Source organism: Paenibacillus sp. P32E (assembly GCF_001909085.1).
In the GTDB taxonomy this organism is placed as follows: Bacteria; Bacillota; Bacilli; order Paenibacillales; family Paenibacillaceae; genus Paenibacillus_AQ; species Paenibacillus_AQ helianthi.
The window spans coordinates 56945-114615 of sequence record NZ_LVYY01000046.1 but is presented as its reverse complement, the minus strand read 5'-3'; the positions used below and the strand labels follow the sequence as shown (position 1 = coordinate 114615).

The window sequence follows — 57671 nt, the reverse complement described above, 5'->3', positions numbered from 1 at the left end:
TATCCCGTTTGATGTGCAGACGGAAATGCTGGAAGAATGCCGGATAGTGATTCCTGAGCGTGAACATCTCGTAAGCACTGCTAATTTCGAACGTGTGATTTCAGCTATTAATGCCTCCAGCCATCCTCTTATTATTGCCGGCAAAGGGGTTAACCGTTCTATTGCACACCAAGAGCTCATTCAGCTGGCTGAAACTTTTAACATCCCTGTCGTTACTTCACCGGGAGGAAAAGGTGCGATCCCTTGGGATCACCCGTTGTATCATGGACCAATTGGTGTTGGCGGCTGCAAGCATGGTGATGATTTATTGAACCGCAGTGATTTGTTCATTGTGCTTGGATCACGTCTGAGTGACATGACCATCTGCAATCTAAAGGCTGAAAATCACCCGAAAACACTTATCCAATTTGACGTAGACCCTACCTTCGTAGGTAAAATTTTATCTTCACAGACCATCGCTATAGGCGGGGATTTACGGGACAATTTGGCTTTTTATCTAAAGAATATAGATACAGCTGCTATAAAGAAACATATAACAGAAACCGATGTTCATTATGCGGAAGAGTTGCCTGTTCTCTCCAAGCTGTCACTAGCTTCGGTCATGAGCACCTTGAGCGATTTGATTCCTTACAACAACACCGTTTTTGTAGATGACGGCAGCCATGGCTTCAACGCCGTGAAATGGTACAACGTGAAAAAACCGGGTAGTTTTGTCTTTGATGCTTATTTTGCCTGTATGGGCAACTCCATTGGCATGGCTATTGGGGCTAAGGTGGCTTCCCCTGAAGAAACCATTTTCTGCCTAACCGGAGATGGCTGCTTCATGATGCTTGGTGCTGAAATCAACACTGCAGTCTGCAAGAATATTCCGGTAATCTTTATCGTAGTGAACAACATGCAGCTGGATATGGCGCTTAAGGGGATGGAGAAAACCACAGGCAGAATTGACGGTACGATCTACGAGGTACCTATGGATGCCGTGAAATTCGCTGAGTCACTCGGAGCCACAGGCTACAAATGCGAAACCGCGGAGCAATTCAACGTTGCTGTACAAGCCGCAGTCGAGTCAAACCGTGTAGCTGTCATTGAATTGTTGACGGACCGTGACGAAGTGCCTCCAACGGCCCATAGGACGTTGAATCTCAACTAAGTAGCAGAGGTAAGAATCAAGCTTCACATGACCGGTCCTTGCCACTCATCAAAATTCAGGAGGCATCTTTGTGGAAAACACCAGTTACAGCGGTCTAAAGCATTTTACCAACCTGTCCGGCGACTATGGAGCCAAAGCACTAGCTCCAATCAAAGAGCATTTCCCCGAACTGGCCGAGTACATTATGGGCAACGCTTATGGGGATCTTTTTCAGCGCACAACAATTGGCTCCGATTGGAAAGAAATTGCTGTTATTTCATCTTTGATTACTATGGGACAATTTGAGCAGCTCGGGGTCCATTATGTGATGGCGCTCCGCGTCGGAATAACTGTAGAACAGATCAAAGGAATCTTATTGCATCTGGTGCCTTGTATCGGTGCTCCAAGAGTCATTTCAGCTTTTAATGTGCTGCTTGCAACGCTTGAGGAAATCCAATAAATTCTTCTTCAACAATTTTATACACAATTCGACTTTTTTCTTGCTTATTTGAGAAATATATGATTATATTAGAGGGAAAATATCCCAAAACTATAGTTTTTGTATCGAATCAAGGCGTAAAACCAAAAGTTATTTGGATATATTCTATGACTGAACAACAACGTACAGTCAACATTTCCGTTATACGTTTCACACATTTAATTTTGGGAGAGATGAGCACATGGGTAAATTTATTTTGAAAACCGATTCTGTTAACAAGGTCATTAATATTGAATTAGAAGGCACTTTCTCCAATGAGGATGGTCTCAAATCGATTCAAGCTTATCAGCAGACTGTTAACCCGATCACACCTTCAGAATATGCTCTGCAGATTGACTGCAGAAAACTAAATGTTACTGCTCCTGATGTTGTGCCTCTGCTGGAGGGCTGCTTCATCATGTTCAAAGCAGATGGTTTTGAAAAAGTAAGCCTGACCCTTGAAAATAACCCCATCCTTAAAATGCAGCTCGCGCGCCTCGGCCGCAAGGCTGGACTTGAAAACCTGGACATCACTTCGACAGTTCAATCTTAAGTATTGTTTCAAGGCTCACCAGCCTGAATGATGGTTGAGAAGCAAGTTTTATACAAAACTTGAGGGCGGGAAGAATCGCTCATTAACTTTTAGGAGGATTACCATGGCCGGGATACGGATAAAGGACATTGATATCTATCATCCAAGCAAAAAGATTGGCAACGACTTTTTCATACAGCATTTTGACGAAAAAGGTATTGATATCCGTGGCCTCCTGGCTACTCTTGGCCGTAATAACCGCTATAGCATCGACAGCAATGAAGAGAATTCACTGACCATGGCTTTTGAGGCGGCAAGCAACGTACTGGACAAGACCGGGCTTACCGGGGCTGACATCGACCTGATTGCTTATGCCAGTCAGACTCCTGAATACATCTTCCCGACGAACTCACTTATGATTCATCGTTTAATCGGTGGCGCTTCCCACACCATTTGCATCGACAGTAATGCCAACTGTGCAGGTATGACCGCCTCGGTGGAACAGGTAAGCCGTCAGATGATGGCCAATCCAAGAATCCGTCGCGCGCTGGTGATCGGCTCAGACCACGTTGCTCCGCATGCGGATAAAAACGATCCTGTCTACTATGCCAACTTTGGAGATGCTGCCGCTGCCGTTATTTTGGAGCGGGATGAGAATTCGGTAGGCTTCATTGATTCTATTTACCAGACAGACACATGTGTCTATGGGAACTCGATGTTTCCTGTGGATGGCTTAGCCAACCTTGGACGTGGTGGTGTTGGTGCCGGAGAGTTCAATGTGAAGTTCATTCCATTTGATGACTCCATTTGTGTGGATGCAGCCTCGGAATCGATCAATACATTGCTGAGCAATAATGAGATTGCTCCCGAGTCAATCAAGGCCGCCTGTTTTTCACAGCTGTCCCTCCCAAATATTCGTGCCGTATCCGACAAAACAGGCATCGACACCGATGTAGCGGTCTATATCGGCGATGAATTCGGGTATACTTCGACAAGCAGTCCTTTTGTAGCCCTGCACAAAGCAGTGACTACTGGAATGATTGAACGCGGTGACAAAGTGCTCTTCTGGACCGTTGGCGCAGGCTGGCAAAATGTAGCTTTTGTAATGGAATACTAAACATTCATTCGCGCTTACCTCAAATGGCCCGCAAGCAGATAATCTGCTTGCGGGCCATTTTGCAATTATTCCATCTATAAGTTTACTGCTGTGCTAGCGATTCATCCTATACCCTTTAACGGTGACCTTCATGCTTCTCCCAGCCCATGGTTCGCGAAACAGCATCCTGCCAGGCATGGTAACGAAGCTCACGCTCTGCCGGCTCCATTGTAGGCGAGAATACCTTCTCAGCCTTATTAAAGCTCTCGAGCTGCTCCCGGGTCCAAATCCCTGACGTTAGTCCGGCAAGCAATGCTGCCCCCAGTGCGGTCGTCTCTGCATACATGGTACGTGTAACCTCGCTGCCGAGAATATCCGCTTGAAACTGCATGAGCAGATCGTTGCGCACTGCTCCGCCATCTACCCTCAGTCCGGTGAGCGGCATGCCTGCATCTTTTTCCATCGCACCGATGACATCTCTTGATTGAAAAGCAAGGGATTCCAGGGTAGCCCGCACCAGATGACCTGCTGTAGTTCCGCGTGTCAGGCCAAACACCGCTCCGCGGGCATACATGTCCCAGTAGGGTGCTCCCAGTCCTGTGAAGGCCGGTACTACTACTACACCCTCACTATCTTCCACTTCCCCCGCCTTTCCCTCTGAGTCTGCAGGACCTTCAATCAGCCCCAGGCCTTCATGCAGCCATTGCACTGCCGCTCCGGCTACGAACACACTGCCCTCAAGGGCATAATACAATTCATCTCCCATGCCCCAAGCCACTGTTGTCAGCAGTCCATGGCTGGAGGCTACCGCCTCAGTCCCGGTATTCATAAGGATAAAACAGCCGGTGCCGTATGTATTCTTGGCACTTCCGGCTTCAAGACAGGTATGCCCAAACAAGGCGGCCTGCTGATCTCCCAGCACCGAGCGAATTGGAATTTGGGCTCCAAACCATTTACTGCTTGCTGCTCCGAATTCCCCCCCGGACATTCTAACTTCGGGCAGAATTGAACGCGGTATCCTAAGCTCGTCAATCAGCTGCTCATCCCATATCCGCTCATGCAGATTGTAGAGCATGGTGCGCGAGGCATTTGTCACATCCGTTGCATGCACAGCTCCTCCTGTGAGCTTCCAGATCAGCCAGGTGTCGATAGTTCCTCCCAGCAGTTCTCCTCGGTCCGCGCGCTCTCGCGCCCCAGGAACATGATCCAGAATCCAGGCCAGCTTGGTTGCTGAGAAGTAGGCATCCACTACAAGACCGGTCCTGGCAGCAATCACATCCGCTAGTCCGCGCCGTTTCAGTTCTTCACACTGCTCGGCCGTACGGCGGTCTTGCCAGACGATGGCCGGGTAGATAGGCTTCCCACTGGCCTTCTCCCAGATCAAAGCGGTTTCCCTCTGGTTGGTAATACCAATTGCAGATATCTCGTCAGCAGGCCTCCCGCTTCCTCTTATGGCCTCTCTGGCTGCCGCCAGTTGTGTCTCCCAGATTTGATTAGGATCATGCTCTACCCATCCCGGCCGGGGAAAAGACTGGCTAATCTCATATTGCCCCTGAGAGATCATCCCTGCTTCATAATCGAACAAGATCGCACGCGAGCTTGTAGTTCCTTGGTCTAATGATAAAATCATCTCTATAGGCCTCCTAAAACTGGCTTCGTAAGCATAGCGGTATGTTCCACGATGAACAAGATTAATGTGGTGGTTTCAACAAAAAGCACCTCTGCGGTCAGAGGCGCTGTCATACATTGTCTTGGGTTTACTGTTTTTCGACAGGAAGCCGCAGAATGAACTCGGTTCCTTCGCCCAGCCTGCTGGAAGCCGTGATGGTTCCGCGATGCGACTCAACGATATTTTTGACAATAGCGAGTCCAAGCCCGGTTCCCCCGGTTTCTCCCCGCACTCGGGCTTTGTCCGCTTTGTAGAAGCGTTCAAAAATAAATGGAAGATCCTCCGGAGGAATACCTACTCCTTCATCGCGGATTGCAATCTCCAGATAACGGCGTCCCTCTAATACAGCAGAGCCCGTTAGAACCCTGATGTGTTTATCCGCAGGTGTATGCCGAAACGCATTGTCCAGCAGATTGGTCAGCACCTGCTCCAGCTTGTCTTCGTCAGCCGCTTTGAGAAGCGGTGTGTCGTTTCCGAAGTTCAGGTCGAGGTGGATTCCCCGCTCCTTGGCCCGAACAGAAAATTTGCGGTACACCCGTTCCAGAAGGGCCTCCATATCTACCGGGACCTTCATCATATCGGTGTGTCCGGCTTCCATGCGTGCAAGATCAAGCAGATCCTTCACCAGCCGGCCCATCCGCAGTGACTCGTCATGAATAACTTGAACCAGCTCACTGCTCTCCTCAGGGGAAGAAGCCATGCCGTCCAGTAAAGCTTCACTGTAACCCTGCATCATCGATAGAGGAGTACGGATCTCGTGTGAAACATTAGCAACGAAGTCGCGGCGCATCTTCTCAAGCTTCACCTCTTCAGTCACATCACGCAATACAGCCACTACTCCGCGAATGGCGTCGTCCGAGTATAGCGGAGCCATGTGAACTGACCAGACTCCCTGACGTACATGCACCTGAGAGCGTTGGTCCCCACCCTGACTCAGTGTACTGAAGAACAAGGGCCGTAAGGGAGGTGGTACTGCGCTGTCAATCACCTCTTGCGGATAGAGCTCGGATTCACTCTCCTGCTCCCAGCTCAGATCACTCCACGTCTCCAGCAGAGCCTGGCCATGCGGGTTGGTCAATATGATCTGCCCCTCGACATCAAAGGTGAGCACTGCATCGCTCATGCTGCGCAGAACACTGGACAGATGACCCTTCTCATGATTCAGGCTGCGGATATTTTCTTCCAGTTCTTCCGCCATATGATTGAAGGAGGTAGCCAACTGGCCGATTTCGTCACTGGTCACCAGTGTGAGTCTCGTCCCGTATTCGCCCTTGCGAATGTTATTCGCCGCTTCAATGACCTGCTGCATCGGCTGTGTGATCTTGGTGAACAGGAACAAGGCAAAAAACGTCGTTAAGGAAAACCCTATCATACAGACATAAGTGAACAAGCGTTTGATCGCCCCGGAATTGGCGAAGTTGCTGTCGATATAGGGCAGCAGGAACAACCCCAGTGTGATAAGCACGACAGCAACCAGACAGATGATCGTGATCCACAGCTTCCCGACAAGACTTCTCCAGAATTTCACTTATTTGGGCACCTCTAACTTATAGCCTACTCCCCATACCGTGGTAATCATCGCTGCCGATTCCGGTGATACTTTATTGAGCTTCTCACGAAGTCTTTTGACATGTGTATCCACTGTTCGCAAATCCCCGAAGAATTCATAATTCCACACATCCTTCAGCAGCTCTTCGCGCGAGAACACCTTGTCCGGTGAAATAGCCAAATAATGCAGCAGCTCGTACTCTTTCGGAGTCAGGCTTACTTCCTGGCCGCCGGCGGTTACCCGGTGTGCATCATGTTCAATGATAAGGTGGGGAAATACGATATTGTTGCTGGAATTGCTTTCTTTGGACAAAAAGGCTGTCGCAGAAGAGCGGCGCATAATCGCTTTTACCCGGTAGATCACTTCACGGGGACTAAAAGGCTTGACGACATAATCGTCCGCACCCATCTCGAAGCCTTGCACCCGGTTGATCTCCTCACCTTTGGCTGTAAGCATCAAAACGGGTGTCGATTTGACCCCTCTGAGCCTCGTCAGCACTTCAATGCCATCGATTCCCGGCAACATCACATCCAGCAGAATCAGGCCGTAGTCATTGGCCGTTGCTTTGCGAAGTGCAATTTCCCCGTCTTCAGCTTCATCAATCTCGTAACCTTCTTTTTCAAGATACATCTTAAGCAGGCGGCGAATGCGCTCCTCGTCATCCACCACCAGTATTCTGTTCAAATGCTCTGCCATTTCACAACAACCCCTTCATCAATTACAGTACAACGTTACTCTCAGGTATTAGTGCCTCTTCGGCAGATTGTTGATTTAGTCTGTTCCGGCGTAGGAATGTAGTCCGGCAATCACCAGATTAACTCCAACCAGGGTAAACATTACGACCAGAAAGCCGAGTACGGCGAGCCATGCGGATTTGCGCCCCTGCCATCCGCGGGCCAGCCGCAGATGCAGGTAGGCGCTGTAGAACAGCCAAGTGACCAGTGCCCAGACTTCTTTGGGGTCCCATCCCCAAAACCGGCCCCAGGCCACTTGTGCCCATATCATTGCAAAAATCAAAGCCCCCAGTGTAAAGATCGGGAAGCCAATGGCAATCGCCCTGTACGTAATTTCATCGAGGTCATTCTCATCAATTCCATCCAGGACAGGATGAATCGCTCGGCCCAGCGGTTTGCGGGCAGCCAGACGCAGAATTCCATATAAAATCGCACCGGAAATCAGCGACCAGAGAACCGTATTGAATTTACGTCCGGCATTGACGCCATTCATCCAGGATGGCGCTTCGAAAAGCGGCTCCTTCATTCCAAGAAACGGCTGGAAGCTCTCAATTTCGCTATGGTAAGGTGCCACGATTGGTGGCATTTTATAACTCACTTTCTCTATTGTACTATCTCCCTGCCCGGGGCTGTCAATCGTAACGTTAGAACGAACGAAAACCGTTTCGTATCCTGCGCCGCGAAATGCAAAAACCGATCCAAGGAACCCAATTATAACAATGATTGAGAACAGAGTAAATTCGACCAGACGCTGCTGCTTGCGGTCACTCTTCTCCTTGCTGGAGAAATTCACGGTACGCAGGAGATACATCAGGCCGGCGGCAAAACCAACGGCAAAGAAAGATTCGCCCAGTGCGGCCAGCGTGACATGGATATTCAGATAAATCGATTTAAGTGAAGGGATCAGCGGCTGAACCTCTTGGGGGAATACTGCCGCATAAGCCATGACTATGATGGAGATCGGCACCGCAAAGACTCCAAGAATAATCTTGCGGTATATAGAGAAAATCACGGTAAAAGCTACCATGACCATCATGGATAAAAACGTCATGAATTCGTACATGTTGCTGACCGGAATATGCCCCGAACCGGACCAGCGGGTGAAGAAATAAGCAAGATGACAGACCAGACCCAAGGAGGATGCGATAAAGGCGATCTTTCCCCAGCGGGCAGTATGCTCCTCTGGCTTCCTGCCGGACCATTTCCGGCCCATGATCGCAATGGTGTACAACATGAACGACCCGCTGTATAAAAAAAATGCGGCAATAAAGACGTCACTGCTGAAGTCGAGTAAGCTCATGCCAGGCCTCCCCCGTTGTCCAGAGATTTTTCATCCACGGTCAAATCTGCCTTCGCCAGAATCGAAACGATCTCACGGCGGAAGCCGAACCAATTCTTATTCGTATGGCCTCCGAGTACCAGCTCTCCTTGATCGATAGCCAGCCATATCCGTCTATGCTGCCAGTAGAAGCCAAGCACCAATCCAAGCATGACTATCCCCGCCCCGATCCATACAAAAGGCATCGCCCGGTCCACACGTATATTCAAGTAAGCTGTAGACTCCGAGAAATCCACATCGCTCATGCTGCCCACCTCAAGCTCCAGGAACCGCCCGCTGCCGCCAAGCTTGTCATTGATGGCTTCCATCTGGAACTTTTCCTTGTCTACCTGTTTCGGAAAATAGAAATATTGTTGTCCTCCGGCCGGCAGATCCGGGCCCCTAATCAGGAAAAGGAAGGCCGGAGCATTCGGATAGGGAGATTTGGATACCGGTTGACCTTCATCGTTCAAACCGAAATCCATATATTTCTCTTTTAGTTCCAGCGTATAAGGGCCAGCCTGAAATGTCCGCTGCGGATTTTTCATGTCCAGCTTGAACTTCCCATAGACCTTACCACTCTCAGAATTTGTGAGTTCCGGCTGCACCGAGCGAAGCACCGGGGTGAGGTCATAGTCAAACTGATACGCTTTCAAACCATTGTAGCTGAGCGGTGAATTCACCTGAATATTATGTCTGGCCACCTCCGCCAGCTGCGGCTCCTTCGAGGGATCTGTGCAGTCCGCAGTACATTCATAGAGAATTGCCTTAGTTTCGTAAAGTTTCGGAAGGATTTTGGTCCCGCGGAATTCCTTGGGCATTTCTTCCTCCGTATAGAACTCAACGGTAAACTTCTCGTTCTTGAGATAATAAGTAGTGTCCGGAATCCTCACGGCTTCACCTTGCTGAAAAGCCAGATGCTGATCCATGTTCAGCCCTGGAAGTCCTCTGGCCAATACAGCCAATAAAAAAATAATCAGGCCAATATGTATGACATAAGGCCCCCAGCGGCTAAACCGGTGTTTCTCGGCGAGCAGCGCGCCCCCCTCTGTCCGGACACGGTATCCCTTTTTCTGGAGCGGCTTCACCAGACGTGCGACCCAGGCTTCAGGCTCATCCTGCAGTTCCGTCACAAGCACCACTTTTTGGCGGGTCAGGAACTGCCTATGCTTGCGAATCTTTTGCCGGGTTAACGCCTTGTACAGGGGGAGCACACGGTCCAGGCTGCAAATGACCAGTGAAGCTCCAATAAGCACAAGCAGCGTCACGAACCACCAGGATTCATAGGTGTGCGAAAGGCCGAGTTTATAGTAAATCTCCCCGGCTGTTCCGTACGTTTCTTGATAATAGGTTGATGCATCAATATTGAGAAAAGTGCTCTCCTGGGGAAATACCGTTCCCAGCATGGAGCCTAGCAATGTCAGCACTATCAGGTAAATAGCGATCTTGACCGAAGAGAAAAAATTCCACACCAGGTCGATCACCCCTGGATTCACCCGCTGTGAACGCCGGGCTACACCGTCGTACCGCATTTCCAGATTGTCTGCTGAGAGCTGTTCCTCACCGTCGACCGGCTTGCCACAGGCCTCGCAAAGGACCGTTCCCACCGGATTTTGATGGCCGCATTCACATTTGGTATTAGTAATCAGGGGTCTCTTATCCGTCACGGCTCCACCAGCTTCCTGATCTGGTCGTCAAGCGTGCCGAGATCCAGCTGTCCGATATGAATGCTGTCCACCCTGCCCTTCGCATTAATGAAGAAGGTGGTTGGAAGCGGTGACACGCCATAGCTGCGGACGGCATCGCGGCCGCTATCCATGACCACAGGAAAATTGATATCAACGAGCTTGACAAAATTCTCGACCGTCATCTGATCCTCACCGACATTTACGCCTACAACCACTACGCCCTGATCTTTCCACTTCTCCCACTGTGCCTGCAGTGCAGGCATCTCCTTGACGCAAGGAGCGCACCAGGACCCCCAGAAATTAAGCACCACGGACTTGCCCTTGTATTCGTTCAACGTATGGGTCTGGCCATCAAGCCCGAGCAGTTCAAAAGACGGGGCTTTTCCGCCTTCCTTAGGCTTGCCGTCCCCTCCAAATACCGAGGAACCGATTGCATAACCTCCAAGCAGAAGTATTACGAACAGAATAATGATTTGAACCGGCTTTCTCGCTTTGCCCACACGCCAGGCCCCCTTCTGTGACGCAACTCATTACTTTAGTTGTTAGGTGTGAACATCCTATGAACATTATAACGAATATTGTCACAGTTTTAGGAGGGGGAATTGTGAACTTTATGTGTCTTTGCGGGTTGGGTTAGCTTTCAGCATCCCTGCTTTGGCAATTTGCTGGAGATGATTGATTTCATCCTTGGTCAAATGGCGGTATGAGCCTCGTTTGAGATTCTGCAGCAGGATATCCCCGAAGGAGATCCGTTTCAGACGGATGACGGGATGCGAAATCGCTTCGAACATGCGCCGTACCTGCCGGTTGCGGCCTTCATGGATCGTAATGCTGATGACTGTTTCTTTGTTTACTTCATCAATATCCTTGTATTCAACTTCTGCCGGTGCGGTCATACCGTCTTCCAGCTTGATGCCGGCTTTCAGCTTGTCCAGCGCGGTTCCATGCGGAACCCCCTTGACCGTGGCAAGATACGTTTTGGGCACATGGTGCTTCGGATGCGTGAGCAGGTTAGCAAACTCACCGTCATTCGTCAGCAGCAGCAGCCCTTCCGTATCATAGTCCAGACGGCCTACAGGGTATACGCGTTCTTTGATGCCTTTCAGGTAATCCGTTACCACCTTGCGGCCCTTATCGTCGGATGCGCTTGTAATTACACCCTTAGGCTTATTGAACATAATGTAGATTTTGTTCTCGCCCCGGATTAGTCTACCGGCGACCTTGATTATATCTGTTGCGGGGTCCACCTTCGTGCCAAGCGTAGTTACGAGTTCCCCGTTGACTTCCACTTTACCGGCCAAAATCATTTCTTCACACTTGCGTCTCGACGCTACACCTGCCTGCGCCAATATTTTCTGTAATCTTTCCATTTTCGACTATTCACCTCAGGTTAATGATAACCATCAGCGGGATAAATCACAAGTTCATTCCATGGAAAAAAAGCTCCTGGACAGGTTTTTGTGTGGGTTTCCACCACAAGCGGGTCCATTTGATAACGCGAAGCCAATTCCAATATGAGTTTGCTGGCTGCAAACAGCTGAACCCCGCGCTCAGACACAGGCGGCAATGTATCTTCTTCCCCGAAGTTACCTTCCAGGCAAACATGAACATATTCCGGGTCCGTCAACAGCGGTGCTGCATAAATCGAACCATCTGCGCCTACCCAGAAGTCAAAGCCCTTGCCATTAATGGACGGACAGCGGGAATGATGCAGAATAAAACCTTTATACTCCATCGTCTATCAGACTCCCTCCGTATTGCTGCAATAGCATATGATGTTGGGGGAAGCGGGGTGAGGGGCTGTTTAAAATTCTTTGGGCGGGGGGAGCGTTGACTTGGTGTAACTCCGAGGAACGTTTGGACTTCCGGCCGCTGTTGTCTGCTGATTTCTTTGAATACGCTATCAGCGGTAGAAATCTGCAGACAAAGGCGGTCGCTGACGCTCCTACAGTTCCAAACTTCCTCTCCGTCACTCCGTCAACGCGGGTAGACACCTTTAAAGAAAACAACCCTCACCGGCTCAAAGGGGGAGGGTAAAGGGCTTCAAGCGGCCTTGCAGGTGCTTGAGGAGCTTGTGGGGCCAGCAATGCCGCATTGCTGCAAGGCTTGCTAGGTTTGCTAGGCTGGGACACTAAAATCTTTGCAATGCTTATAAAGCAGGCCACTACCTTAACGGACCAGCAAAAAACATTACCCAAACACCAGGAGACACACTGCAATGGCGGCAATGAAACCGACGATGTCAGAAAAGAGGCCGACCCTAAGGGCGTAACGCCCGTTGCGGATGCCTACGGCACCGAAGTAGACGGTTAGCACATACAGGGTGGTATCGGTGCTCCCCTGGATCGTGGAGGCGATCATACCGATCAGAGAGTCGGGCCCATGGACGCTAATCAGATCTGTGGTGTAAGCCAGCGAGCCGGTACCTGTAAGCGGACGCAGCAAGCCGAGCGGCAATACTTCCGGTGGCACCCCTATCCCTTTAAGGGCGGGTGAGATGAAACTCATGAGAAAGTCTAGTGCACCTGATGCACGAAAAACACTAATAGCGACAAGCATGCCTACAAGATGAGGAATAATTGCAATAGCGGTGCCAAAGCCATCCTTCGCCCCTTCGACAAAGGACTCGTAGACCGGGACCTTGCGTGTAAATGCGTATAATGGAATAAAGGTAATCATGACCGGAATCGCCCAGGCCGAGATCAGGCTGATTAGCTGAAACAAGGCAGTCTCACCCTTTCACGGAGGAATGCGGCAACGCAGATTGTACAGGACGCACGGCAGGCGGCGGCCCTGGCGGCTTGCGGAGCAGAGCCATGCGGCGGCACAGCCTATCTGCCGCAATAGCAGCCAGCGTCGCTACCGCTGTTGCCGCAAGCGTCGTGCCGACAATAGCCGCCGGGTCTGCCGATCCATAATTCAGCCGGATGGCAATCAGCGTCGCCGGGATCAGGGTAATGCTGGCCGTGTTCAATGCGAGCAGGGTACACATCGCCGGAGTCGCGGTCTCCTTGTCCGGATTCAGGGTCTGCAGTTCCTGCATCGCCTTGATACCCATAGGCGTGGCCGCATTGCCAAGGCCAAGCAGGTTAGCACTCATGTTGGAAAGGATGTAGCCGATGGCAGGATGGCCCTTCGGCACATCGGGGAACAGAAAAGAAACAATCGGCCCAAGTACTCTGGCAATTTTTTTTAGCAGGCCTGCATCTTCAGCAACCCGCATAATCCCCATCCAGAACACCAGGACACTGATTAGGCCAAAGCTGACGGTGACCCCGTTCTTGGCACCATCAAAAACAGCGCCTGTAAATGCGTCCATGCGGCCGTTCACGGCCGCGAATACAAAGCCGATGAGGATCATGCCCAGCCAGATCCCGTTAATCATATGAATCCCTCCCCATACTGTACTGTCTTCAGGTCATTTCCTTGTGTCACCCATTTGAAGAAGCGCCCGAAGTGCACTTCCGAATGCCTGCAGCCAATGGTTCACCGGATAGGCACCTGCGCCTGCCGATTCGTATTTTTTCTCATAAGCGGATTGCTCCGGCGGCAGCTGATCCGGCGGATAGACCGGAACTCGGCCTATCTCCTTCCCGCCGAGCTGCAGCACCAGGATTCCTTTGAGTCCAAAGTTAGCACTGCCGCGCGTCCCTTGCTGATCAGCTGCCTTTGATGCTGGATGAAGTACAAGCTTGGTTACAAGCCGCGCTTCCTCACCCTGACCAAGCGGATACGAAAATGTCCGGCCTGTCACAAAACTATAGCCGCTAATTCCTTCACCCCGTTCGATAAGTCTCTTGAGCGGATAGTGATTGAACCCGAAATCCAACAGCGCCGCATGATCATTCCAGTCATCCCCGTCATTCAGCGTGACAGCAACAAGCTGCTGGCCCCCTCGGGTAGCGGAGCTGACAAGGCAGCGCAGCGCCTTCTTGGTATATCCTGTTTTCACTCCGTCTGCCCCCTCATACAAGCGCAGCATTTTATTTTTGTTAAGCCATTTGTAGTCCCATTTCTCATATGGATTGTCAGCTGTTTTCTCCCGGGTTTTGACAACCTTCTTGAATACTGGATTATGCATGGCGTAGGCTGTGAGCACAGCCAGATCATTGGCGCTGGAATAGTGCCCTTCTGCATCCAGCCCGTGCGGATTGGCAAAATGGGTATTATGAAGCCCCAGCTCCTCTGCCTTGGCATTCATCAGATAGACGAAGCCCTCTTCCGTTCCTCCGACATGCTCCGCAATGGCCGTTGCCGCATCATTTCCTGAGCGCAGCATCAGCCCGTACAGCATATCCTCCAGGGTCATTTCTTCTCCTTGTTTCAAATACAGGGATGAGCCCTCTTTGGCAAAGGCATTTTTGCCGACCTTGACCTTGGAATGCAAATCACCGTTCTCTATGGCCACAAGTGCAGTCATGATCTTGGTCAGGCTGGCAATCAGCATAGGCTCGTCCCCACGGCTGCTGTACAGAATCCTGCCGGATTCCACATCAATCAGCGCTGCAGCCCTGGCATGGGTGGAGATGGAACTATTCTCGGCCCTGACGACAGGCAGTGAAGCTGTACCCAGCAGCAGTACGCATAATATAAGGATCAGCGGCAATTTAAATTTTGGTGTATTCATGTTCATCCTCCGGCTTCTTATCAGTTCGCTTGTGTTGTACAAGTGTATGCGGGTCTATGGACGGGTATGTCCTTCTTTATCACAAGCTGAAACGGATACCTTCCTTAATTAAGGACGGTATCCGTTTCAGTGGGAAATAGAAGGATAACTTATAGCGTGTACCATAGAAATTCTTACATTTTCACAAAAAGGGACATCGCCGTTTAAGCGATATCCCCCACGACTGCTATTCCATTTGAAGCGAACCTAAACAACTAATGCGTGGACGAATCCGAAACGACCGTCTCGTGCTTGATCACTTCTTTTTTGACCACAGGGGTTGGTACCACTTCTGCACCTACAGGAGTACCATTTTGCGAGCCATTTTGTGAATTATTTTGGAACATAGTTTGAATTTTGTCAATAAGCCCTGGGGTGGCATCGATAATTTTCTCAAACAAATGGGTTTGATTATCCAATGGCACAATGTGCACACCTTCCTTACCAACTACAAGAAAAGCGATCGGACGAATGGATACCCCGCCGCCGCTACCGCCTCCGAACGGAAGCATTTTAACGCCGGACCCCGTGCCATTAACACTCGGTGCATCATCTTCCACACGGAAATCACTGCCGCCTGCGGCAAAGCCGAAGGCAACTTTACTGATAGGCAGGATCACACTGCCATCAGGGGTTTCTACCGGATCGCCAACAATCGTATTGACATCCACCATTCCTTTAATATTTTCCATAGCGGTCTGCATGAGACCTTGAATCGGGTGATCTGACATCTAAGTACTCCTCCTCTGCGGTCTGAAAAGATAAGGGAAATGCCTACTCTTGTTACAGTTTGCTCATATATCGAGCATGATATGTACAATGGGTGATAATAAAAATACAGCGGCTATAATAAAGCTTTTGGTGATCTTCCCAGATCTAGCCTTCGCCAATTCGCCTCACATAAAAACCGCCGGGGAGGCCAAAATGATGGCTAAGCAGAAAAATCTGTATGTGGAGGCTGAGAAATGATTTTCGCAAAGATCTGGCAGGCGGATATGGAGAGCAGCGGAGTGATCCCTTTAGTCAAGGGCTTAAGCGACGGGCAAAAGGATATACACAATGGATATGTGGTCGTAGATATGAACCCCCTGTCCGGGCAATATTCTGGAGAGGGAGATGACAGCAATGAAATTAAGGTTTTCAAGGAGGTCGTCATTCCGGATGGCAAACGGCTGTCCTACGATCTGTTCATGCAGCTTCATAATTATTATGATCAGAGCTTCAAACAGAGGGATCCGGCCTCTCCTAAAAATATCAAGGAAATCAATGAGTTTCTAGAATATGCTGCCATTACGGCACCTATGCGCCTCGCCCGCAAGTATGCTGAGGATTACCATCATATCCGGGCAGGCTGTTCCAAGGAAGAATGGATAGATACACTCCGCTCGATCTGGTTCAGAGCAAGTAAAGGGGACAGCCCCTCCTATTTTGAGCAAGTATTTATCGGAGAACAGGGTGGTAACCGCCGGACATTCGGCGAACATCATTTTTGGTACCATTATTGTGTCAATAACGGTCCTGTTGAGTCCATACGGAATGAGAACTCTAATGTCCTTATTAAGCATATTGATGTTGGCCGGTCCGAAAAAAGTAATCTGGCAGAAGTCATTACGTTAACCTATACTTATGAAGAAATAAGGAGTAACGGCAGCAAAAAGAACCAGGTCAGGGATCTTGGCGGATTTTTTGTAGGCACCAGCGCAGAAGGCCTGATGGCCCTGGGGACAGTGGCCTATCTGGATGGCCGTGCGCAAATCCCCATGGAGCTCAACGGAGAAGCTTTTGACTTAATGATGTACAGAACGGAAGATACTGCTAAAAATCCGCTGAGCTTTTCCCCCAGGTTCAAAACCCCGGTGCATGTATAAGTCACTAAAAGACAATAAAAAAGGCAGGACGCGGTATATACTGCGTCTCTGTCTTTTTAGCTTTCACTATTCTCACGCTTCCTCACGGGGAGTTTGGGGCTTGCGGCTTAACAGTTCCTTCCAGCGCCGCAATCCGCCTTCTACTTTAGAAATTCGCCGCAAGAGCACAAGCCCTGCAAATAAAGTGTATCCCATGGATAGCTTCCCTACGATTACTGCTTCTGTGGAGAAGCACATCTCATCCCGGAAAACCGGCGCAACAAACAGCTTCGGGGCTTTTTTCAGCCGAACCAGACTGGATATCCAACCTGCAAGCGTCCACTTTATCCCCCAGAATGCTCCCGCTGCCGTTGCAGTACCTGCCGCATCCCCCAGTGAGAAATCTGTGGACCAGTCAAACTTTGTAATCTGGAGATGGGATAACGTACTTGCGAGCCATTTTTTCAGACCATAGGTTGCCTTCAGTGCTTTGCGGATTTTCCGCAGCCATTCCGTAACCAGTTCCTTGTCGATTTGCTCTTCTTCATCTTTATCTGTGCGGACAGGTGTGATGCCGCTTTCTTCCAGCTTCACTTTGATACCTTCTTCCATTCCCTGAAACACTAGCGCAGGCAATTCATAGTGAAATTTGACCAAGCCAAAGACGGCTTTGATATCCAGCTCGATCCGGTCATCTGACCCCAGCCTGCACAGCCGGAAATGAAAATGTATGTATGAAGTCAGTATTACCAGCAGCAGTACAATCACAATCAGCAACAATGTCAGGGGTATCGCCAGCCATAACGTCACGAAAGTAACCTCCATGCAATTCTATAATTAGGGGCCTTTGGTTTAGTATGGCTATTCACCTGGAAAACATTCTATATTCTCACAAAAAAGCCCCATACCCTCCATCATGCTGCAATCCTGCATCATAACGGGGGTATGGGGCTATGCTTATTCATATACAAGTACGTTACTTTATGCCTGTTCTGTATCCTCAAAACTCATCTGGCTGTCCAGCTTGCTGAACAGGAGCTGTGTCTCCTCTTCCAGATCGTCAGAGGTACCATCGAAACTTGAAGGCTCCGGTAGCTCCTTCAGGTCCGCCAGCCCAAAGCTTTCGAGGAACGATTTCGTTGTTCCGTAGAGGATGGGACGGCCTACTGCTTCTGCACGTCCCACCTCATGGATCAAATCCTTGTTGTTCAGCGTATGAATTGCCCGTTCCGACTTTACACCACGGATCTCTTCAATCTCTACCCGGGTAATCGGCTGACGGTAGGCGACGATAGCCAGCGTCTCAAGCGCTGCCTGAGACAGCGATGAACGTGAGGGCGAATAGGCGAGCCGCTCAAAATACGGCGCATGGTCCGGCAGGGTTGCCAGCCGGTAGTTTCCGGCAATCTGAACCACCTGCAGACCACGTTCCTGTGAGACATAATCCTCTTTCAGTTCCTCCAGCGCTTTGCCGGCAATATCCGGCCGCTGCTCGGTGATCTCAGCGATCTGACGGACGGACAGCCCCTCATCGCCGGACAAGAACAGCAGGCCTTCAATAATCGATTTCAGCGTTTTGTATTCCACTAAGTGCTTCTCCTCCTCTCCACTCCATGATGATGTCATCAAATAATTTCTCCTGATAGCATAATATCGCCTTCATCTTCATCAGCTCCAGGATTGCGAGAAAGGTAACCACGATTTCATGCCTTGCCATCTCATCATCCAGCAGGGCAGAGAAACGCATTCTGCCGCCTGTTCCTTTGCGCTGGAGAGCTTCCGACACATCCCGTATTCTGTCCTTCACCGAAATTTCGTCCCGGGTAATACGCTGATAAGAGGATCTTCTGGCAGCCTTGCTAAGCGCTTTACGAAATGCGGCGATCAGATCGGCGGTATGCAGTCCCTTGAGCGTATTGTCAATTTGGGCCGGAACAAAGGGACCCAGATCCTCCGGCTCCTTGGTGAAAATCAGGCTTCGTTCACTCTCCATATCCAGCAGCTGTACGGCAATGCTCTTGAACTTACGGTATTCAATCAGCCGCTGAACAAGCTCTGCCCGCGGGTCGTAGCCGTCATCCTCGTAATATTCGAAATCCTCGATTTCGATCACCGGCGGCTTCGGCAGCAGCAATTTGCTCTTGATCGACAAGAGTGTTGCGGCCATTACCAAAAATTCGCTGGTAATATCCAGTTCAAGCTCCTGCATGCTCCGCAGGTATTCCATGTACTGCTCGGTGATCTCGCTGACCGGAATGTCCTGGATGTCGATTTCCGCCTTGTCAATTAAATGCAAGAGCAGATCGAGCGGACCTTCGAACGTCTCCAGCTTATACAGTACAGTCACGCGGTTTCCTCCCGCCAAAAAAAGTAAAGTGCAGCGCCGCCCGGGCGCTACACAAGTAGAAAGTTCTTATAGTTCATGCTTTCTTCTTATACATATAAATAAGCACGATTTCTGCCGATTCGTCAAGAGGCTCCCTTACTCAAGTAGAAACGGCTTCGCCTACTTTCAGGTGCCGTATCCGCGAGAAATAGAAGAATAATTTATTGCATAAAGCATATCAATTCTTATTTTTTAAAGAGTTTGTTCAGGTTCGCCATTTCAATAGCAGCAGTCGCAGCATCCCAGCCTTTGTTACCGGCTTTGGTTCCGGAGCGCTCAATGGCCTGCTCGATGTTCTCGGTTGTAACCACCCCGAAAATAGTCGGGATGCCGGTCTTGAGATTGATTGCCGCTACACCTTTAGCAACCTCGTTGCACACATAATCATAATGTGTCGTAGATCCCCGGATGACGGTGCCAAGCGTAATTACCGCATCATATTTGCCGCTTTCGGCCATTTTTTGGGCAATCAAAGGAATTTCAAACACTCCCGGAACCCAGGCTACATCCACTTCATCATCAGCTACACCATGACGCTTAAAAGCATCGAGTGCACCGGACAGCAGCTTGCTTGTAATGAACTCGTTAAAACGCCCTACAACTACCCCGTATTTCAGTCCTTCGGATACTAAATGTCCTTCTAAATAATTCGGCATTGTATTCATCTACCCTTCATTAGTAAGTGTTATGGTGGTTACAGCTTGGAATCCTCATTTTGCTCAATGTTGTCAAAAGTCAGCAGGTGGCCGAGCTTGGCCTGCTTGGTATGGAGATAATTCGTGTTGTCCTTATTCTCTGGCATTTGAATCGGCACACGTTCCACAACCTCAAGACCGTAACCTTCCAGTCCCTTAATCTTGCGCGGATTGTTGGTAAGCAGCCTGATCTGGCTCACTCCCAGATCCTTCAGAATCTGTGCTCCAATTCCGTAATCACGCAGATCCGCAGGAAAGCCCAGCTTGAGGTTGGCGTCTACGGTATCCAGACCTTCCTCTTGAAGCTTGTAGGCGCGGAGCTTGTTGATCAGACCAATACCCCGGCCCTCCTGGCGCATGTAGAGCAGAACACCGCGGCCTGCCGCTTCAATCTGACGCAGCGCTGCTTCGAACTGTGGACCACAGTCGCAGCGGTGGGAGTGGAATACATCGCCGGTTAAGCATTCGGAGTGCACACGTACCAGGACCGGCTCCTCACCGGAAATATCCCCTTTGACCAAAGCGACATGCTCTTTGTCATCAACTTCATTCGTGTAAGCGATTGTCTGGAATACGCCGAAGTCGGTCGGCAGATTTACCGACACCTCACGGTTGACCAGGTGCTCCTTCTCATTGCGGTAATGAATCAAGTCCTTAATACTGATCAGCTTGAGATCATGCTTGCGCGCAATCTCCACCAGATCCGGCAGACGGGCCATTGTCCCGTCTTCCTTAACGACTTCACAGATCACGCTCGCCGGATAAGCGCCGCACATGCGCGCCAGATCCACAGCAGCTTCCGTATGGCCGGACCGCCGCAGGACACCGCCCTTCTTCGCAATCAGCGGGAACATATGGCCCGGTCTGCGAAAATCGGAAGGCTTGGCATTCGGGTCCATCAGGGCCTGAATGGTCTTTGATCTTTCTGCGGCAGAGATGCCTGTAGTCGTATCCTTATGATCGACGGAGACGGTAAAGGCGGTACCATGGTTGTCGGTGTTATTCGCCACCATAGGCTGGAGATCCAGCTCCTTCGCCCGTTCTGCCGTAATCGGCACGCAGACCAGTCCGCGTCCCTCGGTAATCATGAAGTTGATCACTTCCGGTGTGGAGCGTTCGGCTAGCGCGATGAAGTCCCCTTCATTCTCACGGTCTTCATCATCAACCACGATGATGACCTTGCCGCGCATCAGATCATAAATCGCGTCCTCAATCGGGTCCAGAACACTGTCTTTCTTTGCTTGCTGACTCATCTTTCTGTCCTCCTGACAGCTTTACGTTAACCCTTGCGGGCTAGACGTAAGCCTGATCATAATTTATACAAACCCGTTCGCCGCAAGAAAGTCGTGGCTGATCCGGGAGCTGTTCTCTTCTTCCGCATTCCCTGAACGTGAACCATAATTCAACAGGTGGTCCACATATTTACCGAGCACATCGCATTCGATATTGACCCGGTCCCCGTTTCGCTTGTGAGACAGGACCGTTTCACCGAGTGTATGGGGAATGATTGATACTGTAAACGTAGAGGCGGACGTGTCAACCACGGTCAAACTGATGCCATCGATCGTAATGGAACCTTTGGGAATGATGAACTTGAAAAGCGATTTACGCTCCGGCGCTATTTCGAAGACCACCGCATTCTGATCCCGCTTGACCGAACGAATCTCACCGGTTCCATCCACATGTCCTTGTACAATATGTCCCCCGAAACGGCCACCTGCAGCCATGGCACGCTCCAGATTCATCTTGCTTCCGCTGCGCAGCTCCTTGAGTGTGCTGTTGCGGTAAGTCTGGGGCATAACATCTACGGTAAAAGAATGATCTCCGAGCGATGTCGCCGTCAGGCAAACACCATTGACGGACACACTATCGCCGATCTTCAAATCATCCATAATGAGGGAAGCGCCGATATTCAGCACCATCATTTCGCCGCCGCTGGTAACCCCGCGCAGGACACCGACCTCCTCAATCAAGCCTGTGAACATGTGATCCCCTCCTGAAATTTGCTTTAACGGATAGGCGTCCCGCTGATACACACATTATCCCCGAGCAGTTCGACTTCCAATCCTTCGAGTGTGATCGCGCTCTTCATCAGCTCTACACCGGCAAAGTCGAAGGTTCCAGGTGCAGCTGCACCTCCACCGACAATCTTCGGAGCGAAGAATAGAATCACGCGGTCCACCAGCCCGCTCTCCAGCATAGCGCCATTGAGCGTTCCACCACCCTCCAGCAGGATTGAACCTATCTCTAGTTCACCTAAAGCGCGCATTGCCGCCTTCAGATCCACACGCGGTCCGGTGCCGCTGACAACGATCTGCACACCAGCGCCGAGCAATGCCGCCCGCTTTACCGGATCCGCCGATTCTGTAGTAACGACAATAGTAGGTGCCTCGCCATCACTTACGACAGCGGAATCAAGCGGAATCCTCAGCATAGAGTCAATCACGATGCGAACCGGATTCAGTCCTGGTACATCCATTCTGGTCGTTAAGGAAGGGTTATCGGCAATCACCGTGTTCACACCGACCATGATTCCCTGATGACGGTGCCGCAGCGTATGTACGATCTCCCGTGCCTGGCCATTGGATATCCATTTGCTGTCCCCTGTCCGGGTCGCCAACTTTCCATCAAGAGTGCTGGCGCTCTTTAGGGTGACAAAAGGCTGCTTTGTCAAAATATACTTGATAAATTTCTCATTCAGACGTTGTGCACGGCTGCTAAGCAGGCCCACTTCAACCTCAATCCCCTGCTCGCGAAGCATCGCAATGCCTCGTCCAGCAACTTGAGGATTAGGGTCCTCACAAGCCACAACCACACGGGCTACGCCTTCATCAATCAGCCTTTGGCTGCAAGGCGGAGTCTTGCCATAGTGGCTGCAGGGCTCAAGAGTTACATAGGCTGTACTGCCTTGAGCCTTTCCTGCCGCCATATTCAGCGCATGCACTTCAGCGTGGCCTGTTCCGCGCTGCAAATGGGTGCCCAGCCCGATCATGGCACCGTCTTTCACAACAACACAGCCGACGACCGGATTAATCCCCGTCTGCCCTTGCGCTCTTTCCGCCATATCCAGGGCCAGTGACATATAAAATTCATCGTTCATTGTATCCATGTCATGCCTCCGATCCTAGCTGTATCTTTCCTGATTCCGATCCAAACAGAAAACCCGCCTCAATCTCCAGGTGGAGTTCAAGACGGGTTATACGAGAGTTTACTGGCAGTACTAAATAAAACTGTGCGGTTCACAGTCAAAAAATTCAAATGTGAAAGTTCGCACATAATATTCGATAACACTGCAGCACGCCTGTCTATATAAGCACAGCACGTCAGTCAATCTCTCCTTCTTCCATCCAGACTATACTGTCGGTCCCGGAATTGCACCGGGTCCACCGTCCGTATGAGACATACGAAGCGGGTAGCGGACTAAGCAGCGCCATCGGCATTTTCAGCCAATCGCAGAAGCATCACCGCCGGTAGGGAATTACACCCTGCCCTGAAGGATTGATCATATTTAATTAGTTTCAAGTTTTGCCTACAACAAAATTATCACTTTGACACAGGAAATGCAAGTGCGTTTATGAAATTAACTTTATTTATGTAACTTAATTATCTTTTTGAATCCGAGTATCTGCACGCAATAAATCACGGATCTCGATCAGCAATGCTGCTTCAGGAGAGGGTGCCGGCGGCTCGACGACCTCAACTTTTACCGTTTCCTTGCGCTTAAAGCGGTTAGCCAGCTTCACCACCATGAAGATAGAGAAGGCAATAATAAAGAAATCAACCACTGACTGCAGGAACACCCCATAGCTCACTACCGCCTTTCCATGAGTGAAATGTAGTCCGCTTAAATTAATGCCTCCGGTGATTATCCCTATCAGCGGCATAATAATATCGGCAACCAGCGAGGATACAATTTTCCCAAACGCTGCACCAATCACCACCGCTACTGCCAAATCGAGCACGTTGCCCTTCAGGGCAAACTTTTTAAATTCCGACCACATTTGAATTCCCCCAATGTTTTGAATTTGAAGTTATTATATCATCTCTAAAACCTTTTTAAGAAAGTATTTAGCATGTTTCAATGAGTCGGCTGTAAACCGAAGGCGGATACTGCTGTGCCCGTTCGTAAGCGTTCTGAGACTGCTGCCGGGAAACCGGGGCACGGATTCATGCATGAGGGAGCCTAGAGATTGAAGTCAGGTTACCGGCCTATATTAAAAATGCACGCGGCAATCACTCTGCCGCGTGCATTAATAACTATATGATGAGGGTGAAGCTTACTGTTTGCGTCTTCTGAATACCATACTGAGGATAAAGCCGACAAGGATCAGACCCAGACCTGCCAGGTAAATAGGCAAAGGACTGTTCTCTCCAGTCTGCGGCAGCTTGCCGCCTGAAGCCTTGGCAACCGTTCCTTTTGGAACGTCATCGTCGTCGACCTCTACTCCGCCAAGCGGTATGTCATCATCAATCGATGTTACAGCCGTTGGTGATGCAGAAGGTGAAGAAGACGGCGTTAATGACTGTGTTGCGCCCGGAGTTACTACAGCACCTGCAGGAATCTGCGGCTCTTCGATAATAACACCCGGTACTTCAGTCACTGCAGGAGTTGGTGTAGGCCCTCCCGGAATAAAGCTTGGCGTTGGTACTGTTGTTGGTACTACCGTCGGTGACGGAGTTGGCGACACGGCCGGTGATCCTGTCGGCGTTGTGGACGCAGATGGAGCCGGTGACGGTGATTCGCTAGGTACTGTAGATGGTGTTGGCGTTGGCACCGTTGATGGTGTCGGCGTCGGCGTCGGCGTAGCCGGTGTCTGCTTCGTATTAAGCACAGTCAGGTTGATATTGGCTGAAGAGCCAATGGTGACCGGATACTCACGGGAATCCAGCGTATATCCTGAAGGAGCAGCCGTTTCAATCAATACATAGCTGCCCAGCCAGATATTGTTGAACACCGCACGACCCTCTATATCCGTGGTCCGGGTATTGACTAGCAGACGTTCAGAGCCGTTCAGACGATAAAGATCGAACGTTGCCCCTGCAAGTTTTAGTGCGCTGTCTGCTGCGTCCAGCTTTTGAACAGTCAGGGTTCCACGTACACCGCTGCCGGTTCCCGAACCGCTGGAGACACCTACAATAATCTCTTTAGTAGTGTCCTGGGTAACCAACTTCACATTATTACCGCTTAGATTGACGGTATTGGTCAGCTTATCCCCGGTATTCGCAATGATCAGCGATTGATAATCCACAATATATGCGGAATGAATATCATGGAGGAAGCTGAGGATGAATTTCTGCTTACCGTCAGCATCAGCGCTGATGTTCAAGGTATAATCTGCATCTTTTACGAGCTCCGGAGCACTCTTGCTAACCTCCCCATTCACTCCTACTGTAGTAGGATAGAGGTGGAAGGAATCGGGAAGCAGGATCTGGTTCGAGCTTGGGATGTCCGTCAGCACCGCATTCTTCACAGTGGATTGTGAGCGGTTGACAACCATTGTCCAATTTAGCTTATCACCATTCTGCAGGCCATCCTTAAAGACATATTCCCCTCCGTAAGGAATGTTTACAGAAGCAGTTAAATCCTTGGATACTTTTTGGGTGCCATCCAAGAGCTTTGCTGTGTTAGACACTTTGGAATCAATCAGTTGTCCTTCCAGAAATGTATTGAACACTACATAGTAAGGAGAATTTATGGCATTTATAAATTTAATCTTTAGCTCGTTGCCGGTTCCGACAGAATAACTATATGCATTCTTGGGAACCTCTAATCCCTGGGACGGTTTACCATTAGCATCGATATTCATGTTATAGACCCTGAGCGAGCCATCCCCCATGGTCTGTCCGGAGGTCAGGATATCGGTTATATTCGGGTCGGCAATCGCCTTGCTGTTGTAATTGATTCCAATGGTCCAGGTGAACATTTTTTTACTAGCATTATAGGCTCCGGTTTTGAAACCGTTATTCTTGACCTCGGCACGGGGAATGAATAATCCCTGGGCTTCCGTCCAGAGCGGCGGGCCTTCAATGTCCTGCCAATCCACCCGGGCGTTGTTCACAAAATTATCGGTGTTGCCATAAAGCCAATCATTGTTGAATTCTGTGCGGTAGGTGATGGTATGGGTTACTGAGAGAGGCTTCGTAAACTTGAGCTTGAACCCGGATTTGGGCTCACCCGGTTTATTCAGTTCCCACTGGTAATCGGACTCACTCAGGACTGTGCCGCTTGCATTCCTTACGACCAGAGTTCCCGGAATGAACTTTTGCCCTCCCTGCGGGAAGGTATCCGTCACCACTACGTTATTCATTGGAAAGTTGTCACCGTTCACGGTGATTTTCCACTCGGCAGTATGATTCGTGTAATCTACACCTGACAGAGTTTTATAAATGACGGCCGGACGGATCTTCTGTGTCGCGTCTACACTGTAGGTGCTGTCCGAGACATTATTGGTAATGGTGGTGTCCTTCAATATACGACTTAAGGACTTGGTTTTATATTCAATACGGTAGGCTGAAGAGATACCGTTCAGGAACTCCAGCTTGAAACCGTTTTTCTCAACATCGATTAAGCCAGTTACTTTATAATCCACGTTCGGCAGAAGAGGAGTTCCCTTGATCGCCGTACCTGCAGAATTCAGTGTCACCGGATAGACCACTAGGGAATCCGAAACCAGGCTTTGCGTATAGTTGAAGTAGTCCTTCAGTACCGCGCTGCCTTGCGGAATCACCTTATTGTTATAGTTGTACTCGATCGCCCAAGTAATGATCTGCTTACCCCATTCATAGTTCGTTGCCACCTTATTCAGGCTTCCGCCACGCTGGATGGTTACGGTAGAGGATGAGCTTACAGGATCACGTCCTGCCCCTGTAAAAGTGGCCGTATTCGTGAAGCTGTTCAACGAATCACTGACTACCGCCGTCGAATAGGCAATACGGTAAGCACCGCTAATGACAGGATCCGTGAAGCGCACAGTCAGTATTCCACCCGTGACTTCAGCCGCATATTTGCTGGTGTCAACCAATGCACCTACAGTGACTGTGCCATCCAGTTGTATGCCCAGTTGATATACAGCCATTGAAACAGTACTGTCCATAGATAAGCCTTCAGGAATCGGGTCAGTAATCACAGCTCCCGTTACCGGCTCCAGCTTCTTGTTGACATCGACAGTCCAATCAATATGATCTGCATTGAAGCCGCCCGATACGCCTTTCTTCTCAATGGTTGAACCCACAGATGGCTTGAAGTTAACCGTAACCGTCTGGGAGCCGCCGTTGACAGGGAACACGATTTCCTGGGTTGTACTGCCCGAAATGACCTGTTTGTCAAATTGAGTTTGAATGCTCAAAGTCCCCTGAACATTGTCATGAGTCTCGATATAGCTGTTGAAGCTCATGAGCACCTGATGGGTGGACTGGCTGACCGTGAAGGTGCCTACCTCCCCGTCATCCGAAATCAGTGAACCGTTAATGTCGTTGAACAGCTGGAATTGTGCCGGAATCTGAAACGCAAACGTATCTCCAGCAACGTATCCGTGTCCATTCGGAAGCGACCATGTGTAGTCCAGTTTGACTTTGGAACCCACCTCATACACATTGTCTGTCACCGTCTGGCCATCCTGCCCGTACACAGCCATCGACACACTGGTTATAATGTCTCTGTCATTCTCAATTCCTGCAGCCGTAGCCTGAGTAGTAAACCCTATGCCGTATGCATATTGCACTAACAGCATGAGGATGACCAAGGCCACACTTATTCTTTTTTTCACCATACTTAAAAGCCCCCGTTCCCCATTGATTTTTAACTTCGCAAATCCTCTTGCCGTACCGCTGCCCAAGATTACCGCAGAACTGCCCAGGTATAGACATACTCCGCTTGAAAGCCAGTTATGTATTCCGGAATATCCTGCGCCATCTTATGTGAATTTCCTCTATGTTTTTCTTCTCTGGCCAGAGTCTGCGATATATACTTATATCACCGTAGTATAGATCATTAGAATCAGAAATTGTTAAAATTCCGTATTTTTATTTTTTGTTAAAAATTCCTTGCCGTCCAAGGGGGAATCCCCTGAAACGTCAAGCTTTTTTTGCCCGCAAGCATGCTAACGATTTCATAATGTTTCTCAGCTTCGCATTTCATTTCCCTGACTTTAGTCGCATGTTTCTGCGTGGTATCTACGGAATTGCCGGAGGATCCGTTCAAACCCGGGATTTTAGGGAGTCCATTCGCTGGTGCTTGTACTGTGTTGATATTACCGGGAGGGCGGATTCCAGCTAGGATACATCACTCAGGAGGTGTGGAAAAAGGGCAGCTATCTACATGCGGAACAGGCATACCCCGCTTATCTGGCAGGGTATGCCTGTTCTGAAAAAAGATGATTCATCCATCCGTTATCCTATTTATTTAAACTCTGGAAGCCAATTCCCATGCGCTGCTATCATTTCATCGCACATGGATACAATATCATCCAACGACAGCTCGGCGGATGTATGCGGGTCCAGCATGGCTGCGTGATAGATATGTTCTTTTTTACCGGTTATTGCCGCTTCAATGGTCAGCAGCTGCGTATTAATATTTGTTCGGTTCAGCGCGGCACATTGCGGCGGCAGATCGCCCACATAGGTAGGAGCCACTCCGCTGGCATCGACAAGACAAGGCACTTCTACACAAGCTTCACGAGGCAGATTAGTGATTAGTCCGGTGTTCAATACATTACCCCCGATTTTAAAAGGCACATTGGTTTCAATGGCTTCCAGAATATACGAAGCATACTCTTGGGAGCGTTCATGATGAAGCGATGTATTATTGACCAGTTCCGCACGCATCTGCTTCCACCCGCCAATCTGCTCCACACAGCGGCGCGGATATTCGTCCAGCGGAATTTGAAATCGTTCAATCAGCTCTGGATAGCCTTTTTTGATGAAATAGGGATGATATTCCGCATTATGCTCTGATGATTCTGTAATGTAATATCCGAATTTCAGCATCATTTCGTACCGTACCATATCGTGATGACGCTCTTGCTGCTGCTTCTCGGCGGCCCGGCGCTTGATTTCCGGATACAGATCCTCCCCGTCCTTCGTAACCTCCAGCAGCCAAGCCATGTGATTAATGCCGGCGATCTTCGCCTGCACACCTGTCTGGTCCATCCCAAGCGCTTCGAATAAGCCTGGAATACAATGCTGCACACTGTGGCACAATCCAACCGTCTGTACTCCGCCATACGCATTCATTACATTGGTCAGTACAGCCATCGGGTTCGTGTAATTCAAGAACAGAGCGTCCGGGCACACCTCACGGATATCAGCGGCAAAATCAAGCATCACCGGAATCGTGCGCAGATTGCGGAAAATGCCTCCAATGCCGACAGTATCCGCGATTGTCTGCCGGAGTCCGTATTTCTTGGGAATCTCAAAATCTGTAATCGTACAAGGATCGTAACCGCCTACCTGGATCGCATTGATCACGTACTTGGCACCGCGCAGCGCTTCCTTCCGGTCGGTATAGGTCTTCACCATACATGTGCTGCCGGTGCTGGCCTTAATATTGTTCAGCATGCTTCTGGAATCCTCCAGCCGTTCCAGATCGATGTCGAACAAAGCAAGCTCAAAGCCCTGCAGGGCCTCTGTCCCCATACAGTCACCTAACACATTCTTGGCAAAAACTGTACTTCCGGCACCGATAAATGTAATTTTGGACATCATTCATTCTCCTTCTCATTAACTGTACTATTCATTAATTAATATAGGTGATAACGCATACAATGCATATGGAGAAAGACTAGAGAAGTATGGATAATTGTCGCATGATATACCATGCTATGATAGTTAAGAGGGTGACCCGCCAGCCTGTTTCCAGGCTCTGGGTCACCCTCTGTTAACGATTTACAAACCGCTCAGCAAATCCACATTCAGATAATTCGAATTCCCCAATGTGCTGTCATACCCCAGTTGAATTGTATTGGAGCCTGCATTCAGCGGTATTGATACGGATACAGTTCCGTAGGTACTCCAGCTCGAGGTTGAATTGAACACCAGATTGGCTGCAACCACAACTCCATTCACTTTTACATATCGCGATGCACTGCCGGCGGCCGCAGCGTAACGGAAGGTCACTGTTTTGGACCCAGATGTATTCTGGTTAACATAAAAGTCGATGGATGTTCCGGTCGTGTTCCACCCTCCCACATAGCCTCTTCCGCTAAAACCGGCATTGGTGCTTTCATTAATCATCCCTCCGCCGGAGGCCAGGGTCCGCCGCGCATTCTCCGCTTCATATGCGCCGTTCCCGGCAATATAGCCGGTGTAGCCGTCAGCTGGTACAAGCTGGAGAATAGAAGCTCCCGCTGCTGCAGCCAGACTTTGCACATAGGAAGTGCCTGTAGGGCGGAGCCAGTCGCTGCCAATAATCTGATCGGAGACCCGCCGGTGATTCCAGGCTTGTGTAGCGTTTTGCTGAAGAAAACTTAAATATTGCGTTTGACCGCCTTGTACGCGCAGACGGTTCAGGTTACGGATGAAGACCATTTTGAAGCCGGCGGCATCATTTTCCCCTTCATACATCAGGCTTTGAGCGGACACCATTTTGTTCACAACATATTGGGCGGCAGTATTGGCATCTGTGAGATAAGCGGAAGTTCCAGTCGCCTGGTACATAGAAACGGCGGCTCCGAGAAAAGTTCCATAGTTATAGGTAAAGTCCCAATCCTTGACGATGCCGCTGCCCGTCCCTTCGATATGATCGTTGACCTTGCTCCCGTTCACCAGAGTTGACTTGGTCCAGTTGTAGATTTGAGTGGCTTTGGTCAGATATGCGGAATTATTATAGGCATTGCGGAGCTTGACGGCCGTCATGACCATTGGAGCATTGGTCGCCATGTTTTTTTGGGCGTTCGCCTGTCCCGGAGTATGTGCGTCCCTTCTCCACCAGATGCCCCCGCTATAAGCCGTGTCCCATTCCGAATAGATTTGGTCGAACAGATAGCTCCCGCGGTTAAGGTACTCAGCAGTTCCGGTTAGTTCGTAAGCCCTCATACAGGCCAGTGCCCACCAGCCCAGATCGTCATTGAACGCATTGGTCATCATATCAGGATACTTGGTATTGAAGCCGGTATAGATATTATCAATCATCGTCCGGTATACCGGGCTGTTAGTGCGTTCGTATGCATCCATTACCGTTTCCCAGAGCTGTGCTTCCCACCAGAAATCCGTATAGAGGCCGCTATCCGGCCCGTATGCGTGCTCCGGGTGAATCTGATGGTCGCTATTGACAAAGAAGTATTTTGCGGATGAGTCGTAGAAGACATTTACCAGCGCCGTCATGGCATCATCAGCATTTGAAGCGGTGAAGGCCTCCGCTTTCGAACCCGCACCAGGAGTGAGCAGAGATAGGGCCAGCACGGCAGGCAAAGCGGCGGAACAGAGTTTTTTCCAGTGGGTCACGTTCATTGCCCCTTTCATTGTCAGTGGGATACTTTCAGATGATCGAGATTCAGATAATTCGCACTTCCCTTACCGGTATCATAGATTAATGAAATTGTGTTGCTGCCGCTGTTCAGGGTGACATTCGGTATAGTAACGGTGTTATAGGAATCCCAGCTCCCCGTCCCGTTGAACACCACATTATTGACAACCCCTGCCCCGTTTACATACAGATAACGCCCTGCGTTACCTGCTCCGCCGGAATAACGGAAGGTCAAATTGTAGACTCCGGCTGTATCGGCAATGACGTTAAAGTCCACCCACTTCCCGTTGGCGTTCCAGCCTGAGATGTAGCCTTTGCCCGTATAGCCCTGATGAGTGGATTCCGTGGAGAGAGAATGCAGCACAGCGGCTTCCGCTTCATAGGTCACATCGGTTTCAACCATCTGGAAGGTCATATTATCCGCCGCTCCATAGGTCCATTGAATGAATCCGCCACCGCTGACCAGCGAATTATCCGCCACATTGAGGGATTTGCCGGAGAGCTTGTTAATGATCTTGTAATATCCCTGGCCAATGCCTTCAATCTGCCACTGGTCGTTGCCGGTTGTGCCATAGTCCCATTGAATGACTTTTGCGTTGTTGTTGGGGTCCCCGTTCTCTACGGCCAGCGCTTTGCCGCTGTTCACATTAATGAGCTTATAGAATCCTCCAGGAGTCGAAGTAACGGTCCATTTGTCATTTTGGGAAATGCCGTAATCCCATTGCAGCACCTTGGCTCCATTTTGTGTGGAGGAAGCTTCGACTGCCGCCGATAGTCCGGTTGATTTGGGGATGATCCGGTAGGTTTTGCCGGAGACGACGGGACTCGTCGTTGCTTCCGTGCTGGTCAGCTTCACCATTACTGTGCCATGCGGGGGAACGGTTGCCGAATAGCTTCCGTTATAAGTGCCCAGATTCGACTTCTGCCACAAGTCCCGGACGGCGGCTGATGAGCCTAGTCCCAGACTGGTGAAATTCACGGTCATAGAAGCAGCTGTTTCCGACCGGTTGAACAGGACAACGGCCCTGGTGCCCGGGGTCTGCAGCAGTTTGGAAAATACCTGTTTGCCGTCTACATCGCTAACCAGTACGCCCTGTCTGCCGAGCGGGTCCTGATCTACAGCAATCACCTCAGAATTCATCAGAGTTGCCTGGGTATATGCGCTCATGCTGGAAAGGTTATTCCCGGCGATCAGCGGTGCAGCCATAATCGCCCACATCGAATAATGGGAACGGTATTCGGTATCTGTCATTCCCTCTCCAAAAACAGCCCCCGCTCCATAATTGCCTACCATTAGCATATCAGGGTCATTCCACCTGCCCGGTCCGGCAAAGTTAGCCAGGGGATAGTTCTGATCGATAATCCAGGTCACCCGCTGCCAAAAATCAAAGATATCATCTGTTGTCCGCCACATGTTCCCTGTTTCAGGCCCCCACACCCAAGGCTTGTTGATGCCCCAGTTGCAGATGCTGAACAGGATATCGCGCCCGGAATTCAAAAGCGCATCCCGGATCAGCGTATACCTTGCCTGCGGGTCCATCCCCCTGTTATCACACCAGTCTACCTTCACATAGTCCACATCCCAGGACGCGAAGGTCAGGGCATCCTGAACCTCATGGTTGTACATCCCCGGCCTTCCTGCGCAGGTGGTATAACCTGCATCCGTATAGAGCCCGAACAGCAGCCCCTTGCTGTGAACATAATCCGCAAGCGCCTTCATACCGCTGGGGAACTTGACCGGATCGGCCAGAATATTTCCGTTCGCATCGCGGCCGGTCTGCCAGCAGTCGTCAATCACGACATATTTATAGCCGGCATCCTTCATCCCGGTGCTAACCAGCAGATCAGCCGCCTCCTTAATCTTGTTCTCATCCACATTGCAAGCGTAGTAGTTCCAGCTGTTCCAGCCCATCGGCGGAGTCTGTGCAAGACCATTGTCTAATGCGGATGCCTGTGGCACAGTGAAGGTGCCCATCATTAGTGGCCAGACCAGCAGGAAAGCCAGCAAACATCTTAAGCCCAATCCGACTCTGCCGTTAACTCTTTTCCTCATCACATCATCTCCTTGGATCATTTCCAAAGCTATAGAATATGATTCTGTTATTATTCAAGTTCACTTGATGTAGATCTCCTCTGCATAACGGCTGCACCTTCAAGCAGCATCAGTCCGCTGAGCTGTACACTAAGCTGAACCGGCAGTATAGGCTTCAGTTCCCAAGAGGGGCCGCACAACACTGACCGGTGGTCCAGCCCTTTATTCCATAAAGCATCCGCGTTAGCCAGAATAACCTCACGGACAGGTATTGCTCCGGGGAACTGCTTCTCCAACTGAGCAAAATAACGGATCAGAATTCCTTTGAACAAACCGGTGTCATCAATGCCTTCATCAGGCAGCAGCAGCGTATCCGGGTCGCACAGCCGGTTGATGCAGGCCCCGGCCGTGCGGAGAGCAGCATCTGCATATTTCTGTTCCCGGGTAACGCGGTACAATTCCACTCCTGCCCCTAAGAATACGCCCTGGCAGTAAGTGAATGCCCAATCATAGTCAACTCTGCCGTCTCCCAGCCGGTTGATCCCGTCCCACACCAAGCCTGAACCCGGATCAACCAGATGAGCCTGGTTCCATTCGAATATGCGGACCGCCCACTCCAAATCCTCCGGATTCCGCAGCAGGCTGTACAGACGGGCAGCCAAAATAGCGGCAGGCGCATTGGCCGGGGTATTCTTGTAATCCAGCTGATCCTTCTTCCAGGACATTCCTCCGCCGAAATGATCGTTCCACGCGGTTTGAATATCCGTCCATAGCTCCAATACAGCGGTTTTGTACTCCTCTTCACCGGTAGCCTGGAACGCCCGCAGCAGCGCAAGCGCGGTCCATTCCATATCATCATAATAATTGTGGAGAAAGGTCCCGCCATTATAAGCACGCAGACTGCGGCTGTACTCCCGGATCTGCAAGGCTAATTCAGGGTCATGAGTACGCTCATAAGCATCTACAAGAACATCGAGCACATGAGCATGCCACCAATAATAGAAGTTGTCATCCGGCCGGAAGTACTCTCGCGGAAACCACTGATTCATAATTCCGGTTTTTTCATTGTAAAAATGCTTCTTCAGGCTTCGCTGGGCCTCGTCCGCACGCGCCGGCCAATCCGCCTTCGTTACCGCTTCTGCGGAAATGTCCATCAGATCACCTCATATATCAGGATCATGGGTATGCGAATCGGACTAAAAATGCTGGTATAAATTAGTTACCAGTTATCCTGCTTAGCTCCGCCAGCCGTTCCAGCAGCATGATGCCGCTAAGCTGGGAGCTGAGCTGGATAATACCGGCAGGCGGGCGGCTCCAGTCTGTACCAAACAAGGCGCCATCCGCACCCTTCCCGCTCCCCCAGAGCCGTTCTGCATTTCTGTGCAGAAAAGACACGGCTTCACTTGCTTCCGGATCAGCCTTGACCCATTCCGCAGCATAGCGGACCAGAATACCCTTGAACAGCCCGCCGTCCCCATCCCCCTCATCCGGCAAAATACCGGACTGCGGATCGGCCAGCTCCTTAACAGCAGCGGTGAAGGTCTGCCGGGCGTCTTCAAGGTAAGCAGCCTGCCCCTTAATCCGGTACAATTCGATGGCCGCACCGATATATACCCCTTGATTGTAGGTGTATTTCCAATCCTTATCGGTTGAGCCGTCACCGGCACGGTTCATACCATCCCAGACAAAACCAGTCTCCGGGTTGACGAGATGGTGCTTTTGCCAATGGAAAATATTCTCTGCCCATTCCAGATCCTGCGGATCGGCGAAGGACTGATACAACCGGGCGGCCAAAATGGCAGCCGGTGCGTTGGCCGGGGTGTTTTTGTAATCAAGCTGTGATTTCTGCCAGGCAATCCCCCCTCCCATGTGGGTATTCCAGCCGGTCTGGATGTCCTGCCACAACAACAGCGCAGTCTCCTTGTAGCGAGTCTTCCCGGTTGCCTGATAGGCGCGAAACCAGGCCAAGGCCATCCACTCCATATCATCATAGAGCTCATTTGGCCATACTCCGCCATTGCGGCGCAGTAGACCTTCATGCAGCGAAGCGAGGCGGTCTTCGTAACGTCCGTTATTCGTCCGCAGCAGACCATCCACCAGCACATCCACGGCATGCGCCATCCACCAGTAGTGAAATACAGTGTTGCACTCCCCGTCCGGGCAAGGCGTTGCGATGTTATACATTCCAATGGACTCATTCCAGAAGAAATGATCCAGCGCTTCCTGCGCCTCGTCTGCCCGTTCCTCCCATAATGCAGCTTCAACCTTCATTTGCTTCATAAGGCTCTCCCCCCATATCTGTTGATCTATTGCCAGCCTCCGCTAACCTTTGATACCGCTGAACGCAATGCCCTGTACAAAATAACGCTGCAAGGCCAGAAACAGCACAAGTATTGGCAAAATCGCCACCAGCGCCCCCGCCATCATGGGCCCGTAATCCGTCTGAAAATTATAGGAGAAGGCCTGCAGCCCCATTTGGATGGTCGCCTTGTCCGGGTCATTCAGCACGATCATCGGCCATAGGAAGCCGTTCCAGCCTGCCTGAAAAGTAAAAATGCTCAAGGTAGCCAGGGCCGGCTTGGTCAGAGGCAGATAAATGCGCCAAAAGATCATAAATTCCCTGCAGCCCTCGATCCGGGCCATTTCCATCATGTCACTGGGTAAGGTGAGGAAAAATTGGCGCATGAAGAACACCGCAAAAGTACCGGATGCCCCCGGCAGAATAATGCCCCAAAACGAGTTCATCAAGCCATTCCCGCCACTGCCAAAGAAGTCATTACCACCGGCAAACGGAATATGGCGCATGACATATACCGTCGGAATCATGGTTACAATACCGGGAATCATCATGGCGGCGAGCAGCACGCGGAAGATGGGCTTATTCAGTCTGAACTTCAGCTTCGCAAAGGCATAGCCGCTGAGTGAGCCAAAGAACAGATTAGCGAGTACACCGGCTAAAGCCAGGACCAGCGAGTTCCAGAAATAAAGTGCAAAGGGTACCGTCGTAAACGCTTTACGGTAATGTTCAAAGGTTAAATGATCCGGAAACCACTTAATGGGCATAGCGAAAATCTCATCATCCGGCTTCAGGGACGTCAGCACGCTCCAGTAGAATGGCAGGAACATAGCTATAGCGATAAGAATACACACGATATAATACACAGTTTTGTTAAAGCCCCGCTTCATGGCAGAGCCGCCGGTAACACCCATGCCTGTATACCTCCTTTTTCCGGGCTATCCTGCTCATACGACCGGCTCTTCGGCTTTGGATATCCGCATGTTGATTAGTGAGAACACCAGAATAGCCATGGCCAGCACAAAGGCCTGAGCTGAAGCATACCCCATCTGCAACTGGTTGAAGCCCTGCTGGTAGATCAGATAGACTGGTGTTTTGGTAACATTCGCCGGCCCCCCCTGTGTCAGAACGAATGCCTGGTCGAACAGCTGCAGTGCACCGATAATGGCCATCGTGCTGACCAGGAAGGTAGTTGGCCGGAGCTGCGGCCAGGTGATAAACCGGAAGCAGTCCAGTTTACCCGCTCCGTCCAGCCGCGCCGATTCGTATAGATAATCCGGGACTCCCTGCAGACCGGCCAGATAAATAATCATATTGGAGCCGACCGACTGCCACAGGGTCAGCATGACAATCGACAGCATGGCCGTTCTCGTCTCGGACAGCCAGGCGGGTCCGGTAATCCCGACATAGGAGAGCAGACCGTTGACCAGACCGAATTCCGGATGCAGCAGCCAGATCCATACGGTTGCCGCTGCAACAGCCGAAGTCAGCGTAGGCAGATAATAGAAGGTGCGGAACAGCTTGACCCCGCGCCATGCCCGGCTTAGCAGCAGCCCGAGGAGCAATGAAATCAGAATATTAAGCGGGACAAAAATCACCGAATACAAAAAGACATTGCGGAATGTCTTCCATAGCAGATCATCATCGATCAGCCGCCGGTAGTTGTCGAGGCCAATCCAGTCATTTCTGCTGAGCACGTCATAATTAGTAAAGCTTAAATATAAGGCCATCACTACAGGTATGACTGTAAACACCGCGAACAGCAGCACCGTTGGCGTGATGAACAAATATGCTGTCCGCGCCTGGTGTCTTTCCACCTTTCTCATGGAAGCCATATAACTTCCCCCCTTCATCATGCAGCAAGACTCCATCGCAGCAGGGGATTATCCCCTGCCGCTGGCAACCGTCTACTTTACAACTTCATTATCCTTGAGCATTTTGTCCCCTTGTTCCTGGGATTTCTTCAGGGTATCCTCAATACTCAGCTTGTTCTGCTGGTTCAGCTGGAGATTAGGTGCCAGAGCGTCCGTCTCCATTACAGAGTAGCCGGGGTGCGAAGGACGGACTTTGGCAAATTCCAGCGTTTCCAAAAACGGTTTCCACAGCGGATCATTCTGGAAGAACGGGTCCTCCATGGAGGGCTTGAAGCCCGGCAGATTGAGACTGGTCTTGGCCCAGAGCAATGCGTTGTCCTTGTTGGCCGTCCACCATTTGATGAATTCCCATGCCTCATCATGATGCTTAGAGCCTTCTGGAATGACGAGGCCGAAGCCGCCCATTACACTGCCCTTGTCGCCATTCGGACCTGCGGGAGGCGGAACGACACCGTAATCGAGGTCTTTGCCATATTTATTGTAGGTACTCAGCATCCATGGACCGGAATAGAGCATGGCAACCTTGCCGGTAACAAAGGCATCCTGCCCTTCTCCCAGTCCCAGTTCAAAGCCCACCTTGTACACCTTGTCTTTGTTCATCAAACGGTCCCAGAATTCCAAGACCTGCTTGCCTTTATCATTATTAAAGTTGGTCTTTCCATCCTCGGTCAGCATGGTGCCGCCGGCCTGCTGGAGGTACATATTGAACAAACCCAGGTCAGCCATCGAGAAGCCGGCGACTTCAAGCTTGTTGCCCTTCCATTTGGTCATCTTCGCGGCTGCGGTTTCCAGCTCATCCCAGGTTGTCGGGGGCTGAAGCCCGGCCTCTGCCAGCAGCTTCTTATTATAGAAGAGGGCCCGTGCATCTACCGTAAGCGGTAGGCCGTACAATTTATCGTTATAAGAGAGCTCCGTCAGCGATTCGCTGTAAAAGTCATCTTTGGAGATCCCGTCCCGTGTCAAATATTCATCCACAGGATGCAGCACATTTTTGGGGGCATAGAGTGAGGTCCGCCAGCGGTCCCAGAACAGGACGTCAGGGGCGCCGCCATTCGTGGCAGCCGTCAAAAACTTCGTGATCATATCCTGCTGCAGCACATATTTCACATGAATCTTATCCTGGGATTTGTTAAAGGTGTCGACCATGGTCTCGAACTGCTTCTGTCCTTCTCCCCCCCAGTCCCCCCAGAAGGTAAGCTCTGTCTTCTCGGTTTTGCTGCCAGCGTCTGTTCCGCTGTTTTTGGCTGCGGGTGTTCCGGAATTGTCCGAATTCCCGCCGCATCCTGCTGCCAAGGCGGAGAGCATTACCAGGGAAAGCGTCGTAATCAACCATTTTTTCATTGTTGTATCCCCCTTACACTATTTGGTATGTCATTGTTGCCGTTCCTTCAACTCCGCTTGATTTCAATCCCGCAGCACATCAGCACCAGCTCACAGAACATCATATTGGCCCAAGAGAACCAGGGGCGGGTATACTCGGCAGGGTGGTCTGCGTGGAAGGCTTCATGCATATATCCGGTGCCTGCATCGGAATGTTCCAGCAGATTAAGCATGGATTGCCGCTCTTCGGCACTGCCTGATGTCATTCCCTGTACCGCCAGGGCAATAGGCCAAATATATCGGCTGGGGGTATGGGGACTGCCAATACCCGCTGCAGCAGTTCCTGAAAAGTAGTAGGGGTTACTTTGGCTCAGAATAAATCTGCGTGTATTCATATAGACCGGATCATCAGCAGACGTATAGCCGAGATAAGGACTCGACAGCAGACTCGGAACATTCGCATCATCCATCAGGTTCACGCTGCCCAATCCGTCTGTCTCATACGCATACATAGTCCCATATTCAGGATGGTTCACAAGCCCGTATTGCCGTATGCCTCCATCGATCTCCTCCAGCAGATGTTGTGCTGCTGCCGCAAGCTCCGGATTATTCAGCACCTCTCCGGCAATTTCGCATACATACCGCAAGACAACGACGGCGAACATATTAGACGGTATCAGATAGCCATATTCGCAGGCATCATCGCTTGGACGAAACCCAGACCACGTCATTCCCGTGTAGGAGGTCATACTGCCCTTTCCTTCACGGACCAGGGTATCGGTGGGTGGACAATCCGTTCGCTGAAACGTATATGCGGAATCACGTTCATGATGCTGTTCCGTGGTCCAGAGGCTGATGATCCGCCAGACCCCTTTTACAAAAGCATCATCGAACGGAGTGATCCGCCCGGTGTTCTTCCACAGCAGATAACTGAGCTGGACAGGATAACACAAGGAATCAATTTCATATTTTCGCTCCCAAATCCACGGATTCATGACCGTCAGGTCCTTCTGATGCCCTTGGCCGTTCGCATCGCGGTTAAACGCGTTGGCATAAGCATCCAATTCGATAAACGCAAACTGGCGTTTCACCAAGCCTTCGATCATATCTGCTATGGCTTCATCTTCAGCGGCCAGGATTAGAAAAGGCCTGACCTGAGCGGCAGAATCCCTCAGCCACATGGCTGGTATATCCCCGGTAATGACAAAAGTCGTTCCATCCCGCTGGTGTTGAATTGTGGTATGCCAGGTGTTCGATAGACATTGCTCGAACATGCTTGCCAGTTTAGGACGGTCCGGCAGTGTCTCTCTGACCCGCGCGGACAGACGCTGTATGGAATGAGGTATTTCTTTTGAGGTATTCAGCAGGATAACCTCCCTATCTTTATGTTTTTATTAAGCGCTTACATTGAATAGTATATTGGTATGCGATTAATATGTCAATCAATATTTTAGTTGAAATGATATATCAATAACAGTGACAGAATCCGAATCATCAAGCATTTCTAAACCACAAAAAAACCCATCCGGTAGAATGGGTCTTCTGGTTAATGTCCTTTGTTCTGGACCGCAGGTCCGGTTGAGCTGCCGGGGATCAGCTTCGCTTCCAGCATTACTTTATGGGGTACGGAATGCCCGTTCATTAGACTCAGCACATTTTCTACAGCGATCCGCCCCATCTCCTCCTCATTCTGGCGCATATGGGTGAAGGAATAGCCGCCTCCGAGATGTGTCGGCGGACTGTCGAAGCAAATAATCGAAATGTCTTCAGGTATTCGCAGCCCCAGGCGTTCCACTGCTGTTTTGGCGAGCAAGGCAATATTGTACTCTATGGCAAACAGGGCGGTAATCGAAGGATGACTCTCCAGATGAGAGATCAGGCGCGCTATATCCCTTTCAATATTATCCGGGTTAAAAAACTTAGGAAGTGTCGAAGTTAGGTCGCTGACCCACAGCTCTTTGTCCACCATAATCCCCCGCTGGGCGTGAGCCTGAATGAAGCCTTCTATCCGGTCTTCGACGGCCGTTGTATCCACCGGCGGAGGGGACAGAAACGAGATATGCGTGTGCCCCAGATCGAACAAATATTCGGTGGCTTCCAGCGCAGCCTGAAGATTGTCCGAGCTGATTGATGCCGCGGCAACTCCCTTCAAATGACGGTCTACCAGTACCAGCGGGAATTGCCCAATGACCAGCTTGAGAATCTCAGCATTGAAATATTCGCCCTGTGCCGGGAAAATAATCAGTCCATCCACGCCCAGGTTGAGCAGTTTCTGGATGGATTGCTCCTCATTCTCAGGAATCCCGAAGGTTCTCCGCAAGACCAGAAAACAGTCGTTATCACGCGAGGCCTGTTCCATACCGTAGATCAGCCCGGTCCCGTAACTGTTGCCGAAGTCCGTTATGATCAGCCCTATGGTTTTCTCCTCCGTGTTAATTGCAGTGCCCCGGCTGCCTGATCCTCCCGGTAATTCCTGAGGTTCAGTGGCAGGATCAGCCACAAAAGACCCCCTGCCCGGCTTGCGGACGATCAAATGCTCTGCTGCCAGCAGCTCCAGTGCTTTTTTACTGGTAATCCGGCTTACATTATAGGTTTCGGCAAGCTCTTTTTCGGAAGGTACACGTTCTCCAAGCCTATAGGCTTGAGTCAATATGCTTTCCTTCACTTCGTCAAATATTTTCTCATACATCGGCTTGGAAGAAGTCGGTTCGTTCATGACTTTCACTATCTCCTGACTCTGATTTTTCGTGATTATACATAATAATATATCATGATATATTAAGATTGTCGACGTAGGCATGGTATTTCTGACAAGGGGAGCTCTAGTTTAGCCAGTATCCGTCAAGGACGTGTACGCCCTCGGGACAATAGTGTGACAAGCTCGTATGCACAGCAAAAAAAAGCAGACCCCCTTTTGAGAGATCTGCTTTTTCGAACTCGTACAACGATTAAGAAAATTAAGCTTCGATAATTTCCACCGAAGTCATTTTGTCGCGCCCCTGGAACGCATCTACCTTGTCCATACCTTCTACAACTTTACCGAATACGGTGTGTACGCCGTCTAGGTGTGGTTGTGGAGCATAAGCGATGTAGAATTGGCTTCCGCCAGTGTTTTTGCCGGCATGCGCCATAGCCAGCGAACCGCGTTCATGCTTGTTCGGGTTGATCTCGCAGTTGATGGTGTAGCCTGGGCCGCCGGAGCCTGTACCATTTGGGCAACCGCCTTGAGCTACGAAGCCAGGAATCACACGGTGGAAGACCAGACCGTTGTAAAAGCCGTCTTTCGCCAGCTTTTCGAAGTTGGCAACCGTGTTAGGTGCATCATTTTCAAACAGATCGATCAGCACGACGCCGCCATTTTCAAGAGTAATTTTCGCTTGCTTTGCCATATGTAAATACCCCTTTCGAAATTACAGATGTTGAACACTTTTATTAGTTTACTATGAAATCACGCACAAAGCAAAGCAGACGGAAGAGAATTCCGCCTGCTGTATGCTGCTTCACATTCTCCAAAGTAATAACTTACTTCATCACCGTCTGCTTCGCAATGCGAGCCGGGATCACATCATTGGCAATAATGTCCTGATGAGACTCGCGCCGGACCACAAGATCACTTTGCCCGTTCTGCACGAATACAACTGCCGGACGGCGAATCCGGTTATAATTGCTGGCCATCGAGTAGTTATAGGCCCCTGTGCAGGCTACGGCGAGCAGATCCCCGCTCTCCACCTTCGGCAATTCCACATCCCAGATCAGCATATCACCGCTTTCGCAGCATTTGCCGGCAATGGATACTGTTTCTTCATTCGGTTCAGCCGCACGGTTGGCCAGCAGTGCCTCATATTTGGATTCATAGAGTGCCGGACGCGGATTGTCAGTCATTCCGCCGTCAACGGCAACATATTTACGCACACCTGGAATCTCTTTGTTCGTACCAACAGTGTAGAGCGTAGTTCCGGCATCGCCCACAATGCTGCGGCCAGGCTCTACCCAGATTTGTGGCAGCGACTCGCCAATACCGGCAAAATGCATCTTCACCGCACCCGTGATCGCTGCGACATATTCAGATACCTTCAGCGGTGTATCACCTTCCACATAACGAATACCGAAGCCGCCGCCGAGATTGACTACCGGGAACGATACACCAAGGTCTTCCTTTACCTTCCGTGTAAATTCAGCAATCCGCTCTACCGCAAGCTCGAAACCTTCCGTTTCAAAAATCTGTGAACCGATATGGGAGTGAACGCCCAGCAGGTGGAGATTGTTTTTCTCCGAAGCCAGTCTTACCGCTTCCTGCGCAGAGCCATTGCCAATATCGAAACCAAACTTTGAATCGGTCTGGCCGGTGGAAGCATACGCGTGATGGGCATGCGCCTCTACACCCGGGGTCACCCGCAGCAAGATATTAACGGTGACTTCCTTGCGCTGGGCAATGGCCTGCAGCATGCTGAGCTCCACCAGATTGTCGACCACGAAGCAGCCGATTCCGGCATCAATCGCCATCTCCATTTCATCCGGCGTTTTGTTGTTGCCGTGGAAATGGATACGCTCTGCCGGAAATCCGGCCTGAAGCGCAGTATACAACTCCCCATCCGATACAACATCCAGAGACAGTCCTTCTTCGTCGGCCAAGCGGCACATCGCCATAACCGAGAAGGCTTTGCTGGCATAAGCAACCTGAAATCCGAGCCCGGATGCGGTAAAAGCCTCCATGTACTCGCGGCACCGGCGGCGGACCAATTGCTCGTCCACTATATATAGCGGGGTACCATACTCCGCCTTCAATTCTGTCACATCACATCCGCCAATCTCCAGATGATTGGCATCATTAATTCGGCTCGTCCCGTGTAAAAACATTTGTGCAGTCCTCCAATTTCTGTGGAAAGTCTTGTTCCACCCTGTCTATTTAGTGTATTCAGTATAGCAGACAAAGGGAACACCATTGAATGGACTAATTTGCAGTTGATTTGTATTTTACTACGACTTGTCCTTTTTCTTCTGAACGGGCGCCATCCGTGTATTGTCTCTGGTTTTGTTGAAGGATGGCCTTGTTTTGGAGCTGAGAACCGGCTGACGCAGAAGAATCGCGCCCATCTCCTTTGCATTAAACGGTATAAACGGCCACATATAAGAAGAATTGTAGGAACGGTGCGTAGTCAGCAGAATCACCAGCAGCGTAGAGCCGATCATAAAGCCCGGCACCTGGAACGCTGCCACGGCGAGCAGCAGTGCAAGCCTGACAATCCGGTTGGCCAGCCCCAGCTCATAACTCGGTGTGGCAAACATACCAATAGATGCGACAGCCATATACAGCACCACTTCATTGACGAAGAGGCCTGTCTTAACGGCGATGTCACCCACCAGGATGGCGGCAATGAGACCCATCGCCGAGCCGAGCGGGGTCGGAGTGTGCACAGCTGCCATTCGGAGCAGATCGACCCCAAGCTCGACGAGAAGAAATTGGGCAAGGAGCGGAATTTTGGCCGTTTTCTGCGGTCCGATGAAATCAAGCACTGCCGGTTTCAGCTCAGGGTGAATTACGAGCAGCATCCAGAGCGGCAGCAGGAACAATGAGGCGAAAATCCCAATGAAGCGTACCCAGCGCAGATATGTCCCCATAAATGGGGTCTGACGGTTCTCCTCAGCGTGCTGGCATAGATCAAAAAAGGTTGTCGGCAGAACCATTACGCTCGGTGAAGTGTCGACAAAAACCACCACCCTGCCTTCCAGCAGATGGGATGCGACAACGTCCGGTCGCTCTGAATAGCGTACCATCGGGTAGGGATTCCACCCCCCGTCCACGATAGCTTCCTCCAGCTGTTTGTCAGCAAGCGGGATCCCCTCAATATTCACACTTTTAATTTTGTCGGTAACAGCCTTCACCTGAGTTTTATCAACAATATCGTCAATATATGCCACACAGACATCCGTACGTGTGCGGCGGCCCACCTGGTGTAACTCATACTTCAGACCTGGATCGCGGATCCGTCTTCTGACTAGAGCGACATTGCTCAGGAGTGTCTCTGTGAATCCGTCCCTGGCTCCGCGTACTACCCGTTCAATAGAGGGTTCATCGGGATTGCGCGAGGGATAGGAACGGGTATCCATGATGATAACTTTAGTCTCACCTTCAAGAAAAAAAACACTCATTCCTGAAAGGACCTTGTTGATGCTCTCGCTTAATAATTCCCCTTTCTCCACCTGCAAGTGAGGAATGAATTCTGTCATAAAGCTGGCCAGGACATCCGTGGAAATATTCTCAGGGGTAAGATACGTCAAGCGCTTAAGGATTTCATCGATGATCGTATCTTTGGCGAATCCGCTGATGCACAGCAGTGCCGCCTTGCGCCCGCCAAAGGTCATCTCCCGGAGCACCACATCAAAGGATGAACCCAAACCCATCACTTCGGTAAGTGTATTTTTGGTATCCTCCAGCTTAAGCGGGATTGTATCATCCCCCTGCCAATAAGTGATAGACTGCTTGAGAGAATTGGACAGCTCCGCATCGCGTTTCTCCTGCAGGGGATCCTCGTTCTTCTTATTTTCCGCCTTATCCTCATTAGTTTTCTTTGCACTTTTTCCTTTTGGATCGGATGGGCTCGCCTGGACTTTCCCTGCTGACCCTTCCCCGGACTGCTTGTCGGCAGCTCCATCATCCGGTTCTGTCTCAGATCCGTCGTCCTCTGACTCCTCATCGTCTCCGAACAATCGGGCAAAAAAGCCCTTTTTCTTGCTCTCCGGCTCCTCTGATCCCAGTTCCTCCGATGCTTCAGCATCCTGTGTACCATCTCCGGCTGAACTCTTAGGGGCACTGGTGCTGCCTTGTGCAGAATCAACGGTTGTGGAGGGTTCCTCGGTTTTTGCCGTTCCTTCTTGATCCTGTGTTCCTTCTTGATCCGGTGTGCCTACCCCATCCGATGGCTCAAGATCGTTGCTATATCCGGTTGCCCCGGCGTCCACACCCATGTCCACACCGCTGTCCACATCGCTGCCTTTGGGATGGCTGGCTTCATCATCTGTCTTTCCAGCTATAGCGGGTGGACTGTCAGTCGACTGATCCCCTGTACCAAGCTCACCAGAGGCTTCAGTGTCCTGTCTCCCTGTCCCTTCGTCTGCCTTTGCATCAACATCGGCATGTGTCTCGGTCTCCGCTTCCCCGGTCTCCTCGTCATCTCCAAACAAAGAGGCCAGGAATCCCTTCCCGCCGTTCCCCGGCTCTTCTGCACCGGGTTCCTCCGCTGCTTCAGTATCCTGAGTCTGGCAGACTCCGGGAGATGAAGCCTCTGCGTCGGCCTTGTCTTTAGCTGTAGCCCCCTTTGTATCAGGTGTCCGGGTTGCATTGCCCGCATCCGCTTGTGGGGAGTCTCCATCAGCGGTACCCAGCTCTGCCGATGCTTCCATCTTGGTTGTCCCTGTCTCTGCTTCACTTCCGTCTTCCATAGCAGCCCCAGGTTCGGCTCCGGCAGAAGCCGCAGATTGATCATTTGTACTGGAAGCCTCCTCGGATTGCCCCCTGGCATCCTCACCGTCCTTTCCAGACTCCTGTTCCTTGTCATGCGGTTCTTCCATGTAATATCCGCTGTGAACATACTTTATCACACCATAACCTCCTTTTACTGTCGGTACACAAACCAATCGAACAAAGAGCCCGCAACCTTGCCGCAGACCATTGCCATGAGCAGCCCGAAGAGCAGGTGAGTCATATGCAGACGCTTGGCCAGTATAGGCAGCACATTCAGTACCTCGGTCAGGGCCGCAGCCAGCATACCGACAAATACCCCGTCAAACAGACCTACTGCAAGCTCTACCAAAGGCCCGGCGGTAATCCGCCAATTCCAGAAATCTGACATGGTGCCAAGCAGCGAGCCTCCCACCATAGCCCCTTCATACCAATGCACTTTATCGTAGGAGGAGGTCAGCTGAGCCAGCCGGGGTACCATATCCAGTACGATGAAAAGAGCGATTACCCCGCCGCCTACCGCAATGCCTCCGGCAATGCCAAGCAGCAGATTCAGCGCCAGCGTCAGCTGTGCGGTCATGTTCATTCCTCCGAATGCCCGGAGGCTTCATCTCCACGGCGTTTTAGTTTGCTGTACTCTTCGTTGACTACATAATGGTCGATATTTTTCTGGTAGAGGAACATCTCCACTTCAAGCGGCGTCGGCTCCTCGTTCCACTTTTTCTTAAAGAGATGATTGAAAAAAATCACCATGCCAAACCCGATGCCGAGCGAATAGGCAATCTGAAACACATACGGATGTTCATCCCTGTGGCCCGTCAGCATCTCAACAATCCTGACCTGCACCTCCAGCATGCTGACATCAGCATGGAAATTCATAATCGTAAGCGCCGAGCCGAAGAACAGCAGCAGCCAGACCAGGATAAACAAGGCAATGGAGGGTTTCCGCGACTCCACAGGCCCTTCAATCTGCACCAGGGTCCGCCCTTCGCCAATCGGCTGAATATCTGCTCCCGGCAAAAGGTCCTGAATCTTTGGAATGACCGTCAGCAGGTCAATCAGGATCAGATTACCGTCACTTTGGGCAGGGTCCAGCAGCAGGAGTGAATACAGCGGCTCTCTCCACTCCGGATCGGTTATCAAATAAGCCACATCCCGCAGCAGAACACCTTTGCCTTGGGGTACCGTCACCCGGTTTTTGAGCTGTATGTAAATTGCAGGAGCCGGATGGGCAGTCATGGACGGACACCTCCTGAAGGATCTGATGTGAAGCGGCAACGAGCAAGAATAACGGTAGTATGGGAGAAAAGGTTTATTTTTACTCTTGGACTGTACAAAACAATGGTTTGACTTCATCGTAAGCGGGGGGACACAATCACTCACTCCCTGCTTCATACTTCCATTACAAATAGAAACGGCTGCGCCGCCCCTCACAGGACAGTACAGCCGTTATAGGTTTATTGGGAAAGAAGCTGGAGATGGAGCAGCCCCTTGCTTAGCTTCAGTGAACAGTACCAGCCTCATTTTCTTCAGACTTTACAGTATTGTACCATTCATTCACTTCACGGGTAATCTGCTCACCGCCGCCCGCTCTCCATGACGCCACAAAATCATCGAAAGCTGCCAGCGGCTGTACCCCGTATATGATCGCACTAAACACCTCATTCTCCAGGTTGTTCAGATAGTCGAGCCTCGATTTCATGGTTTCCGTTGCGGGTCCGGTGAACATGTCTTTGTGGGATTTGTCCTTCTGCTGTAAAAGCAATTTGGCCGCTGCCGGAGTACTTTTACCATAATTCACAGCGATATCCTTCTCCAGCCGGGTAGACGGCTCCTTGCCATCCGCAAGATTGAGCATCGCCTGAAGCTGGGCGTAAGGGATACGAGCTCCGTCGCGGACCAGCAGATAACGGATGCTATTCACGTAGCCGCCGGAAATTTTGTCACTGGGCAGCATCTTGCCGCTGGCGCTCAGCTCATAGTCATAACCTGCGAACAGCCCATTCTCCAGCCCGCTCCCCGTTTGCGGGGCCGCAAAGTTGTCGAACAGATAATTTTCGTAGGTAAAAAAGGCTTCCGGGTGCTTCATGGCTTTGCTGATCAATGTAACTCCATTGGAGAACGGTGTACCATGGCGCATGACGGTTCCATCCGGTCCGGCGGGAATGACACCCGGTGTCCAAACTGCACCCGGAACATTCTGCAGTGTATCCTTCAAAGGCCAGCCGCTCATCCAGTAAGGACCGGGAATAATTCCCGCTATGCCGGCAACAGCAGGCTCCGCAGTCTTGTTCTCATCCCAGAGCGCTGCCTCCTGAGGAATGTAGCCCTTGCTGTGCCATTCTCTCAGCTTCGCAAGCCCCTGCGCGATCGCAGGGTTCACAGAGCCGAACTCCAGCTTGCCGTCCGGTCCGGTGTTCCACTGATCTGGAAGAGCGCCATAAGCACCGAAGATCCAGGAAGGGTCCCCCATCCATGTACTCATCGTCGATTTGAAGCCGATACTTAGCGGAATAACCTGATCGGGCGCCAGGCCGTCCGGATTGTGCGCTTTGAAGGCCTCCATGACCTTTTCAAGCTCTTCCATGGTGGCGGGCACCTGCAGATGCAGTTTATCCAGCCAATCCTGGCGGTACCACAAAATATAGTCATGATTATATGCATAATCAAGAACAGGCAGACCCATTTTCCGGTCTCCGCGGCTGTAGGGATTCCACACGTCCGGGTCCTGGGCCATCGCTTCCTTCCAGGTAGATGAGGCATAGGCATCGAAGAGTTCTCCTACTTCGGCATACAGTCCGGAATCAATCAGATCCTGGGCAACCGCGGTGTCTGCTGTACCGATGGTCACAATATCGGGCATTTCCTGGCCTGACGACAACGCAAGTCGCAGCTTGGTCCCGAATGCGCCATTGGTGTCGGTGATGGACCAGAGGGTTTGGATCTCAATGCCGAACATCTCCTTGGCCCAGCGTGTGGCTACATTTTGCTCAATGGATTCCCCGTTCTTAAATTTCAGCTCCGGGTCAACACCCCATGCAGTAGTGACCGTAACTTCAGGGTTATACTTGTCCTTGTAGGCATTGTTGTTAGCAACCACCGCAGGGGAGATAACGTCTGAATTGGGATTCGGCGGGATATCCCCGGCATCCTTGTCCTTACAGCCTGCCAGACTGACCGCCAGCATGACACTCAGGAACAGTACAGACAACCTGATTTTTCTGTCCGCACCCATCATTATCCCCCTCTCTTGATTTAACCGTTCTTCTCTATCCTTCTCGAAACTCATTTGGGGTCATCCCGTAGTGCTTTTTGAACATTTTGCTGAAATACTGCGGGTTCTGGTAGCCCAGTTCCGTCGTAATCTCATAGACTTTCTTGTTCGTATGCTTCAGCAGATACAGGGCACGTTCCATACGCATGCGGATGATATAATCCCCGAGTGCTTCTCCCGTCTCAGCTTTATAGATTTTGGACAGATATACCGGATGGAGATAGACTTGGTCGGCTATCGTCTTCACGGACAATTCATGGCCCGACGGACTTCCGACCAGTGCATGCACCTGTTTGATGATATAGCTTTTCGTGTATTGATCGCTCTCCGAGAGTTCTGCCTGAAGTCTGTCCAGCAGCTCAAACGCCCATCCCTGAAGCCTCCCGCTGGAGGAACTAAGATCCTGTGCCAGCAGCGGGTCCAGAACAAGCTCGTCAATCTGATGCATGAACTGGCCGCTTTTGTGGGCAATGTACATAAATGCACTGGTAATGGACAGGAATACCTCATACAAATGTTCTCTGGAAAAAGAGGTGTGCTCCATGTCGCGGAACACATCCTCAAGCTTGCTGCGGACAGCTTCCCACTGCTTCGATTCCAGCAGATGAATCAGGGTGGGCGGCCGGTATAGGCTGTCCAGCGGTTTGAAAGCCAGCGGCTCCGGTGAATACCGATCCTTGACAAACACCACTGAACCGGAATCCACAGGCGAAGCCAAAACCATGGACCCGAGTCCGCTGCGGTATGCGGCCGTCATTCCATCCGGAAAGACAAACCATTCTGTAACGGTCAGTGAGATCTCCCCCTTCAGATAGTTGCTGACCGCTCTCTGAAAACGCGTAATTGCCTCTTGTAACCATTCATGACGTTTGGCTTCGTGATTACTTGTCGATAAAAGCTCGCGTCTAGTTTCATCATTCGGTTCCACGAGGAGCACCAGGCAATCATGAGGGGCTTTGCAGAACCACACACAGAAACGGCTGTGAAAGAGCTCTTCGGCAATGTTGCCGATGGCATATTCCATGAGAGAGATGGAACTAGGGTCCATCGTCAAGTAATGCCTTCCAAGCTGGATGAGCAGCAGCACAGCCTCGGCCCCGGGCTCAAAACCGATTTCATAGGCCCCTAGCTTCTGGACAAGCGCCCGTTCAGACATTTGTTTCCCAAGCAGCAGATCGTGCATCAGCTTGCCGCGGAGCACGCTGAAATCCCCTTTCCGGGTATACATCAGCTGATGATACTTATCATGGGCTTCCCATTCATCCTTCAAAGACTCAATGGCAGCAGAGACACTCTGCATGAATTCCTCATCGCTTACCGGCTTTAGGATATAATCGATGGCTTGAAGCTGGATCGCTTTCTTGGCATAGCCAAAGTCGGAATACCCCGTAAGGAGAATACAGCGGAGATTCGGCCAGCGGGCGGTTGCCGCCTCTATCAGCTGCAGCCCGTCCATCCCGGGCATGGAAATATCCGTAACGATAATATCAATCGATTGCCGCTCCAGAATCTCCAGCGCTTCCGTTGCAGAAGCGGCCTGGTATACCTCACGCACCCCAAGCACCTCCCAGGGGATGGTTCGGGCCAGACTTTCGGTTACATAGGTTTCATCATCCACCAGCAGCAGTTCAATCATTCTTGTCCCTCCCTAAGTGCCTTCTCGGAAGGATCTGCGGGCAGCAGCCAGTACAGCGTGGCCTGCAGACCTCCCAGCGGTGATGGTGCGAAGGCAATGCCCGCCTCTTCACCAAAGCGCAGACGCATCCGTTGATGAACATTCCAGAGCCCGCAGCCCATCTCTTCATCCATTGCCCGGCCCAGCCTCTCCTCCAGCAAAGCGATCTCTTCCGGGGTCATGCCTTGCCCGTCATCCTCAACGGACAACATCATCTTTCTGCCCTCGCAGGTGCCTGTAATCCGGACCTGCCCTGCCCGTGCCACAGGCTCTATGCCATGCAGCACCGCATTCTCCACCAAGGGCTGAAGCATAAGCGGAGGGATGTCCACTCTGCGCATTTGCGGTGGAATATGGATGATGTACTTCAGGCGACCCGTTCTCATGTTCTGAATCTCCAGGTAATGCGTCACGAACTCCACCTCATCGGGAAGCGGGACCATCTCCCGCTCCTGCCGGGTGGTGTACCGGTAATAACGGGACAAATGATGGGACATCCCCACCACTGCTTTCATATTGTCCAGCTTGGCCATGCTTGTAATGAAAGAGAAACAATTGTAGAAAAAATGGGGATTGATCTGTGACTGCAGCTGCTTCAGCCGGGCCTCCCGCACATGGATCTTTTCCATCAGCACCTTTTCAATCAGTTCCTGTATCTGCTCCACCATGCTGTTGAACCGAATCGAGAGGAAGCTGAACTCGTTTCTGCCCTTGATCCCCATCCGGACCGAATAATCCCCCTGTTTGAGCTTCTGAAATCCGCCTACCAGCTGTCTGACGGGCACCTGCACCTGTACGTACAATAAATAGGCGGTAAGACAGCTCATTAGCAGCAAAGCGCAGACTGAGAAATAAAACAGCCGGTTGGAGGTATGGATGGGCTGAAGAATTTCAGACAGTGGCATATAGTCGATAAGGGTCCATCCCATCTTGGAGGAATAGACAATATTAACACTATAAGACTTCTGTCCTATTTCCAGTGTCCGGTTCCCGCTACCCGTCAGCTCTTCCGGTCCCAGCTGCTTCACCAGCTGATCCGCCAGAACCCGGTCGGCACTGCGGTTATATATCAGCCCTGTACCCTGTTTATAATAGAACGGGTCTCTTCGGCCATCGCTCTTGAATTGATCCAGCATATCCTCAATATTCCGGCTGTCGAACTCCACTTTCATAATGGTCTCTGCCCTTCCGGGAGAGAACTGCGGCATAGAGGGTGTGTAGGAAAACCAGGAGAACAGGAAGCGCTCTTCGCCCTGATCCTTGATGGTATTCACCTGCCAGCCGGTTTTGACCTCATTCCTGAGCTCGTCGTCACTATACGGCAGCGCATCATTCTCCGTCACCATCCGGCGGACCGCAGGGGAATAAAGCGACAGCTTGCTGTTCCAATTGGAGGAGCTTTCCTGAATGCTGATTTTGGTCTGTATGCGCTTAACAAGCTGAATCGCCTTCAGATTCAAGTTTTCTTGTTCCGGTGCCATATCCTTCAGCGTCAAAATATCCGGATCGTGAATGAGCAGGATCGGCCAGGAGGACAGCAGCTCCATCTGGGACTCTACCTGATTCTGAAAAAAGCGGAGCTGGGTATTATTCGAGGTGTTCAGCTCACTGCGCAGCACATCGGTGGTCGTTTTGTTGGAGAAGAAATATAGAAGAGTGATCGGGATGAGCATAATGGCCATAATTCCTACGATTTTGCTGAACAAGTTATATCTGTACATCGGTTTCACATCCCGCACCTGAGTCGATAGCTCTTATTGTACAAAGTTTCTTCAGGGACGCAAAGGTAATCGCTGGAATACACTTGTGTTCACAACCTTAGCGAAACTTTCCAGCAGTGAATGCAGTCTATATTAACAGTTATTAACAAAAGGGGAGGGTGACCGCAATGAATCAAGCTCTAAAAACAACAATTCGCCTGGGAATGACGGCTTCTGTACTGATAGCTCTAACACTTCCGCTTACAGCTCACGCTGCCGACAAGGTCCAAGTATATGAGACTTATCAGGATGAAGTGAAGGGAATCGAGCTGTATTCTGTCAGCCAGTTAAATGGCGATCATTTTGATTCTGCAGTTATTGCCAGACAGGCGGATGGGAGCTATGCCAAATGGCAGGAGCCTTTCCATTCCTTTGTTCAGGATGGCAGCGGGCTGCTAAGGTTGTCGGGTTATGATGATCCGGAGCAAAGCTATGTATATGATGTAAAAAAAGAAACCATTATCCGCAAAACCCCCTACACGGTTTCTCCTGACGGCAAGTGGGGATACCTTGAACGCTCCCGTTATCTCTTCGTCCCGGGGGTTAAGCCTTATAGCGGTCACGTTGCCAAGATTCGGGACTATTACCTGAAAAACATGCAAACCCGTGCTGTCTCGATCTACAATTCCACCGAAAGAAGGTTTGACGCCTTCTGGCTGAATGGACATACCCTGCTGGAGAATGGCTATCTCGAGACGGCCAAGCAGAATGTGATCAGGACCTATGATCCAGCCACTGGTGAGCGGAAAGAATTGCTGAAAGGCTCACTATATAACTGGAACCGGGCAAAAGGCATACTGCTATACGTCAAGAACGAGCCCCAGCGCCTGCCATGGATCTATGACCTGAAGACCGGCACCTCAAGACTGCTGGATGGCAATAGCGAAATGAAGGCTTTGTTCCCGTATACCACTCCCCCGCTGGTGTCGAAGCTTCCGCAGGAAATAGCAGTGAATGAATTGCCTGTTATCCAGGTACCGGTATTACAGGAGAATGAGTACTTCGTTAATGTGGATGGTACAAGTATCGGAATTCCTGCGGCATTTGCCAAAGAGGGGGTAACCTGGATCCCGGTTAAGCCACTCGCTGCGGCCCTGGGCTGGAGTCTCCTGCTGCAGCCGCAGCTAACTTCCTATAAGGCAGCGAGTTACCAGTATGAGCTGACTAACCGCAATGCAAGTCTGGTGCTTACACCCTCAAACAGCTTCATCACCGGGGGCAGAATGTATCTGACCCGTGAACAGCTGAAACAGTTGGGCTATAGCTCCATTGTTCTCACTCCAAATATGGACTACTGACAGCTAATCGCCAGCAGGTTGACTGATCATCTGACCCGGTCTGCTATCTCAGGTTATTCGATAAACAAGAGGCCTCCCGCCATGTGGCTGGGAGGCCTCTTGTTGTACATCAGTGCCCTGGGGTCACTCCCCTCAGGCGGTGCGCTTTGTTGTGGATAATTCAAGGCTTGCCGGTACCGCCTGCCGGCTCTGCTGATTCGAGATGAAGAACAATGCCGTCCAGATGAGCGCAAAGCCGGCAATTTGCGGCAATGTGACCAGCTGGTGGTAGACAATCCAGTTAATCAGGATACCCGTCATAGGAAAGCTGAGCTCGGCAAGCGTAGCAAAAGAGGCTTTGGTGGTGTTAAGGCCTTTGTAATAGAGCAGCATACTGAGCAGTCCGGGCAGCAGCGCCTGCAGCAGCAGATTGACCGCAATCGCTGACGATGCACCCAAGCCGCCATGGATCTGCCAAGGGGCCCCCTCCATACTCGTAATGACGAACAGCAAAGGCAGTGCCAGAATGAAGCGCAATGAAGTGACCGTTTCGTATTTCATCGAGCCCAGCAGATATCGTCCCATCACCGTAGATCCGCCCCATAAGGCGGCTGCTCCCAGCGCCATCAGACTGCTGACACCGATGAAGCTGTTCACATGGCCGAAAGGAATGGTCCAGCCGAAGGTCAGCAGATACGTTCCGGCCAGAGCTACGAAGATCAACGGCCCGAAATTTCTGGGCAGGCGCTCCTTCAGCATGACGGCGGCCAGGCCGATGGCGAACAGCGGCTGCAGCTTTTGCAGCAGAAGGACCGCATTCAGATCGCCTGTGGATAAGGCCTTGGTGAAGAGTATCGTAGCCACAGCCGAACCGCCCCAAGATACAATAAGCAGCGCAACAGCCTGGCGCAGACGGACCGACTTAAGCTCAGCGCGGTGGCGCCACAGCACAGGGGCTGCGGCCAAAAAGAGCACGACATGCTCCAGCAGCACAATCTGTGAAGAGGTCAGTGATTTGAGCAGAATAATGCGGAACAACGGATCAACGCCCCAAAGTGCAGCGCCCAGAACAACCAGCCAGAATCCGCTGCGCAGCGGCGCTGTGCGGACTCCTGAAGATGAAGCGGTAACTTGACTCATCATACATTCTCCTTGTCGATACAAACCCTCGATAAGAGACCAAAACCCCCGAAAACGTCTGAAAAGGACGTAATTCGGGGGTTGTTTAGGGCAAAGGCACAAGTAGAAGCGGCTACAACATCCTTAAAGGACGGTTCCCGTTTCAGCACCTGACATCTTTGTCTTATGATCCTCTCTCATCCGGACTTTACCGTCGGCTCTGGATTGTCACCAGATCAGTTCTTTCCTCAAAAACAGAGAAAAGAAGTCGCGGGCTTAGTTCGCTTTGAACAACACCGCCGGTCAGGAATTTCACCTTACCCCGAGAATCTTGTATTCCGTTATATTTTTCACAATTACAGAATAACGCCGTTTGCTCATTTCGTCTAGCCCTTTATGAAAATATTCACATTTTTTTCATTAGACACATCATTTCTGAAGCTCAGGCATCATCTCATTATTTGGAAGAAATAAGAATGTGAATCATATATACTGTAAATGTGTGCATTTTATCCATATTTTGCTTCATGAAAGAGAGGCCGTTATGAAAAGACCTGTTGCTCTGAATCTGCTCTATTCTGTTCTTGTCCTGATTGCCCTGGCATTTGCCGGATTTATCGGCTATTTCTTCGCTGCTTTAGCCCTTGGGCTGGCCTTTTACGCACCGCTTGTGGTGGTGGTTGCCTGCGGCCTGGCTCTTTATTTTGTGATGGCTATTTTTGATTTACTTTCCAGCCGGGTCCGGAACCTGTCTCTTGCCGTCTTCGCCGGACTTTGCCTGCTGGCCACAGCCGGTTATGAGCTGAACAAAGCTTACGTGAACAGCTTCGCTGTGGTGGATGACCATGAGGTAAATCTCAGTCAGTATAAACCGTTCGGTGTCAACAGCAAGGCCGCAGTTCTGGGTAAGTCCGCAACCTACCACATCAGTGACCAGCTTCCGCATCTGGACGGAGCAACGGCTCTGTATCCGCTCTATTCCGCTTTTGTGCAGGCGGTGTACCCGGAAGACAATTATGATCCCTATGAAATTAATGATGATGACATCATCCTGTGCTCCTCCACCGCCTTTGCCTACAAACGGCTGATTGCCGGAGACACTGACATTATTTTTGCCGCAGCCCCTTCTCTCGCCCAACAGAAAGAGGCCAAACGGGCGGGCAAAGAGCTTATGCTTACGCCGATCGGACGTGAAGCGTTTGTCTTTTTTGTCAACAAGCGCAATCCGGTGTCTTCCCTGAGTACCGAGCAAATCAAGGACATCTATGCCGGCAAACTGAAGAACTGGAAAGAGGTGGGCGGCAAAAATGACCGGATCCGTGCCTTTCAGCGGGATCAGGGCAGCGGCAGCCAGACAATGCTTGAGAAAATCATGGAGGACCGCAAACTGATGACTCCACCTCAGGAAGATGTAATGGATTTGATGAGCGGCATCATCAGTCAAACCTCAGATTACCGCAACTTCAAAAATGCGCTTGGCTTCAGTTTTTTGTTCTATGCGTCCGAGATGAACAAGAATGATCGCATCAAGCTGCTTGCCATCGATGGTGTGAAGCCTGACAAAGAGGGAATCCGGAGTGGAAAGTATCCAATGACCGCAGAATTCTATGCCGTAACCGCAGGCAGTGTGAATCCCAATGTAAAGCCGTTTCTGGACTGGATACAATCAGCAGAAGGACAGGAACTGGTGGAGAAGACAGGTTATACCTCATTAAAATAACAACAAGATGTTATTGCTCAAAGTGCTTTCTCGATGTCAAATAAAAAAGAAAGCACCGCCGTTTTCATCTGCTCCAAACCTGGTTGTTCTATCGGAAAATGCCCGGCGCCTTCTAAAATCACACATTCTTTTTTACCCTTTAACCGTTTATAAAAAGGTTCACTTACGATAAATGGCGTCATTGGATCTATTTCAGGATGAATAAGTAATATTGGACAAACATCAAAATTTTCGGGTTCAATCATGGATTTCATATTTAAGAAGCTTCTTAGAAATCGCAAAGTAACTTTTGTCCCGGCCGCTCGAGGATCTTTCATAATCAGTTGGGCCAATTCGAAATCATTTGTAATTAATTCCATTCTCGATACTTTTGTAACAGAAATTCGTAACGAATCCAAAACCAAAGGAAAAGCATCCATTGTGAATTTACCCAAACGACTGATCGCCTTATTCGGGGCAATTTGGTCACGAACTTTCGGGTTACTTGTATCCACAAAGGTTGTTACAATTAACCCTCTAACTTGATTGCTCTTTGAAGCCACATGATAAGCCAGCATGCCTCCAATGCTGGCCCCTAATAACACAATCGGTTTACCGTCCCGTTTGATTTCCTGTTC

Annotated in this window: 49 protein-coding genes and 2 riboswitches (2 of these 51 running past the window's edge); of the genes, 8 read left to right on the top strand and 41 right to left on the bottom strand. The window is 50.7% G+C overall.

Features of this window, described 5'->3' with window-relative positions:
- The 4 genes from A3848_RS25115 to A3848_RS25100 all read left to right on the top strand — a co-directional run.
- Positions 1–1150: the 3' portion of a thiamine pyrophosphate-binding protein gene (locus tag A3848_RS25115; protein WP_371916014.1), read on the top strand. Its footprint begins 464 nt before the window's first position; the window shows 1150 of its 1614 coding nt (coding positions 465–1614); its start codon lies off the left edge, out of view; the stop codon is at positions 1148–1150.
- Between the two features lie 70 nt (positions 1151–1220).
- Positions 1221–1589 carry a carboxymuconolactone decarboxylase family protein gene (locus tag A3848_RS25110; RefSeq protein WP_074087590.1) on the top strand — a complete coding sequence of 123 codons (369 nt, stop codon included), beginning with the start codon at positions 1221–1223 and terminating at the stop codon, positions 1587–1589.
- A 220-nt stretch (positions 1590–1809) separates the two neighbouring features.
- The gene (locus tag A3848_RS25105; protein ID WP_074087589.1) at positions 1810–2160 is read left to right on the top strand and encodes a hypothetical protein; all 351 of its coding nucleotides are present in this window, start codon (positions 1810–1812) and stop codon (positions 2158–2160) included.
- A 103-nt stretch (positions 2161–2263) separates the two neighbouring features.
- Positions 2264–3256, top strand: a complete 993-nt coding sequence (locus A3848_RS25100; protein ID WP_074087588.1) for a 3-oxoacyl-[acyl-carrier-protein] synthase III C-terminal domain-containing protein — start codon at positions 2264–2266, stop codon at positions 3254–3256.
- A 115-nt stretch (positions 3257–3371) separates the two neighbouring features.
- Here A3848_RS25100 and glpK read toward each other — a convergent pair whose 3' ends face one another.
- The 8 genes from glpK to A3848_RS25060 all read right to left on the bottom strand — a co-directional run bounded on the left by glpK (position 3372) and on the right by A3848_RS25060 (position 11928).
- Complete coding sequence (gene glpK, locus A3848_RS25095; protein WP_074087587.1) at positions 3372–4865, bottom strand: glycerol kinase GlpK; 1494 nt, start codon at positions 4863–4865, stop codon at positions 3372–3374.
- A gap of 127 nt (positions 4866–4992) precedes the next feature.
- Positions 4993–6432 (bottom strand): HAMP domain-containing sensor histidine kinase, encoded by a 1440-nt coding sequence (locus A3848_RS25090; RefSeq protein ID WP_074087586.1) that lies wholly within the window; start codon positions 6430–6432, stop codon positions 4993–4995.
- Positions 6433–7149: a response regulator transcription factor gene (locus tag A3848_RS25085; protein WP_020427515.1), complete on the bottom strand. Its 717-nt coding sequence runs from the start codon at positions 7147–7149 to the stop codon at positions 6433–6435. It abuts the gene before it with no gap.
- A 75-nt stretch (positions 7150–7224) separates the two neighbouring features.
- Positions 7225–8487: a cytochrome c biogenesis protein CcsA gene (gene ccsA / locus A3848_RS25080; RefSeq protein ID WP_074087585.1), complete on the bottom strand. Its 1263-nt coding sequence runs from the start codon at positions 8485–8487 to the stop codon at positions 7225–7227.
- Positions 8484–10154, bottom strand: a complete 1671-nt coding sequence (gene resB, locus A3848_RS25075; RefSeq protein ID WP_074087800.1) for a cytochrome c biogenesis protein ResB — start codon at positions 10152–10154, stop codon at positions 8484–8486. The genes ccsA and resB overlap by 4 nt, the downstream gene beginning before the upstream one ends.
- Before the next feature lie 14 nt (positions 10155–10168).
- The gene (gene resA, locus A3848_RS25070) at positions 10169–10693 is read right to left on the bottom strand and encodes a thiol-disulfide oxidoreductase ResA (protein ID WP_074087584.1); all 525 of its coding nucleotides are present in this window, start codon (positions 10691–10693) and stop codon (positions 10169–10171) included.
- A 111-nt stretch (positions 10694–10804) separates the two neighbouring features.
- Positions 10805–11563 carry a pseudouridine synthase gene (locus A3848_RS25065; RefSeq protein ID WP_074087583.1) on the bottom strand — a complete coding sequence of 253 codons (759 nt, stop codon included), beginning with the start codon at positions 11561–11563 and terminating at the stop codon, positions 10805–10807.
- A gap of 20 nt (positions 11564–11583) precedes the next feature.
- Positions 11584–11928, bottom strand: a complete 345-nt coding sequence (locus A3848_RS25060) for an N-acetylmuramoyl-L-alanine amidase (RefSeq protein WP_074087582.1) — start codon at positions 11926–11928, stop codon at positions 11584–11586.
- Between the two features lie 95 nt (positions 11929–12023).
- On the opposite strand from A3848_RS25060, the gene A3848_RS32480 reads away from it, so the two are divergent.
- Positions 12024–12230 carry a hypothetical protein gene (locus A3848_RS32480; protein WP_178382076.1) on the top strand — a complete coding sequence of 69 codons (207 nt, stop codon included), beginning with the start codon at positions 12024–12026 and terminating at the stop codon, positions 12228–12230.
- Between the two features lie 153 nt (positions 12231–12383).
- On the opposite strand, the gene A3848_RS25055 is transcribed toward A3848_RS32480, so the two are convergent.
- The 4 genes from A3848_RS25055 to ytfJ form a co-directional block, all read right to left on the bottom strand.
- Entirely contained in the window at positions 12384–12872 is a 489-nt protein-coding gene (locus A3848_RS25055) for a spore maturation protein (protein ID WP_074087798.1), read from the bottom strand.
- 52 nt (positions 12873–12924) lie between these two features.
- The gene (locus A3848_RS25050) at positions 12925–13578 is read right to left on the bottom strand and encodes a nucleoside recognition domain-containing protein (RefSeq protein ID WP_074087581.1); all 654 of its coding nucleotides are present in this window, start codon (positions 13576–13578) and stop codon (positions 12925–12927) included.
- A gap of 33 nt (positions 13579–13611) precedes the next feature.
- Positions 13612–14820 carry a D-alanyl-D-alanine carboxypeptidase family protein gene (locus A3848_RS25045; protein ID WP_178382075.1) on the bottom strand — a complete coding sequence of 403 codons (1209 nt, stop codon included), beginning with the start codon at positions 14818–14820 and terminating at the stop codon, positions 13612–13614.
- 254 nt (positions 14821–15074) lie between these two features.
- Entirely contained in the window at positions 15075–15590 is a 516-nt protein-coding gene (gene ytfJ / locus A3848_RS25040) for a GerW family sporulation protein (RefSeq protein WP_074087579.1), read from the bottom strand.
- Between the two features lie 234 nt (positions 15591–15824).
- On the opposite strand from ytfJ, the gene A3848_RS25030 reads away from it, so the two are divergent.
- Complete coding sequence (locus A3848_RS25030; protein WP_074087577.1) at positions 15825–16727, top strand: hypothetical protein; 903 nt, start codon at positions 15825–15827, stop codon at positions 16725–16727.
- A gap of 72 nt (positions 16728–16799) precedes the next feature.
- On the opposite strand, the gene A3848_RS25025 is transcribed toward A3848_RS25030, so the two are convergent.
- From A3848_RS25025 to A3848_RS24895, 27 genes are all read right to left on the bottom strand, one after another.
- Positions 16800–17516, bottom strand: a complete 717-nt coding sequence (locus A3848_RS25025; RefSeq protein WP_074087576.1) for a DUF2953 domain-containing protein — start codon at positions 17514–17516, stop codon at positions 16800–16802.
- A 171-nt stretch (positions 17517–17687) separates the two neighbouring features.
- Positions 17688–18293, bottom strand: coding sequence for an SMC-Scp complex subunit ScpB (gene scpB, locus A3848_RS25020; RefSeq protein WP_074087575.1), 606 nt, complete (start codon positions 18291–18293; stop codon positions 17688–17690).
- Positions 18262–19053, bottom strand: a complete 792-nt coding sequence (locus A3848_RS25015) for a segregation and condensation protein A (RefSeq protein WP_074087574.1) — start codon at positions 19051–19053, stop codon at positions 18262–18264. Before A3848_RS25015 ends, scpB begins: the two co-directional genes overlap by 32 nt.
- A gap of 224 nt (positions 19054–19277) precedes the next feature.
- A complete protein-coding gene (gene ribH, locus A3848_RS25010) occupies positions 19278–19748 on the bottom strand; it encodes a 6,7-dimethyl-8-ribityllumazine synthase (RefSeq protein WP_074087796.1) in 471 nt (156 codons plus the stop codon).
- 38 nt (positions 19749–19786) lie between these two features.
- Entirely contained in the window at positions 19787–21040 is a 1254-nt protein-coding gene (locus A3848_RS25005) for a bifunctional 3,4-dihydroxy-2-butanone-4-phosphate synthase/GTP cyclohydrolase II (protein ID WP_074087573.1), read from the bottom strand.
- A 63-nt stretch (positions 21041–21103) separates the two neighbouring features.
- Positions 21104–21772 carry a riboflavin synthase gene (locus tag A3848_RS25000; protein ID WP_074087572.1) on the bottom strand — a complete coding sequence of 223 codons (669 nt, stop codon included), beginning with the start codon at positions 21770–21772 and terminating at the stop codon, positions 21104–21106.
- 23 nt (positions 21773–21795) lie between these two features.
- Complete coding sequence (gene ribD / locus A3848_RS24995; protein ID WP_074087571.1) at positions 21796–22896, bottom strand: bifunctional diaminohydroxyphosphoribosylaminopyrimidine deaminase/5-amino-6-(5-phosphoribosylamino)uracil reductase RibD; 1101 nt, start codon at positions 22894–22896, stop codon at positions 21796–21798.
- A gap of 222 nt (positions 22897–23118) precedes the next feature.
- Positions 23119–23289, bottom strand: a riboswitch (FMN riboswitch).
- A gap of 97 nt (positions 23290–23386) precedes the next feature.
- On the bottom strand, positions 23387–23788 hold the full coding sequence (gene mscL, locus A3848_RS24990; RefSeq protein WP_074087570.1) for a large-conductance mechanosensitive channel protein MscL: 402 nt from the start codon (positions 23786–23788) through the stop codon (positions 23387–23389).
- Between the two features lie 276 nt (positions 23789–24064).
- Entirely contained in the window at positions 24065–27556 is a 3492-nt protein-coding gene (locus A3848_RS24985) for an LPXTG cell wall anchor domain-containing protein (RefSeq protein ID WP_074087569.1), read from the bottom strand.
- 628 nt (positions 27557–28184) lie between these two features.
- Positions 28185–29486: an alpha-glucosidase/alpha-galactosidase gene (gene melA, locus A3848_RS24980; RefSeq protein ID WP_074087568.1), complete on the bottom strand. Its 1302-nt coding sequence runs from the start codon at positions 29484–29486 to the stop codon at positions 28185–28187.
- 183 nt (positions 29487–29669) lie between these two features.
- Complete coding sequence (locus A3848_RS24975; protein WP_074087567.1) at positions 29670–31226, bottom strand: glycoside hydrolase family 76 protein; 1557 nt, start codon at positions 31224–31226, stop codon at positions 29670–29672.
- Positions 31227–31246: 20 nt separating this feature from the next.
- The gene (locus A3848_RS24970; RefSeq protein ID WP_074087566.1) at positions 31247–33301 is read right to left on the bottom strand and encodes an RICIN domain-containing protein; all 2055 of its coding nucleotides are present in this window, start codon (positions 33299–33301) and stop codon (positions 31247–31249) included.
- A 50-nt stretch (positions 33302–33351) separates the two neighbouring features.
- On the bottom strand, positions 33352–34434 hold the full coding sequence (locus A3848_RS24965; RefSeq protein WP_074087565.1) for a glycoside hydrolase family 76 protein: 1083 nt from the start codon (positions 34432–34434) through the stop codon (positions 33352–33354).
- A gap of 61 nt (positions 34435–34495) precedes the next feature.
- The gene (locus A3848_RS24960) at positions 34496–35560 is read right to left on the bottom strand and encodes a glycoside hydrolase family 76 protein (protein WP_074087564.1); all 1065 of its coding nucleotides are present in this window, start codon (positions 35558–35560) and stop codon (positions 34496–34498) included.
- Positions 35561–35602: 42 nt separating this feature from the next.
- Positions 35603–36490 carry a carbohydrate ABC transporter permease gene (locus tag A3848_RS24955; RefSeq protein WP_074087563.1) on the bottom strand — a complete coding sequence of 296 codons (888 nt, stop codon included), beginning with the start codon at positions 36488–36490 and terminating at the stop codon, positions 35603–35605.
- 33 nt (positions 36491–36523) lie between these two features.
- Positions 36524–37411 (bottom strand): carbohydrate ABC transporter permease, encoded by an 888-nt coding sequence (locus A3848_RS24950; protein ID WP_074087562.1) that lies wholly within the window; start codon positions 37409–37411, stop codon positions 36524–36526.
- A 72-nt stretch (positions 37412–37483) separates the two neighbouring features.
- Positions 37484–38791 (bottom strand): ABC transporter substrate-binding protein, encoded by a 1308-nt coding sequence (locus A3848_RS24945; protein ID WP_074087561.1) that lies wholly within the window; start codon positions 38789–38791, stop codon positions 37484–37486.
- Between the two features lie 47 nt (positions 38792–38838).
- A complete protein-coding gene (locus A3848_RS24940; RefSeq protein ID WP_074087560.1) occupies positions 38839–40134 on the bottom strand; it encodes a glycoside hydrolase family 125 protein in 1296 nt (431 codons plus the stop codon).
- Positions 40135–40316: 182 nt separating this feature from the next.
- On the bottom strand, positions 40317–41486 hold the full coding sequence (locus tag A3848_RS24935; protein ID WP_074087559.1) for a GntR family transcriptional regulator: 1170 nt from the start codon (positions 41484–41486) through the stop codon (positions 40317–40319).
- Between the two features lie 241 nt (positions 41487–41727).
- Positions 41728–42159, bottom strand: a complete 432-nt coding sequence (locus A3848_RS24930) for a peptidylprolyl isomerase (protein WP_074087558.1) — start codon at positions 42157–42159, stop codon at positions 41728–41730.
- 133 nt (positions 42160–42292) lie between these two features.
- The gene (gene lysA, locus A3848_RS24925; protein WP_074087557.1) at positions 42293–43627 is read right to left on the bottom strand and encodes a diaminopimelate decarboxylase; all 1335 of its coding nucleotides are present in this window, start codon (positions 43625–43627) and stop codon (positions 42293–42295) included.
- Between the two features lie 120 nt (positions 43628–43747).
- Positions 43748–45478: a spore germination protein gene (locus tag A3848_RS24920; RefSeq protein ID WP_371916010.1), complete on the bottom strand. Its 1731-nt coding sequence runs from the start codon at positions 45476–45478 to the stop codon at positions 43748–43750.
- A gap of 905 nt (positions 45479–46383) precedes the next feature.
- Positions 46384–46809 carry a stage V sporulation protein AB gene (locus A3848_RS24915; RefSeq protein WP_074087556.1) on the bottom strand — a complete coding sequence of 142 codons (426 nt, stop codon included), beginning with the start codon at positions 46807–46809 and terminating at the stop codon, positions 46384–46386.
- Between the two features lie 2 nt (positions 46810–46811).
- The gene (locus tag A3848_RS24910; protein ID WP_074087555.1) at positions 46812–47468 is read right to left on the bottom strand and encodes a stage V sporulation protein AA; all 657 of its coding nucleotides are present in this window, start codon (positions 47466–47468) and stop codon (positions 46812–46814) included.
- A gap of 262 nt (positions 47469–47730) precedes the next feature.
- Positions 47731–49464 carry a type 2 periplasmic-binding domain-containing protein gene (locus tag A3848_RS24905; protein ID WP_143192463.1) on the bottom strand — a complete coding sequence of 578 codons (1734 nt, stop codon included), beginning with the start codon at positions 49462–49464 and terminating at the stop codon, positions 47731–47733.
- A gap of 34 nt (positions 49465–49498) precedes the next feature.
- Positions 49499–51139 carry a response regulator gene (locus tag A3848_RS24900; protein WP_074087553.1) on the bottom strand — a complete coding sequence of 547 codons (1641 nt, stop codon included), beginning with the start codon at positions 51137–51139 and terminating at the stop codon, positions 49499–49501.
- Entirely contained in the window at positions 51136–52899 is a 1764-nt protein-coding gene (locus A3848_RS24895) for a sensor histidine kinase (protein ID WP_074087552.1), read from the bottom strand. The genes A3848_RS24900 and A3848_RS24895 overlap by 4 nt, the downstream gene beginning before the upstream one ends.
- Before the next feature lie 167 nt (positions 52900–53066).
- Here A3848_RS24895 and A3848_RS24890 point away from each other — a divergent pair, with 167 nt between their 5' ends.
- Positions 53067–54236, top strand: a complete 1170-nt coding sequence (locus tag A3848_RS24890; RefSeq protein WP_074087551.1) for a hypothetical protein — start codon at positions 53067–53069, stop codon at positions 54234–54236.
- 132 nt (positions 54237–54368) lie between these two features.
- Here the strand turns inward: A3848_RS24890 and A3848_RS24885 are convergent, their stop codons facing one another.
- Positions 54369–55355 (bottom strand): DMT family transporter, encoded by a 987-nt coding sequence (locus A3848_RS24885; RefSeq protein WP_074087550.1) that lies wholly within the window; start codon positions 55353–55355, stop codon positions 54369–54371.
- Positions 55356–55519: 164 nt separating this feature from the next.
- Positions 55520–55668, bottom strand: a riboswitch (FMN riboswitch).
- A 210-nt stretch (positions 55669–55878) separates the two neighbouring features.
- Between A3848_RS24885 and A3848_RS24880 the strand changes: the two genes are divergently transcribed.
- Positions 55879–57054, top strand: a complete 1176-nt coding sequence (locus A3848_RS24880) for a PstS family phosphate ABC transporter substrate-binding protein (protein ID WP_074087549.1) — start codon at positions 55879–55881, stop codon at positions 57052–57054.
- 17 nt (positions 57055–57071) lie between these two features.
- On the opposite strand, the gene A3848_RS24875 is transcribed toward A3848_RS24880, so the two are convergent.
- Positions 57072–57671, bottom strand: partial view of an alpha/beta hydrolase gene (locus tag A3848_RS24875; protein ID WP_074087548.1) — the 3' portion only. Its footprint extends 363 nt past the window's final position; the window shows 600 of its 963 coding nt (coding positions 364–963); the start codon falls outside the window, past its right edge; its stop codon occupies positions 57072–57074.

What these genes read in the sequence shown, in the direction of transcription:
- A3848_RS25105 (WP_074087589.1), top strand. Translation starts at nt 1,810, where the DNA reads ATGGGTAAATTTATTTTGAAAACCGATTCTGTTAACAAGGTCATTAAT.
- A3848_RS25100 (WP_074087588.1), top strand. Translation starts at nt 2,264, where the DNA reads ATGGCCGGGATACGGATAAAGGACATTGATATCTATCATCCAAGCAAA.
- glpK (WP_074087587.1), bottom strand. Translation starts at nt 4,865, where the DNA reads ATGATTTTATCATTAGACCAAGGAACTACAAGCTCGCGTGCGATCTTG.
- A3848_RS25085 (WP_020427515.1), bottom strand. Translation starts at nt 7,149, where the DNA reads ATGGCAGAGCATTTGAACAGAATACTGGTGGTGGATGACGAGGAGCGC.
- ccsA (WP_074087585.1), bottom strand. Translation starts at nt 8,487, where the DNA reads ATGAGCTTACTCGACTTCAGCAGTGACGTCTTTATTGCCGCATTTTTT.
- A3848_RS25065 (WP_074087583.1), bottom strand. Translation starts at nt 11,563, where the DNA reads ATGGAAAGATTACAGAAAATATTGGCGCAGGCAGGTGTAGCGTCGAGA.
- A3848_RS25060 (WP_074087582.1), bottom strand. Translation starts at nt 11,928, where the DNA reads ATGGAGTATAAAGGTTTTATTCTGCATCATTCCCGCTGTCCGTCCATT.
- A3848_RS25055 (WP_074087798.1), bottom strand. Translation starts at nt 12,872, where the DNA reads ATGATTACCTTTATTCCATTATACGCATTTACACGCAAGGTCCCGGTC.
- A3848_RS25050 (WP_074087581.1), bottom strand. Translation starts at nt 13,578, where the DNA reads ATGATTAACGGGATCTGGCTGGGCATGATCCTCATCGGCTTTGTATTC.
- A3848_RS25045 (WP_178382075.1), bottom strand. Translation starts at nt 14,820, where the DNA reads ATGAATACACCAAAATTTAAATTGCCGCTGATCCTTATATTATGCGTA.
- ytfJ (WP_074087579.1), bottom strand. Translation starts at nt 15,590, where the DNA reads ATGTCAGATCACCCGATTCAAGGTCTCATGCAGACCGCTATGGAAAAT.
- A3848_RS25030 (WP_074087577.1), top strand. Translation starts at nt 15,825, where the DNA reads ATGATTTTCGCAAAGATCTGGCAGGCGGATATGGAGAGCAGCGGAGTG.
- ribH (WP_074087796.1), bottom strand. Translation starts at nt 19,748, where the DNA reads ATGCCGAATTATTTAGAAGGACATTTAGTATCCGAAGGACTGAAATAC.
- A3848_RS25005 (WP_074087573.1), bottom strand. Translation starts at nt 21,040, where the DNA reads ATGAGTCAGCAAGCAAAGAAAGACAGTGTTCTGGACCCGATTGAGGAC.
- A3848_RS25000 (WP_074087572.1), bottom strand. Translation starts at nt 21,772, where the DNA reads ATGTTCACAGGCTTGATTGAGGAGGTCGGTGTCCTGCGCGGGGTTACC.
- ribD (WP_074087571.1), bottom strand. Translation starts at nt 22,896, where the DNA reads ATGGATACAATGAACGATGAATTTTATATGTCACTGGCCCTGGATATG.
- mscL (WP_074087570.1), bottom strand. Translation starts at nt 23,788, where the DNA reads ATGTGGTCGGAATTTAAAAAGTTTGCCCTGAAGGGCAACGTGCTCGAT.
- A3848_RS24985 (WP_074087569.1), bottom strand. Translation starts at nt 27,556, where the DNA reads ATGGTGAAAAAAAGAATAAGTGTGGCCTTGGTCATCCTCATGCTGTTA.
- melA (WP_074087568.1), bottom strand. Translation starts at nt 29,486, where the DNA reads ATGTCCAAAATTACATTTATCGGTGCCGGAAGTACAGTTTTTGCCAAG.
- A3848_RS24970 (WP_074087566.1), bottom strand. Translation starts at nt 33,301, where the DNA reads ATGAGGAAAAGAGTTAACGGCAGAGTCGGATTGGGCTTAAGATGTTTG.
- A3848_RS24965 (WP_074087565.1), bottom strand. Translation starts at nt 34,434, where the DNA reads ATGGACATTTCCGCAGAAGCGGTAACGAAGGCGGATTGGCCGGCGCGT.
- A3848_RS24960 (WP_074087564.1), bottom strand. Translation starts at nt 35,560, where the DNA reads ATGAAGCAAATGAAGGTTGAAGCTGCATTATGGGAGGAACGGGCAGAC.
- A3848_RS24955 (WP_074087563.1), bottom strand. Translation starts at nt 36,490, where the DNA reads ATGGGTGTTACCGGCGGCTCTGCCATGAAGCGGGGCTTTAACAAAACT.
- A3848_RS24950 (WP_074087562.1), bottom strand. Translation starts at nt 37,411, where the DNA reads ATGGCTTCCATGAGAAAGGTGGAAAGACACCAGGCGCGGACAGCATAT.
- A3848_RS24945 (WP_074087561.1), bottom strand. Translation starts at nt 38,791, where the DNA reads ATGAAAAAATGGTTGATTACGACGCTTTCCCTGGTAATGCTCTCCGCC.
- A3848_RS24935 (WP_074087559.1), bottom strand. Translation starts at nt 41,486, where the DNA reads ATGAACGAACCGACTTCTTCCAAGCCGATGTATGAGAAAATATTTGAC.
- A3848_RS24930 (WP_074087558.1), bottom strand. Translation starts at nt 42,159, where the DNA reads ATGGCAAAGCAAGCGAAAATTACTCTTGAAAATGGCGGCGTCGTGCTG.
- lysA (WP_074087557.1), bottom strand. Translation starts at nt 43,627, where the DNA reads ATGTTTTTACACGGGACGAGCCGAATTAATGATGCCAATCATCTGGAG.
- A3848_RS24915 (WP_074087556.1), bottom strand. Translation starts at nt 46,809, where the DNA reads ATGACCGCACAGCTGACGCTGGCGCTGAATCTGCTGCTTGGCATTGCC.
- A3848_RS24910 (WP_074087555.1), bottom strand. Translation starts at nt 47,468, where the DNA reads ATGACTGCCCATCCGGCTCCTGCAATTTACATACAGCTCAAAAACCGG.
- A3848_RS24905 (WP_143192463.1), bottom strand. Translation starts at nt 49,464, where the DNA reads ATGGGTGCGGACAGAAAAATCAGGTTGTCTGTACTGTTCCTGAGTGTC.
- A3848_RS24900 (WP_074087553.1), bottom strand. Translation starts at nt 51,139, where the DNA reads ATGATTGAACTGCTGCTGGTGGATGATGAAACCTATGTAACCGAAAGT.
- A3848_RS24895 (WP_074087552.1), bottom strand. Translation starts at nt 52,899, where the DNA reads ATGTACAGATATAACTTGTTCAGCAAAATCGTAGGAATTATGGCCATT.
- A3848_RS24890 (WP_074087551.1), top strand. Translation starts at nt 53,067, where the DNA reads ATGAATCAAGCTCTAAAAACAACAATTCGCCTGGGAATGACGGCTTCT.
- A3848_RS24885 (WP_074087550.1), bottom strand. Translation starts at nt 55,355, where the DNA reads ATGAGTCAAGTTACCGCTTCATCTTCAGGAGTCCGCACAGCGCCGCTG.
- A3848_RS24880 (WP_074087549.1), top strand. Translation starts at nt 55,879, where the DNA reads ATGAAAAGACCTGTTGCTCTGAATCTGCTCTATTCTGTTCTTGTCCTG.